Source organism: Shewanella sp. N2AIL, assembly GCF_022690845.1.
GTDB classification, from domain to species: Bacteria; Pseudomonadota; Gammaproteobacteria; order Enterobacterales; family Shewanellaceae; genus Shewanella; species Shewanella baltica.
The window spans coordinates 1-57,671 of the sequence record NZ_JALBYT010000008.1 but is presented as its reverse complement, the minus strand read 5'-3'; the positions used below and the strand labels follow the sequence as shown (position 1 = coordinate 57,671).

The following is a 57,671-nucleotide window of genomic DNA, read 5'->3' as shown; positions in this document are numbered from 1 at the left end:
ATTGCAAAAGCCAGTGGCCTATTTGACCTGTAACTTTAATGGTCCGGTCGATGGTAAACCTGCGTTATTTACCCACGATGAAGTGACGACCCTGTTCCACGAATTTGGCCATGGTATCCACCACATGCTGACCAAAATCGATGTTGCAGGCGTGTCAGGTATCAATGGTGTACCTTGGGATGCGGTCGAGTTACCGAGCCAATTTATGGAAAACTGGTGCTGGCAGGAAGAAGCCTTGGCCGAAATTTCTGGTCACTTCGAAACGGGTGAGCCATTACCTAAAGCCTTGTTAGATAAGATGCTGGCGGCGAAAAACTTCCAATCCGGCATGATGATGCTGCGCCAACTCGAGTTCTCGCTATTCGATTTTAGAATGCACCACGAATACGACCCCGCTAAAGGCGCACGCATTCAAGAAACCTTAGACGAAGTGCGTCGTCAGGTAGCCGTATTAACGCCGCCAGACTTTAACCGTTTCCAACATGGTTTTGCCCACATTTTTGCGGGCGGTTATGCTGCGGGTTATTACAGCTATAAATGGGCAGAAGTGCTGTCGGCGGATGCGTTTTCCCGCTTCGAAGAGGAAGGGATTTTCAACCCTGAAACGGGTCGTCGTTTCCTGCACAATATCCTCGAAATGGGTGGCTCAGCCGAACCTATGGACTTGTTCAAACAGTTCATGGGACGCGAGCCTAATATCGATGCCTTGTTAAGACATTCAGGTATTGCTGCATAAGCTAGATAAGCAATTGTTCACCTTGATAAATCAGCCCATTATAACGGGCTGATTTTCTCTGAGCATTTAGTTTTGCTAAACGATAAAAAGGCGTCATCTGACGCCTTTTTTGTGACATAGGTCCCGCTTGCCCTGTGGTATGACCTCTGTTAGCCTGTGGCTCTTATTCCAAGGGCGACTCGTTATGAATCTGTATTTTCGTTTGTTTTGGTTGTTATTTTGGCGCACGCGCTACTGCCGTAAGATCGATTTTCTAGGGACAAGCCGTATCACTTATCGTGCTTTACCGAGTGATTGCGATATCAATTTCCATCTGACTAACTCCCGCTATCCCGCGTTTATGGATCTGGCGCGGACTTATATGTTGGCCGAGATGGGTCTGCTGAAACGTTTCTTAAAGTTGGAGTGGATGCCGATAGTTAACGCCGCCGAGTTTACCTATATTCGCGATATCAAGCCGCTAAAAACCTTTGAAATTGAAACCAAAGTCGTCGGTTGGGATGAGAAGTATTTCTATATTGAACAACGCTTTGTGAGCGAACGTGGCCTGCATTGTATCGTGCATGTGCGCGGCGTGTTCGTGTGCAAAGGTAAGCAAGTGCCGCTAGATGTGTTAGTAAAAGAGGCGGGTTATACCGATGCTGCACCCGAGTTGCCGCCCGAAGTCGTGAAGTGGAAAGCGTTTTTGCAGTTGAAGAAAGAACGCAATATGTGATCTTGTTGAGGCATGACTTACCCGCTAAGGTATGCCTCTTATTCCCGCCGTTTCCTCCATTTCAGCCAGCAACACCTCTTCTTGTACTAACATCCAAGCGCCGCGCAATTGTGCCTGCTGCCAATAGCGCACGATTTCATCCAAATCCAATAGATTTAAGTGTTGAAAGCTATAACTTAAACAAGGGATTAGGGCGCAGTCGGCTAAGGTAAAACTGTCGCCACAAACCCAATGGTGTTGCGTGAGTTGCGTGTCTAAGCGTTGAAACTGGGCCAGTAGTTGTTTCTCTAATTGTTTGATTTCGAACTCGTTGCTGTCCTCGGTATGCTTCAACTTTTCTAATTGAAATAATGGGTTATTAATATCATTGTCTATGATGCGATCGAACAAACGTACCTGTAAGTTGCGTTGCGGTTCTTGGGGCAGCAGCTGGGTACTGTTATTAAAATGCCTATCTAAGTATTCAATAATAATGCTGGATTCGGGAACAAGCAGCTCATCGTGGGTTTTGAGCAGGGGAACTCTCGCCTGCGGATAGGTTTGGTGAAATTCCTTGCGTGAAAAAGGGTCGCGCAGATCTATGATTCTGGGATAGAAATTGGCCTGCTTTTCATAAAGTGCGATCAGCACCTTTTGTGAATAGCGAGATAAGGGGTGATAAAAAAGCTCCATAGGCACTAACTCCAAACCCTGAATTTTACTGACTTTACGCCTTAACTTTAGTCGTAATTAAGGTGCTTGCTGTAAGAGTTTTTCTAAAAAATGCAGGGATAAACACAATTTTTAGCGGCAAAGCCAAATGATCCATCAAGGATAAAAATCGGTATTATTAACGACATATTAAAAGTGTCGGGATTTAATCATTTTAAAGGTAATAATATGAGCCAGTTAGAGCGTTTTTCATCTATTTATGCCAGAGCCAGTGAGCGCAAAGGCGGGGCTGCGGGACTCGAAGCCTTGTTGTCTGGCTGCCTGTCCGATGATGAAATTCGCCAGTATCGTGATGCTGAATTATTGTCAGCGATGAGCCGTCAGGTGTTTCAAAGTGGTTTTGTATGGCGGGTGGTTGTTAATAAATGGCCTGAATATGAGAAGTCATTCTTCGGGTTTGAACCGCATAAAGTGTTGATGTTATCCCCTGAACAAATTCAAGCGCGGGCGAGTGATGTGACACTGATCCGCCATCTAAAAAAGACCCAAGCCATTTATGACAACGCCTTAATGATCCACGATGTTGCTCGCGAACATGGCAGCTTGGCGCAGCTGATCGCCGCTTGGCCGACGCAGGATATTATCGGTTTATGGGCACTGTTAAAGAAACGCGGTACCCGACTGGGCGGCAACACAGGTCCTTATTTTCTGCGCGGCATTGGCAAAGATACCTTCTTGTTAACCGATGATGTGCAAGGTTATTTTAAAGCGCACAAGTTAGTTGATGCGGGTTTTACGTCGCAGACAGCGCTTAAACAAGTGCAAGCCGTATTCAATCAGTGGCAACAGGAATCGGGTCGTTGTTTGGCCGACATCAGCCGTATTTTGGCTTGTAGCGTGGGGGATAATCGAATTTAGGATATTTAGATTTAGCATATGTAAGTGCAACATAAAAAAGACCAGCCGCGGTGGCTGGTCAAGGCTCTATTCATCAAGCCACTGGAGTGCCGCAGGGAAGCAGCGGATGAGCGGGTAACGCGACGAACTACACTTAGAAACTTTTGCTGATACCCACGACAAATCTGTCATCGAAGATTTCAGTCTGAGTGCCATAGACCTTGTGATCGGTATCCACTGTGCTGCCGTGGTAACGGACATCAAAATTCAACCCGTAGAATACTTTGCTTAGACCTAAGTTCCAGTGTCCCCAACCTTCGGCACCTTCACCGCTCAAGTCTTGATAACCGACAGAGCCTGAGATTTTTACGCCATTATCGAAGTTGTAGCTTGGGTGCAAGGCATAGTTCACGCCGTGCCAGCCATCGACACCAAACCAGTCATCGACTGTGGGTGTGACTTCTAATTGCAGATTGGCGCGGCCAAACTGTTTGCCCACTTTGAGCCAGAGTTCTGTGTAGTTTGAATAGGATGCACCTGGGTAGAGGTATGAAAACAGCATCACATCATAGGTAAATCCTGAGTCGCCAAATTCACCGGCTTTGCCGATAAAAGGCGCGGTAACGATCTCTAAATTAGGATCGGCAAACTTAATGTTGGAGCTAAATACCCCAGCATACCAACCTTCATTGTGATTCCAGCTTAAGGTGCCTTGCACTACGGGGATATCGCCGTCTAAGGTTTCAGATTCACCGCGGAACACATAATCGGAGGCAAAGTTAACATTGGCATTAATCGTACCGCCAAAGAGCTGGTTGTCATCGGCCGCTTGAGCAGTCATAGCAAGGGAAAGTAACGCCCCACTGAGCAGAAATTTAGTGCGAGTCTTCATAATCATCATCTCAAAATTATTTCAAATTATTGGGAGTTGTTAGCGCACCATTATCGTAAAAATAACTTGTGAATAGCCGTGATGCTTGGAATGAACCAATCACGAAAATATGTGAATGAATATGAACAAATGCGTTTTTAAGCGAGGAATTTTTAGCTTTGTAAGCAATATTCGTCATTAAAGAAGTGTTAATTGTGGGAGTCTGAGTTTCATTTAATGGGGTATTAAACTGGATTTCGGGTTTGCTCCGCCTATGGCTAACCACTAAAATAACCCGCTCAGTATAATTTGAGACGGTTACTTTTATTGTTGTGGGTTTGACTCAAACCATTGGCGCCGTATTTCGGCCATATGTCTGAGGTAACAAACTGCACATTAATCCGCTAAATGATGCTTTTTACGCGCAGGCAGTCTGAAGCCAATTCCTTGCTTACTCTCTTTCGGTATTGTCAGTCTTGATAGGTCGTTTTTAGCGACTTGATGCTGAGAGTGGCCTGAGTAAAAACAACAGTGCTGCGTTTTCGTCTCTATGTACAAATTATTGCAACAAGTGGCGGTTAAGCTAACGCTATTGAGCTGTGGGCCTTGGCCTATGGCAAGTTTAGAATATGAACAGATTTGCAACATATTCAATATGGAGTAGGCTTATTGGGTGTTTTACGGCATATCCCTCTAACAATGTTACCCAAAGTTAACAGGCTTTTTAAATCGAATAACAATTCGATGAATATAGTAATGTCGAATGAGTGAAAATTTTCATTAGTTTACAATTTAGTTTCGTTATCTTCCTTGTTGATTCATATAGGCTATGAGATAAATAACGGATTTGATTTTAGTTACAATTACGGCTCGTGTCAGCGCAATAAGTGTACTGGTATGTGGGCAGTTAATATTTGAAGGAGTTCTCATGCGGCAGACAATTAAACTTGCCTCAGTTATAAGCGTGGCGTTATGGATGGCAGCTTGCAGCCCTCAAGAAGAGAAAGCTCAGGCGGGCGCTGGCCCACGTAGTATGGAAGTGGGAATCCTTAATGTTGTTGCCCAGCCACAAGTGATTCAGGTGGAGTTACCAGGACGCAGTAAAGCTTTCCTCGAGGCCGAAGTTCGTCCACAGGTGAGCGGTATTATCACTAAGCGTAGTTTTGTTGAAGGTGGCAATGTGAAACAGGGTGAATCCTTGTATCAAATTGACTCTGCAACTTATAAAGCCGCATTAGTGAGTGCCAATGCCGATTTAGCCAGAGCCAATGCGGGTTTAGCCTCAGCAAAAGCTAAGGCTGCACGTTATCAGCAACTGGTGAAAACCAACGCCATCAGTAAGCAAGAATTTGATGAAGCTGAAGCGGCATATAAAGAAGCATTAGCGAATGTCACCGTGGCAGAAGCTGCGATTAACACCGCTAAAATCAACCTGCAATACACTGAAGTATTAGCGCCTATCTCTGGTCGTATCGGTAAATCGAGTGTGACTGCGGGTGCGTTAGTGACAGCGAACCAAAGCCAAACGCTGGCGACGATTCAACAACTTGATCCTATCAATGTGGATATCGCGCAATCGAGTGCGCAGTTGTTACGTCTTAAAGCTAAGTTGAAGCAAGGTAAGCTACAAGCTTCAGAAAATGCTGATGTGCAGCTGTTACTCGAAGATGGCACACAATACAGCCATCCAGGTAAGTTACAGTTCGCCGAAGTGAGTGTGGACCCAAACACTGGTTCAGTCATTCTGCGCGCTGAATTCCCTAACCCTGAAGGTATCTTGTTACCTGGTATGTATGTTCGCGCTATGTTGAATGCGGGTACTGATCCACAGGCTATCTTAATTCCACAAAAAGCCATCACGCGTAACTCTAAGGGTCAAGCAGTGGCTATGGTTGTGAATGACCAAGGTGTCGTTGAATCGAAAACTGTAACGACCGCTGAAGTGATTAACAACCAATGGCGAGTCACTTCTGGTTTAGCTGTGGGCGATAAATTAATTGTGGAAGGATTACAGAAAATTCGTCCAGGCGCTCCAGTAACCACCAAAGTTATTTCTGAAACGCAAGCACAATAGGGCATAGCTATGGCACGTTTTTTTATTGATCGCCCCATATTTGCGTGGGTGATCGCCTTGATTATCATGCTGGCAGGGGTCCTCTCGCTCCGCTCGCTGCCAGTGTCTCAATATCCTAACATTGCACCACCGACCGTGGTGATCAGTGCTAACTATCCTGGCGCTTCCGCTAAGATTGTTGAAGACTCTGTGACTCAGGTGATTGAGCAACGTATGACGGGTATTGATAACCTCCGTTATATCTCCTCAACCAGTGACAGTTTTGGTAATGCGTCTATTACCTTAACCTTCAACGCCGAAGCCGATCCGGATATTGCACAGGTTCAAGTTCAGAACAAGTTACAGGGCGCCATGACCCTGTTACCGCAAGAAGTGCAGTCGCAAGGGGTTAACGTTAACAAGTCGAGTTCAGGCTTCTTAATGGTATTAGGCTTCGTATCGACCGACGGTTCGTTAGATAAAGGCGATATCGCCGACTACGTGGGTGCGAACATTCAAGATCCTATGAGCCGTGTTCCGGGTGTAGGTGAAATTCAGCTGTTCGGTGCCCAATACGCGATGCGTATATGGCTAGATCCGTTGAAGTTGACTCAATACAGCTTAACCAGCTTAGATGTTGTTGCGGCGATTCGTTCTCAAAACGCTCAAGTCTCCGCTGGACAGTTAGGTGGCGCGCCATCTGTGGCTGGCCAAGAGCTGAACGCGACCGTATCGGCGCAAAGCCGCTTACAAACGGCGGAAGAGTTTCGCAAGATTATCCTTAAATCGGATATTTCAGGTGCAAATGTCTTCCTCGGTGATGTGGCGCGAGTTGAGTTAGGTTCTGAAAGTTATGCCGTGGTGTCACTGTATAATGGTCAACCTGCAACAGGGTTAGCGATTAAACTGGCAACGGGTGCTAACGCGCTGGATACCGCATCAGCGGTTCGTGAAAAAATTGCTGAAATGAAGCCTTTCTTCCCGCAGGGATTAGAAGTGGTTTATCCATACGATACAACGCCTTTCGTAGAGCAATCTATCGAAGGTGTGGTGCATACCTTGCTTGAAGCGATCGTACTTGTGTTCGTCATCATGTACCTCTTCCTGCAAAACTTCCGTGCAACCTTGATCCCGACCATTGCGGTACCTGTGGTATTGCTGGGTACTTTTGCGATTCTATCGATGGCGGGCTTCTCGATTAACACCCTAACCATGTTCGCTATGGTGCTCGCCATCGGTTTGCTGGTGGACGATGCGATTGTGGTGGTGGAAAACGTCGAGCGGGTGATGTCCGAAGAGGGCTTAAGTCCACTCGAAGCGACGCGTAAGTCGATGGACCAAATTACCGGTGCCTTAGTCGGTATTGGTCTGACCCTATCTGCTGTGTTTGTACCTATGGCATTTATGTCAGGTTCAACGGGCGTGATCTACCGTCAGTTCTCGATCACTATCGTCTCTGCGATGGCGCTGTCTGTCCTGGTGGCGTTGATTTTAACGCCAGCACTGTGTGCGACTATGCTCAAGCCTGTCAAGAAGGGCCATGGTCACATAGAAACAGGCTTCTTCGGTTGGTTTAACCGTACTTTCGACAAGCTGACTAATCGTTATGAATCGAGCGTGGCTGGTATCATCAAGCGCAGCTTCAGAGTCATGACGATTTACGTTGTGCTGGTTATTGCAGTGGGTTGGATCTTCATCCGTATGCCTACCGCCTTCTTGCCAGACGAAGACCAAGGTATTTTGTTTACCCAAGCTATTTTGCCGACTAACTCAACCCAAGAAAGCACCCTAAAAGTATTGGAGAAAGTTTCTGATCACTTTATGGCTGAAGAAGGCGTGAGATCGGTATTTAGCGTGGCGGGCTTCAGTTTTGCGGGTCAAGGGCAAAACATGGGTATCGCCTTCGTTGGCTTGAAGGATTGGTCTGAGCGTGAAGCGCCTGGCATGGACGTTAAGTCTATTGCGGGTCGTGCCATGGGTGTGTTCGGCCAGATGAAAGATGCCTTAGTCTTTGCCTTCGTACCGCCTGCGGTTATCGAGTTGGGTACGGCTAACGGTTTCGACATGTACTTGCAGGATAAGAACGGCCAAGGTCACGAGAAGTTAGTGGCGGCACGTAACCAACTGCTGGGCATGGCGGCACAGAATCCAAATCTGGTGGGCGTGCGTCCTAACGGTCAAGAAGATGCGCCGATTTATCAATTACATGTAGATCACGCTAAGTTAAGCGCGTTAGGCATTGAAATCACTAATGTGAACAGTGTGCTTGCCACTGCTTGGGGTGGTTCTTATGTGAATGACTTTATTGACCGCGGCCGCGTAAAGAAAGTGTATGTGCAAGGTGATGCCCAGTATCGTATGCAACCAGGAGACTTAGACTCTTGGTACGTGCGAAACAACAAGGGTGACATGGTGCCATTCTCTGCCTTTGCGACGGGTACATGGGAATTCGGTTCACCACGTCTAGAGCGCTTTAACGGCTTACCGTCGATGAACATTCAGGGTGCTACGGCTCCTGGGTTCAGTACCGGTGCGGCGATGGAAATCATGGAAGACCTTGCTAAGCAGCTTCCTCCTGGTTTTGGTGTCGAGTGGAACGGCTTATCGTACGAAGAGCGTTTATCGGGTAACCAAGCGCCTGCGCTGTATGCCCTGTCGATCTTAGTGGTGTTCCTCGTACTGGCGGCACTCTATGAGAGCTGGTCTGTGCCGTTTGCTGTTGTGCTTGTGGTGCCACTCGGGATCATCGGTGCCTTAGTTGCAATGAACGGTCGCGGCTTGCCAAACGACGTGTTCTTCCAAGTGGGACTGTTAACCACAGTGGGCTTAGCAACCAAGAATGCCATCTTGATTGTGGAATTCGCGAAAGAGTTCTACGAGAAAGGTTCAGGCTTAGTCGAAGCGACCTTGCATGCGGTACGTGTACGTTTACGTCCTATTCTGATGACGTCTCTTGCCTTTGGTTTAGGTGTTGTGCCGTTAGCCATTAGCTCGGGTGTGGGTTCTGGTAGCCAAAACGCCATCGGTACTGCGGTACTTGGCGGTATGATGAGCTCGACTTTCCTAGGTATCTTCTTCGTACCATTATTCTTCGTGATAGTGGAGCGTATCTTCAGTAAGCGTGAGAAGAAAGGTAAAGAAGAGAAGCCAAACTCAGCTGAATAAGCTCAGTCATTTCTAAACTAAAGCCCTGCAATTGCGGGGCTTTTTGTTATTTGAATGCTGTTAGTTATAAAGATGGATAGGCACTGTGCGCGAGTTCTGGCATATTGCGCTTAGGTGATTGCTAAGAGGGATAAACATGGATGATGCTGCGTTGGAATTGCAAAAACTAGATGCACTACTTGCTAAGGGTAAGTGGTACTTTATTTTGGTCTTTGGCGTACTTTACTGGGGTATGTTGGTGTCCTTCATGGTCGCCTTAATCCATTATTTTATCTTGGGCGATCCATTCTGGGCGGAACTGCAAAGAGCGCTCTATATTTATCCCATTAGCGGCATTTTATTTGGTTGGTTTACGTGGGGGCAGATTCATCGTAAGCGAGATAAACTGCGCGCCCAATAGCATCAATAGTTCTGGTTAAGCTGAGTGTAGGGGTGACATGGTGTTTTCGTGGGGTAATCTTGCAACTAAGCAACTTATCGTGGGAATGATATGCCATAGCATAGCGCTGGCGTTTTTGGCCTATGGTGTATATGCATTTTACTTGCCGGCGCTTGCTGTGCCAGAGTTAACCCGCTGCGTCGGTGCTGCCGTGTTATTTGTCGGCATGGGGTTAACCCCGCAGTTATTTTTTATGTCAGTGAGCCAAATAGTGTCGCAAGCCAAGGACACGCCAGAAAAATCCACACTGCAGACCTATGTGTTTAATCTAGGTATGTTTTTGCTCATTTGCAGTCTGTTGATGGAATGGTTATACGACTAAATCTACGGGTTTCAGTGGATCAACCCGATAAAGCAAGGGCGTCGACTTGATCATCGACGCCCTTTTTATTGAGGTTAAGGCGTGTAGTAAGTCGCAGCGCCCGGGCCGACGGGCAGACCAAAACCAAATACCCACAGGAAGAAGAACGCTGTCCAACCCACGAAAAACACCAGGGTGTACGGCAGCATAGTGGCGATTAGCGTGCCTATACCGAGGTTTTTCTGGTAACGACAGGCGACCGCTAATATCAAACCAAAGTAGCTCATCATAGGCGTGACTAAGTTCGTAACTGAGTCCCCAATACGGTATGCCGCTTGAATTGTTTCGGGCGCATAACCTACCAGCATCAGCATAGGCACAAAAATCGGGGCGGTAATGGCCCATTGTGCCGAGGCGCTACCGAGCATCAAGTTGATAAAGCCGCAAAGCATAATAAAGAACAGGAACACGATAGGGCCAGTCAGGCCTATAGATTGCAGCCCATCGGCCCCTAACACTGCGAGTACCGCGCCTAAATTACTCCAGTTAAAGAAGGCGACAAACTGCGCGGCGAAGAAGACGAGGACGATATACATGCCCATAGTGCTCATGCTGTGGGACATGGCATTGATGACATCTTTATCATTTTTGATGCTGCCCACTATTTTGCCGTAAATAAAGCCCGGTATGGCAAAACAAATAAAGATGAAGGCGACTATACCCTTAAGGAAGGGCGAACCTGAGATAAGGCCAGTTTCTGGATGACGCAGCGGCGCACCTTCGGGGACGACTGAAAGCGCTAGGATAACGGCGAGCACTAACATAGATAACCCCGCCCATTTTAAGCCACGCTTTTCAATCTCACTAACGCTGTCCATCGATTGCAGTACGGTTTCATCCGCATCATCACCTTGGTATTTGCCTAACTTAGGCTCGACGATTTTCTCGGTAACAAAGGCGCCGAGGAAAGTGATCACAAAGGTGGAGACAAACATGAAGTACCAGTTCACTTCTGGGCCGACGTTGTACTCAGGATCTATCATGCGCGCCGCAGCTTCGGTTATGCCTGATAATAAGGGATCGACAGTACCCAGTAACAAGTTAGCGCTATAGCCTCCTGAAACCCCTGCAAAAGCTGCCGCCAAACCCGCCAGAGGATGACGACCTAGGGAGTGGAAAATCATCGCCGCCATAGGGATCAATACTACATAGCCAAGCTCGGCGGCCGTGTTGGACATAATGCCGGCAAAGACTATGGTCACAGTAACCAATCGCTTTGAGGCGCCCATGACTAAGGCGCGCATAGCGGCGGATAATAAGCCAGAACGCTCAGCAATCCCGACGCCGAGCAGTGCGACGAGCACAGTGCCAAGCGGCGTAAAGCCAGTAAAGTTAGTCACGAGATGCGAGACTATCATCCGCAAGCCTTCGGCGTTCATTAGGCTTACCACATGGATTAAACCATCGGCACTGCGGCCGTGGGAACCAATGGGTCTTGGGTCAACAACGGTCAGGCCAAAGTAACCCGCGATACCTGAAATGACGACCACAGCGACACAGAACAGCGCGAATAGGGTGATTGGGTGGGGTAGAAGATTACCTAAGCGTTCAACAATATTGAGAAAACGCACAAACCAACCACTGGCGCTGATATCGCCATGTTGTAGATCTGGCTCAGAGGCCTTTTTTGGGGGGATATCGCCGGAATTGAAACTCATCGTTCTTCCTTTATGTCGACCTTTGCGCAGCGCACTATCTTTGACCCTAGAACAGACGCGAGGCATTGCCGACGGCCGACTGCGAATAAGGTGGCTGAGGGGATGACTCTGGCAGCAAGTATTCTGGGGGAAAGCTAAGGTAAAAGTTAAAAAATTAGCCGGAAAGTATGATTGTTAAGTTTTAATTGAAACTTAAATGTTGCGATTGGCGGCGTGAAAGTGATGAGGGCAAAATGGGGATAAAAAAATGGACTCTCGAGGAGTCCAGTATTCACGAGCAAAATTGGATGCTCTAATGTTGTGCCGATACACTATAGACCTTGTTTGCTGTATCGGAGCTGAATATCGTTAAATTTATATTTTAATTGCGCTTTTTAATGTGCCGGATCACAGTTTCCCGCCTAAAGAGGCAAGTTTTGCTGGTGGTTGAAGCTCCAGATAGCCACTTTCACCATTGCCAGCTCTGACCAGCGAATAATTTCATCGTCTTAACCTGTGCCATAGGTGAAATGTCCACTCATTTATGATTAGCTGTATCCTGTTAACAAGAATAAGAAACCTAAGGATGGAAGATGGAAAAATTGTTATTGGGATTAACGCTGATTTTTATCGTTACCTATCTTTGGTACGTCAGCCTAGTCAAAAAGCGCAATACTGCACTCGAGGCCCTGTCGGGTATCGATGTACAGCTAACCAAACGTGCCGATCTTGTGCCTAATATTCTAAAAATCGCCAAACGATTTATGGATCATGAAAAGTCGCTGCTCACTGAAATCACCGAATTACGCACTCAGCTCAGCCATAATTACAACAAGGCCGATCCGAGTGCCGTTAAAGAGCATTTAGTTCAGGCTGAGCGGTTGAACGACAAAATGGGTGCCTTAATGGTGAATGTGGAGAACTATCCCGAGCTCAAGTCCGACAACACTATGTTGCAGGCGATGCAGACCTATAACGAGGTCGAAGCGCATATCTCCGCTGCGAGGCGTTTCTATAACTCGGCAGTGTCAGAGCTTAATACTGCGGTTGAAATCTTCCCCGGCTCGATTATCGCTTCTATGGCGAGCATTAAAGTGATGCCATTCTATGAGGTAAGCGAAGCGGCAAAAGCGCCCGTAGATGCGGCCGAATACTTGTAAGCTTAGTTACGCAGGGTGAGTTATCACCCTGCAATACTATGATATCAATATGAATATTTTCACCTTTATTTTAGGTAGCCCGATTCGGACTTATCGGGGTCATGTTGGTTTGTCTGCGGATTTGGATGAACTCCCTCAACTCGAAGCGTATTACGAAGAACACCTAGCCCCCATTAGTCGTAAATATGAAACTAAGCGCGTAGCCTGTCTTAAGGCGGCGCGTAAACGTTTATATTTGAGTGTGATGATAGTACTTGGGCTGACCTTGCTGACTGTGATTGGCTATTACCGCGGCGTTGCTTATTTTCCTCCTTTACCCTTGCTTGCTTTAGTAGGGTTGAGCTGGTGGAGCTTTGCGCCGACTCGAGATTTTAAACATTTGGTTCAACGGGATATTTATCCACTGATGTTTAAATATTTCGGAGATGATTTTGTTTATAGCCGCGAAATGCGCCTCGATATGAATCGACTCGTTGCGGCTAAAGTATTGCCGCAATACGATAAAGTCAGTTTCGGTGATTATATTCAAGGCCGCTATAAAGGCGTTGAGCTAACTGTAAATGAACTCACCTTGACCAAGAATGTGCAAGTCGAAGAGCTGGATGCCAGCACCAATAGGCGCAGAACCGTTACTCGCACCGAAACCCAGTTTAGTGGCTTAGTGGTTGAGCTGAGTAGCCATAAAGCGTTTATCGGCCACACTGTGGTGCTGAGGGATCGCGGTGGTTTAGCGAATTTCTTGTCTGACAGCCATGCTGGACTGGTGCGAGTGAAACTTGAAGATCCGCAATTCGAAAAAGAGTTTGATGTGTTTTCAACGGATCAAGTTGAGTCTCGCTATTTGCTCAATACGGCATTTATGGAGCGCTTACAGGAACTTGCCAAGCATTTTGGTGGAAATATTCAATGCGCTTTCTTTCGCAACAAGTTGATTATGTTCCTGCCAAATCGCAGAACGCGTTTTCAAATGCAGTCCATTTTTAATGGCGCGACCTTTTCAGTAGAATTTAGTCAGATAAACCGAGAGATGAAGCAACTCTTTGCTATTATTGAAGTACTTAAACTTAATCAGCACACGGGACTTTGATGTTGCTCACTCGCTCAGCACCGACTCGTACACAGATGGCAGCTGCCTTTTTATCGCCTCGCAGCCTTGCCGTGTTGGGTCTGTGTTTATGGCTGATATCGAGTCTGATGATGAGTGTAAAAGCGGAGGAGGCGAGCGTTAAAGCTAAGCCGCGTATCGTTGCCAGATATTCAGAGAGCGGCATAGTCAGCCGTGAAGGCTTAGAAAAACTCAAGATTTATCAATACCAACAAGCCAATGGCGTGACTGTATTTACCGACAAAGCCCCTGCCAATAATCCATATCAAATTCTGTTGTATGACTGTTTTGCCTGCCGCCCCGACTCGACTATAGATTGGAATGGTATCCGTTTATTTACCGCCAATTACGATGCCCTGATCACCCGTGCTGCCCATAAACATCAACTCGACCCCGCCTTGATCCGCGCCGTGATCCACGCAGAATCAGCCTTTAATGCGCGTGCATTGTCGCGTACTGGCGCTATGGGATTGATGCAATTAATGCCTGAAACGGCTAAAGAAATGGGTGTGGCAAACGCGTTTTTACCCGAAGAAAATATCTTAGGTGGCAGTAAGTATCTGGCGCAAATGCTAAAACAGTTTAACGGGGATGTGGCCTTGGCCTGCGCGGCCTACAATGCGGGGCCGACAACTGTGGTGCAGTACAATGGCATTCCACCCTATCCTGAAACTCAAGCCTATGTTGAGCGGGTGAAAATTCTATTAAAGCGTTATCGCGAGCAGAAGGGCGTTTAGCTGTTTTGTTAGCTTAAATTAAGCGGCGAAAACCTGAGATCATCGCCGCCATTTGAGTAGAAGGTTATTCGCCGACTTCCCATTTTACTGTGATATTACCGTCCGCTTGTCCGAGCGTCTTACCTAAGTAATCCATTAATTCGGTTGCGATTTCATCTAACTGCCAAGGCGGATTGATGATCCATAACCCTGCCGCTGTCATGCCAAATTCATCCGAATCGGGTTTAATCGCCTGCTCAATTCTTAGCTGACGTTTAATACCACTGCTGGCGAGGCGCGATAACATGCCTTCGGTCTGAGCGCGATTTACCACTGGATACCAAAGCATAAACACGCCCGTAGCAAAACGTTTATGCGCTTTGATCAGGGTTTCGGCCACATCTTGATAGTCGGTTTTCATCTCGTAGCTAGGATCGACGAGCACCAGAGCGCGGCGCTCTAAGGGTGGCACTGCGGCGATAAGGCCTTTTAAGCCATCGCCTTTGATCACTTTAACTTGTCTGTCTTCGCAGAAATAATCGTCCAGCAACACATAATCAGTGCTGTGCAGCTCGTGCAGCACCATGCGATCTTTAGGCCCCAATTCCATGTCTATAATGGCAGGCGAACCTGGGTAGAAGTTGAGTTCGTCAGGATTTTCTTCATTAAAATGACGTACGGCGGCGACATAGTCCTGCAGCGATTGCGGCAGATCAGTTTTATCCCAAAGCTTAGCTACACCTTCGAGGTATTCACCGGTTTTTTGTGCAAATTCATCGCTTAAAGCATAACCACCCGCACCCGCATGGGTATCGATATACACGAGTGGTTTGTCTTTCTTGTGCATCAGCTGCAAGGTTTGAAGCAAGATGGCGTGTTTCAACACATCGGCATAATTGCCAGCGTGATAACCATGGCGGTAACTTAACATGGGGGATCCTAGTAATTTGCAAACAAAGCAAAGAGAGGCAAATGCCTGACGCCAATTATACCTGCGATGCTTGTAGGCGTAAATTTAATGCCTTAGTTGGCGCTCTTTTTATTGGCGAACCAGTGTGTGGGCGTTTGCATTTGAAAGGTTTTCAGCCATAGATTCGCTGGTGCGGGTTTACCGAATAGATAGCCTTGAAATTGTTCACATCCTAGCGCCGTGAGTTGCAATAACTGGGCTTCGGTTTCTATACCTTCGGCAATGACGTTGAGTTTTAAGCTCTTGGCTAACAGGATGGCGGCGTTGACAATTTGGGTATGGCGTTCACTAATGCCCATTTGACTGACAAAGCAGCGGTCGATTTTTATCGTGTCGGCACTGATATCAATGAGTTGGCTTAATGACGCATGGCCAGTGCCAAAATCGTCAATGGCGATAGATACTCCCATGCGAGCTAAGGTGTTTAGGCGTCGGCCCGTTTCTTTATGGGTTGAAAATACTGAGGTTTCAGTAATCTCAATTTCTAATAATGGGATGAGTTCGGGATGATTCATATAGGTTTGGATCAACACCTTAAAGAAGCGATCCGACAAAATATCCTGCCCAGATAAGTTGAAGGCTATCCTGACCAGAGGCACATTTTTCGGCCAAGAACGGATCAGTTGTAGTAATTGCCTGAAGACTTTTATCGCAAAAATCGCCTGTAATTGGGATGACTCTATGATGGGGATAAACGTGTTCGGCATAATCATAGTGCCGTCTTCATCGAACATTCTTGCCAGCGCTTCAAAGCTAATAATGTGGCCATCGGCCCTTACTTTAGGCTGTAGCCACATTTCCAGACGATTGTGTTTCAATGCGTCGCGAATTTTAGCTTTCTGCGATGAGGCTTCGAGAAGATTATTAATCAAACCAATGTAATACACCATGACTGGGCTAGCTTGGGTGGTTTGCTTAATGGCAATTAAACATTGCTCTGCGGCTTGCTGCGGTGAGGCTTTATTACCCGAACTGCAACCGACTCGGCACTCGAGATGATATTCAATTTGTTGTTCATGTTTGAGCTGCAGGTTCGTTGGAATACGCTCGCGTAATTGTAGCGCGAGGTTTTCGGGGGAGATCAGCGGTAGGCTGGTAAACTCAAGCGCAAACGAGGCTCCCCTAAACCGGTATATTTTTGCGTGATGCCCAAAGCGATTTTTGAGTTCGGTCGCAAAGGCTTTTAGGATGGCATCCCCGACGCTGATACCGAATGCCGCATTGATTTGACTCAGATTATCAATTTTGACTATGGCAACGGTCATACCCAAGTGGATCGTACTTGGGGCTGGGTTATACCAGTGATTCTCGTTGGGTAATCCGGTCACTAAATCATAGAAATGTGTGCTGATATGATGCTTTTTAAGTCGGCTTAGTTCAATCGCATGGTTAGCCTGTTCAGTGACATCGTGGCAGTGAAACAACAAAGTGTCATGGTGCTCTAATGAGGCTTTCTGCAGCAGATATTTAGCGTCGTTGTTGTTCTTTAAATGGGTCGGAAACGCGGCCGCCAGTAAATTTGTGCTGGTATCTTCGGTAAGTTCAAAAATGTCACATAGGCGAGTGCGGTTTAGTGTGACCTCTCCGGCGATTTCTTTGGCCGCATTATTCAGGTTGAGAATCACGCCTTCCTCATTACAGAAGAAGGAAGCGGTACCATTATTTTCAAAGATTTCAGCATATTGATCTAAGGTACGTTGCAGATCATTTTGATGCTGGATCATTTGCTGCGCATGGACTTTCTGGGTTTTTAGCAGGCGCATCGCTGACAAGGGAATGCAAATATTAAAAAAGACAAACAGTAAGCCATTCAGATAAGCGTGGGTCGCAGGCAGACTGATATCAATATCAATAATCGGGGGAATATTTTGGTTACGCAGCAGCAGTAAAAAAGGCAATACATTAAAAAACATCATGATAACGGCTACTTTTCTGCCAAATAGAAAAAGCGCCATTAAGGGCAAGGTATATAAGAAGGTAATCCCTGCCTGGGATAAGTTAAAGTCTGGGACAAACAAGAGTATAGAAATACAGGCGGCAATGACCATAGCCAGCAGGCTAATTGAGCTGGCGAGTAAATATTTGCGGGTAAACCATAAAGTTAAGAAGAGTACGGTTAAAAAACTGACCGTAATGCTGATAATGAAAGCGAGGTTTAACTGATACGCAATTAAAGAGCTATGCAGCACTATGCTAGCGGTCAACATTGCGCCACTGAGCAGAATGATCCGCAATAAGCTGGTTTTTAATATTGTTCTATCAGGATTTAAAAAGTCTCGATCCCTAATAAACAAAAAACCTTTCAGCCATTGAAGCAAAAAGAGTCCTTATCCCATACGGAAGTCACGCAGGTTGACTGGGGATATAACATATAACATAAATCACTTAATTGTTATACAAATAGATTACTATCTTTATAAATCAGTGTATTACAGTGTGATGCTTGTTTGAATCTTTAAGGGTGCACTGCGACAAATTGACTAAGACAGTGATGAGTTTGCTGATGTGATTTGCTGACTGGCATATTCATAAACGAGATTTTTAGGCATAATGGCCATCATTTTCGTTGGTTAGAAGACAGCCTGTGACCCCGATTTTTTTCAATCAGCAATACCCAACACTTGTGGATATTTGTGCACGTTGGCAACTCGTCTACGATGCGAATGCGACCTTCGAATTGCGTTTTGAATCAGATACTTTATCACTGCATAAACGCGATGAGCCTAAGCTCGACGGTATAGTGGTGGACTTTGTGACTGGCGCCGTCGCCCATAGACGTAAGTTCGGTGGTGGTCGCGGCCAATCCATCGCTAAAGCCGTGGGATTAAAGCAAGGGGTTACACCGAGTGTGGTTGATGGCACTGCGGGTTTAGGGCGCGATGCCTTTGTGCTTGCAAGCCTTGGTTGCACTGTGACTATGGTTGAGCGTCATCCTGTGGTTGCGGCATTGCTTGAAGACGGCCTGCGTCGCGCCTATCAGGATGCTGAAATCGGCGATTGGATGCGTGAGCGGATGCGTCTGTTCCACGGTTCGAGCCTTGAAGCTCTATCTAAATTGGCACAAGAGGTGGATGTGGTGTACCTCGACCCTATGTATCCCCACCGCGATAAATCGGCCCTCGTTAAAAAGGAAATGCGGGTATTCCAATCCTTAGTCGGTGCCGATTTAGATGCCGATGGTTTACTCGCCCCCGCTTTAGCTTTAGCAACGAAACGTGTCGTCGTTAAGCGCCCAGACTACGCCGAAGATTTGGACGGGGTTAAGCCAAATACGGTTATCGAAACTAAGAAAAACCGTTTTGATGTCTACGTAAAAGCCGCGATGAAGTAGGGTTTATACCTATTTATATGATTGCTCAGACAAACAAACAAGGCACTCATTAAATATGATGACCATGTAGACAACTTGTCCGCTGGATCTTCCATTTCACGGTGCAGCTTAACGTAAGAAAAACTGCACTGGCACAACAAGTTCTAACGTCTCGTTTGGCATTGCATCGGGTATGGCAGGTAAGGGCTGGGCTCGCTGCAACATTTTTAGTGCTTCTGCATCTAATGTTTGATAGCCCGAACTTTGCTCAATTCGACTCGCGCTGACTCTGCCTTGGCGGTCCAACACAAAATACAGCATAACTGTGCCTTGCTGGCGTCGATTACGTGCCGTACGCGGATATTCCTTATGTTGCTCTAACCAAGCTAATAAAGTCGCAGTGTAGTCCTGGGTATCGCCAAGCAAACCTCCTCCAGTCATGTTATCGCCGCTAGCCGCTTTATTCTGTTCTGCGGAATGGCCTTCACCACTTTGACCTACTTCGTTGGCCGACGCTGCTAATGCTGTCGGCGATGGGGTTTCGGTTGGGCTGCTATGCTGCTCATTTACCTCGGACTGAGTTGTTAGCTCATCTTGAGGCGTTGGCGTTATGGGTTTAGGTTTGGGGCGTGGTGTGGGAGTGACTTTCTTTGCCACGGGTGGCAATGGTTCTGGTTTATCGAGTTGCTCTGTAATTGGCTCAGATTTTTGCTCAGCAACTGGCGCCGCCGTTTGTGGCAGAGCACTCGCTGCGCTACCTGCAGGCCCTAAGGAAATTTCAATCCCTCCGTTGCCAACCGCTTTAGCCTGACCCGTGGGCGTTATTACTGCTGGTGACCAAAACACTGCAGCCGTTAAGGCGATGTGCAAAAAAGCCGCTAACAGCAAAGCTATACCGCACTGCGCTATGCTCGGCGCTAACTCTTGGTCTGTCATTTGGCCCCCAGCTCAGTTAATAAACGCAGCTTTTTAACGCCTACGCCATACAAGGCTTGGGTAAAATGCACGAGCTGGTTTCCCGATAACTCACCATCAACTTTTAGCGTGACTTGGGTTTCTGGCTCGGCGGACAGCAGCATATTGATGCGTGCTAACAGTTCTGCTTCCGTAATCGGTTCATTATCGAGTGCGAGCTTGTTTTCACGGCTTATTAGGATGAGCACGGCATCCGGTTCATCTACGCCATCACTTTGCGAGACCGGTGGAGTGACATCAAACGGTGCTGTCACGGAAAGGCTACCTGCGATCATAAAAAAGATTAACAGCAAGAACACCACATTAATCAGCGGCAAAATACGTTCTTCTGTTTGGTCCGGCCGACGTTCAGGAAAATGCATTAGTGGCTGTTCTCCATGTTATTGCCGTCCGCTTTCGTCGCAGGTGCGGGTTGCCAATTGGAGTCTTCTACCAGTGTTAGCGGCGCAATCCCTGCTGCATTAAGTGCATCTAATACCTGCACTAACCTTTGTACTGGAGTATCCGCCTGCGGCTGTAGGCTCACCATTTGGCTTGCAGGCTGGCGCCCTTGTGCTTTTTGCTGTAATGCTTCCAGTGTGATCGTTTCGCCGTTTAGTTGCAGTTGGTCTACGCTAATTTGTACTAAAAATGGCGCTTGCTCAGCGGGATCGGGGCTACCTGCCGTGCTGGTATCGAGCGCCACAGTGCGCCAGTCTAGAAAACTGGAAGACAGCATAAAAAACACCAATAGGATAAACACCACATCAATGAGTGGCGTTAAGCTAATCACAGCTTTACGTTTTGAAGGATGAGCCGTGAGTCTTGGTCGTTGACTAAAGGGCGCTTGCATGGCGTGCCTGTTTGTTACTGGCTGTGAGTGGTGTAACCACTGTGCTTGGTGCTTGATAAGTGCTGGCCGCCGATAACTCTGGGGTAAACAGTTGCGTCACTAAGTTATCCATTTCATGAGCGAGGTGATCGACGCGCCGTTCTAGATAGTTCAGCAATGCCACCACTGGGATTGCGACACACAAGCCGACCGCTGTGGTGAGCAAGGCTTCCCAGATCCCGCCCGATAGAATCGCCGGATTCACTTTATTACCCGCCGCTTGGAGTTGTTGGAAGGCGGCGATCATACCCATTACCGTGCCCAGTAATCCCAGTAGTGGTGACAATGAACCTATGACCTCTAGTGGGCGCAATCCGCGTCTTAACTGAAATAGCGCATTACAGCCATAACGCAGCACTTCTTCACGCACCAAAGGTTCAGGCAGTTGGCGTGTGATGCCACGAATCGCTTGTGCCATTGCCTGTGCAGTGGGATTACGGCTTACCGCAGCAAGCTGTAATGCTTCTTCCTGCTTGCCTTGTTGCCATAGCGCTAATGCCTGCCTTGCGGGTTTACGTTGCCACAGTCCGGCTCGCTGAAACTGGATAAGTTTCATCAGCACAATCGTCATCGCAACCAATGACATCAGCAGCAATATCACCACTACTGTGCCGCCCGTCTCTAGCAGCGCGAGGGCATCGTTCCACCAAGTCGATGTTGCTAACACATCTGTAGCGGAAGCTTCCTCCGTTGGCTGTTGCACACCCGAAACTACCGTTTCAGGTACTGAAGACAATTGCTCAATGGCATGAGTCTCAGTGTTGAGCGGTAACGTGGCTTGGCTGTTATCGGCACTGGCATTTTCCTGCGCCCAACCGGTGAGTGGTACAGCAAGTAGCGTCAATGAGAGTAAAACGGCTTTCAACATCATCAATTTTATCAACCTTTAACTTGATTCATTTTATGGTTAACTCGCCCTGTATCTGGGTAAGTGAAGGAGAATAATTTACCTGCAGGCCGTAACCAGCGAGGTCGCCAAGCTAAGGTTAAAGCAACGGCAAGTGCAGCTATGCCAATCATTGTTATCCAGAGCAGGCTGCCAAAGCTGGCACCGTCGCGCACCAGCGACAGTGCTAAAGATATGCTTAGCATCAAGATGCCTAGGCTGCGTAGGAGCAACACCTCCCTTTGCGTGGGTAGCGCCTTATCGAAAACAACGCGCCAATGCCGTACTTGGCTCAGGGCGAACAAAGCAAAACTAAGGTAGGCCGCGCTAAATATGGCGACTAACAGCAGGTCTTTAGGCATTAATCCTCTCCTTTTAACATCTAACTCTCACGGATAACGGATAGTTTCCGCGCTGCGTAAATGGCCATCACTGCACTAGTAACAAGCACTAAATCTAGGGTCGCAACGGGCCAATAGGTATGGGTGAATAGGGTCTTAAGCAGATGGTCGCCTGTGGTTATCCAGTTCAGTCCCACAGCTGAGATAGCAATCAGAGCAATCGCCCAGCATTGTTCTGCCCAAGCCTTTCGGTAACCATGCTGTTTGTTCAAAAACACTCTGATCAACGCATGAAGTAAGCAAGCTAGCCATACACCAAAGAAGGCATATACCTCTAAATCGCGGCTGGAGATACCTGCAAATTGTTCTCTATTATTGAGCAAGCGATTGACCACTAAAAAAGCCCCGGTCGCAGAAATAATGCCAGTGATCGCAGCGATGTTATGTGCATTCATAAAAGACACATTGAAGCCAGTGCTGCCTTGCTTTTGGTTACGTGCCTGAGTCCAATGCAGTAGGCCAGTGGCGATTAACGCGCAAGCACCCAGCCCTGCGATAAAATAAAGCCAGCGCAGTGGCCAGTGTTTAAATTTGATGTAATGCATACCAGCAATAAAGTTAAATACATTGGTCGTCGAGGATGAGTTGAAATGTGCTAGTTCCTCTCCAGTGGCGGTAGAAAATCTCCTATTATCAATATTCTGAGATACGCTGTTATCGCCATTTAGCCTGAGTGCGACGACACCACCTGCATCTCCAGGATTGCTAACCCGAATCATATAGACAGCCCCTTGACCTAGCTCGCTTTCGGTCACCGCAATCATAGGATCAATTGCGGCAACATTGGCGGGTTGGCCTATTGCTTGTGGTCTAACACGCCCCTGTGATTCGGCGATAAAACGGCTCCGTGCAGGACTATTGCGTGAACCTTCTCTGGCATCGGTAATTTCGTCTTCATTTTCACTGCTAACATCTTGCTCACGTTTGCGTGAAGCTTCTCTTACTTTGGATTTGGGTCGTTCCTGCGTCACGGATGGTGGGTTGAGCTGTGCGAAAACGGCATCGGGCGCCTTGGGGAAATAGATCAAGTGCGCAATCATTAGCCCAGACAAGGTGATGACGATAGTGAAAGGCAGCAGCACAACGCCTGTGAGGTTATGAATATCGAGATTGGCTCTGCCAAAGCCACGAAGCAGCCTAAGGGTAAAGAAATCGGCAAATATTCTACGGTGTATGACTATGCCGGAAATTAACAGGCAAAGCATACCCATGCTCGCAATACCAACCATTAGGGCGCCAATGTTGTTTTGGCGTAAGGTTAAATTGTGATGGAAGGGGTAAATAAAGTTACTCGCTCCTCGGGTGTTTGGAGCCGGAAGCGGTTCGAGCGTGATCGGGTGGAAACTATTTCGCTGTGCTATGTGTGACTTTGCAGAATCATAAGCCAATGTCAAAAAAGGTCTGCGCTCAGCGGGTAACACTATAGTCCAAGCTTTTGCCCCCTCAGCTCGCTCTGCCAGTAAAGGTATGATCTCGCGGTCTACCGATAATGGCCTTGCAGTATCCATGTGTATTCGAGTGTGTGGCATCATCCAGCGATCGATTTCTTTATCGAATACTGACAGCGTGCCGGTCCAGAAAATGGCGAACAGCAAGCCGCTTAATATCAATCCTGCCCAAGTGTGCAGGAGACTCATCCGAGTACGGAATCCATCTTTCATGCTAATGCTCCAATTATCCAAGCCATGAAGATACTAAAACCTGTCAGGCTGCTTACGTTCAGCCAAGTTCGCAGGACGCCGTTACGGGAAAATGCCCACAATAGAATGAGCACTAAGTAGATAAACCCCAGCATACTGGTGACGACCACGGCATCCGTCCATGGCATACCCATGTGGTAAAGCAGAGCTCCTGTTGTATTAACAAGTTGGCCACTGGATAAATAGCACAATAAACAGATGGCGATTGAGTGTGTCACCATCCCAGTGGTGAACAGCCATTTGCTAACGGCGCTTTGATTGCTGCGCTTCGATTGATGGGATAATCGTGAGTCTTTTTCGAGCATGATATGTAGGCCCATATTCAGAATTGCGTCTTAACGCTAACGAAATAGCTACGTCCGCGCTCTGAATAGCGGTAGGCCCCAGTATCGTTATTCACTTTAAATCGCGTAGCGTCGGTGATGTTGTCTATCCCGACGTTGAAGCTAATAAAGCGGTTCAGCGAATAATTCAGACCTGCGTCCAGCGTGATCAAATCCTTGTCGCTCTTATCGACCGTGTTGCGCTCGAAGCTGACTCGGGTAATTTCGCCCTCATAATTACCTCTCAGGAATGCCGAGAGTGCCTCTGTAGGTTGGTAGTCGAGCGTTATTGAGCCGTTATGATTTGGAATGCCGACGAGCGAATTTCCATCCAGCAATGCCAAGGTGTCACCGAAAGGGCGTGGACCCGCGGGGGTATTGATGATCACGTTGTCTGCGTCAATTCGTGAATCGGTATAGGTGTAACTCGCTTTGAGCGCCAAGGTATCAGCTATGTCCCAGTGGCCTTCAAGTTCGACACCGCGGATCTGTGCTCCCTTGGCATTTAGCCAAGTGGCCCAGGCTGGGCAGTCTTTGGTGCCAACGTCACCTGAAATGCAATAGGCTGGAATATATCCACCGTTACCATCGTCGAAATAGAAGGTGTTGGTGTTGAGGATTTTGTTGGAAAAGTCATTGAAAAATAGCGTTGCGCCGATATTTAGCGTGTCATCTTGAGTGTAAAGCGCGCCGATTTCATAATTCGTGCTTTGTTCTGGCTCTAAGTCCGGATTACCAACAATGACAAACTGACTCGTACCGCCGCCGCGTTGAGAGCCTGTGGTGTTATCAATCTGGTCAATCTTCGGGCTCTTGTAGCCAGTGGCGATGCCGCCTTTGAAAGTCCAGTGATCGTTATGATTGAAAACAAGATATGCTCTAGGTGAGACATGATGACCAAAAAATTCGTTGTCCGTTAGTCGCGCACCAAGGGTGAGATAAAGTTTATCTGCGAGCAGCTCCCATTCGTCTTCTGCAAAAATACTGAAATCGCTGACAGAGCGGGTGCCAAAGCTTCGGGGAGAGCCATTGCCTAAATCACCGTTAGTTAGTTTGTCGTTAGTCCATTGACCACCGAAAGTCAGAGTATGGCTATCCACACCTGTAATGAAGCGTGCATCGCTGACTTTGTTTGTTGATCCTGTAGTGAAATCAGCTGCAGCAGGATAAGTCAGTCTTTCATAATCTTCTTCATAGTATTTCAGTTCTAGTTCGCCAAGATCGAACAAGGCATTGTAGGCAATGCTCCATGCATCTCGGGTCCATTCGCGGTCAATGCTACCTCTGGCATTAGGCAGTAGCACGCCGCCAGGATTGCCAATGTAGCGCTGACTCGCCTTTGAGTAGTCAAGGATGACTTCGTGGTCACGATGAGGCGTGATCCGTAACTTACTGCCAAGCGTTTTCTTAGTCGACTCCTGATATCCACCGTAATATTTGTCTTCGTCCTGTACGGCTTGATTTCCCCAAATGGAAGCACCAAGTAGATCTTTAACCAGCGGCCCCGAAATATAGATATCCTGTTGGTTTTGATTCCCCATAGCGCTGCTGTCTGGCACGCGCAAACTATAGCCCGCGCTAGCACTCCAATGTTCGGGTGTTTTTTTGGTAATGATATTGATGATGCCGCCCATTGCATCGCTACCGTAGAGAGAACTCATAGGTCCACGAACCACTTCGACGCGCTCAATCGACGCAACGGGAGGGATAAAATTGCTATCGAGATCTTCGTTGTTCAATCCTCGCGGATTTCCCGTGTCCGAGCGTACCCGCTTGCCGTCAACGAGCACTAACGTATAACCCTTCTCCATACCGCGGATGGATATTCCGCTCTGTGCGCCAGAGCCAATAACATTGACTCCGGGAATTTCCCGCGCGATATCTTGCAGTGAATTAAATTTGCGTTGCTCTAGATCCTTGCCTGAAAGCACACTAATGCTCGCTGGCGCATTTTTGATATCCTGTTCATAACCCGCAGCGCTGATAACCGTTATGGGTGCCAACACTATTGCGGCGGTCGCCTTGCCGAGAATATATTGCCCCTCAAAGCGCGATGTGACCTGTAAACCCGTCCCCGCCAGTATCTTTTGCAAGCCTGCTTCAATCGAGTATTGTCCCTCTAGCCCTAAGCTGGTTTTACCCAGAGTGAGTGCTGAAGATATCGATAGATCAATATTCGCGGCTAGAGCAAAGCTGTTGAGTACAGCATCGAGCGTGCCCGCCTTAATCTGATAATGTTGTAGCTTGTTGATTTGTTTGGCATCTACATCGACAGTTTGAGCCAGTGATGGCTGTGGTGCTGTAATGCTTAAGATGACGGTGAAACTCAGGCCCATAAGGGACAAGTAGTTAGCGCGGTATTTTTTTGGTCGCGAACGGCCAAATTCAACGGAATGCATAGAGAGTCCCAAGGGGGAAAGTTAATAGGTTCTATCTACTATTCCGAACGAGATCGCAAAACCCGTAAAACTTTTGAAAATAATTTTCAGCGTTAAGGTTTTAGCGGGCTGGGATCACTTTGACCCAGTAAGCTGTGCGATATTGCAGCTCTACTGACAGGCTGCTTGCAAGGCTTTGTAGGGCAAGGTCGGTATCCTGCAGAGAAAATACGCCGCTGATGGTCAAATTGGCCACAGCACTATCGTATAGCGTGAAGCCGGGTCGATAGCGGCCGATCTCCTCGATAAAATCTGCTACCCGCATCCCTTCTGCCACTAGCTTGCCATGGCGCCAACTTATCGCTGCGTTTTGTAGCGGTTCAGGAGGCGCAATCATTGTCTTATCAAACCGAGTTTGTTGGCCTGCATCTACTCGTTGTGGCTTAACACCACTGGCAGCATAAGCTTCTACTGCGCCGTCGATTACGGCTACACGGGCATAGTGTTCGTATTGGCGGACGCAGAACTCAGTACCTAACGCGATTAGTTGGCCAAAGTGAGTGGTGACTAAGAATTGGCGACGGGGAGATTCATGACCCGTTTTGATCAAGATCTCTCCTTGATGGAGTTGTATTTGCCGCTTCTCTGCGGAGAAATCCACATCCACTGCAGTATCTATGTTTAGTGTTAAGCGGGTGCCATCTTCAAGAGTAAAGGTGCGAGTTTCGTCTGCGCCGGTGCGGTATTGAGCTTGCAGACTCCGGCCAAGTCGAGTCTGTGACGCGCCAAGCCAAGTAGCGGTGACGCCAATCCCTGCCAGCGCTAAAACATTGAGGAAACGGCGACGTGATACGACGGACTGACTAACTTTTTCAAGCACTTGGATGCCTGTACCCTTAGGTAAGGAGGCGAACTTGCCAGTGATCTGGCACATGCGTTGCCATGCTTGTTCGTGAAGTGAACTTTGGTCACGCCATTGTTGGCAGTTAATACTATCTTGCTCGGTAGCGTCATCCGCCAACAGGCGTGCCATCCAGCCAGCCGCCGCTTCAATGGCATCGCTGTCGTTTTCCTGCCCGATATTCTCGGCCCCAGATTGATTGGCAGGCATGACTAATAGGATTCCAGCGCGAGGCAGCAGGCCGCTAAGCCTCGCGCAACGTACTTTTCTACCGATGAAACAGAAACTGATAGTTGCTTAGCAATGTCGGCATAGCTTAAACCCTCTATCTGGCGCAGTAACAGCGTCAAGCGCACATTATCCGGCAAGTTATCGAGCATAACGGCAATTTCAGCGAGTGTTTCAATGATGACATGATGGATCTCTGGCCCAGGTATGAATGTTTCTGGCATCAAGCTCAAACTTTCTAGGTAGGCTTCTTCAATCTTCTGCCGACGATAAGCGTCAATCATCAATCCTTTGGCAATGCGGGTTAAAAAACGCCGAGATTCGCCTGAAGGCGGTAAATTTCCGGTTTTTAACAAACGTAGAAATGTATCTTGGGCTAGGTCGGCCGCTGTTTCTGAACAACTCACGCGTGAGTATAGCCAGCCGCGTAGCCAAAACTGGTTATCTCTATATAGGTTATTGATAGGAGAAGAAATATTGACCGACGTCATACGGTATAGGCAAGAATATTAATAATGCTGTAATGATATTGATTATCATTTGATAGGTCAAGTTTTGTGTCATTACGCCCATGAGATTACCTGCTTATGCATAGCGAGAATCATGGCGGAAAATAAGCTGTAATCCTGTTTTATGCGACTTTCGAGCAAAAGGATTCGCCTATCTTTTTGTGTTTTTTACTGGCTCAACTAAACTTGAGCCTTATCTCTATAGGACTACCGATTATCTTTTTGAAAAATATGGTGATTCATTAATGATATAAAAACATCTTGTTAGGGTTAGCTTGCTGGTGGTTTGACTTAGTTTCTAAGTGAATAAAAAGAAAGTTGGAATATTTTAGGAGAAATTGATGAGTAAGTTTCTGCTGTTTCTGATTTTAACGATGAGTGCCTTTGTTTCGGCTGCAAACCAAGATGTTCTTATCGGTAGCGGAGAATGGTCTCCGTATGCTGGCGCTAAATTGAAAGGATTGGGTTTTTTAAACGATGTGGTCACAATCGCTTTTGAGCAGGAAGGAATTACCGCAAAATTCGAGTTCAAACCTTGGGCTCGTATTGAAGTCGAAACCGGTAATGGGTATTTTCTCGCGTCACCCGGTTGGTCCATTCAAGAAGATCGTAAAGCCCAATATCTGTTCAGTAAGAAACCGATAATCGTTTCTCGCAGCGTATTTATTGAACGAGTTGATAGTCAGTTTGACTGGAAGATTATGAGTGATCTTAAACAATTTACTATCGGGTGCAACCGAGCCGATTACTATGTTAAAGCACTGACTGAGATAGGAGTTAAAGTTCAAGAGTTAAACGAATACCCACAGGGGATCAAGATGCTACTTGCTAAACGTTTTGACGCGTTCCTTGTAAATGAAGCCGTGGGGCGGAAACTGATACGCGATTTATCTGCTGAAGAACAAGCTAAAATTAAAATTCACCTTTTAGCGTATGATGAAAATTTCTCCTTCCTCATGTTTTCTAAAAATTACCCTAATGTCGAAGCTTTTGTCGAAAAGTATGATTCTGGCTTTGATAAAATACAGAAATCAGGGCTATATCAAACAATGGTTCAAGATTTATATAAAGGTAAATATGATTGATTAGATTTTATTGCGCGGCAAAAAAGTGGGATATTTTTACGATTAAAATGTTTTTCACCCTCAAGTCATTGTCTAAACGTGTGACTTAACTAACCATCATAGCTTTGCAGCGGCGAGTTATGATGGTTAACATGTCGGCAGGCTTAGCTCATGCCGATATTTCAGTTTTATGGGCTATTTTCTTTTTTTATACCCACTTGTGATTTTTTATATGAAACTCATTCCTCTGCTAAAACAACCGCGAATTCACTGACTATCCTAATGTGGAACTTCTCATAACATTATGTTTCGTATTAACTATTTTGTTTATAAAGAGGATTTGCAATGCAGAACAAGCATTGGTCAAAAGTTCAGTTATTGCACGAGGTGGTCACCAATCCCAATATCATAGTCAAAGGTCAGCATAGCTATTACAGTGATTGCTGGGATGCTGGCTTTGAGGGATCAGCAGTGAGATATCTTCATGGTGATGAAGTGAGCCGTGAGTGGGAGCCTAAGTGGCCTATCGATAAACTGTATATCGGGAACTATGTGTGTATCGCCGCCGAAGTTGTGATCTTAATGGGCGGAAATCATACGCATAGAGCGGATTGGTTTTGTTTATATCCCTTTATGGATTTCATCGAGGAGGCCTATGTAGGCAAAGGCGATACTCATATTGGTGATGGGGCTTGGTTAGGCATGAGATGTATGCTGATGCCTGGGGTGACGATAGGTGAAGGTGCGGTTGTTGCCGCAAATAGTGTCGTCACCCAAAATATCGAACCCTACAGTATTGTGGCGGGATCACCTGCGAAATTAATCAAGTATCGGTTTGATAAAGACGTCATTACTGAGTTACTGGCGTTAAAAATCTACGATTGGCCTGCCGAAAAGTTTGAAAGCTTAAAGCGGTATTTGTGTTCGGCGGATTTTGACGCGCTCAGCAAAGCGAGCACTCTCTATGACCAATCCATACATCAAAGCAAATAACCGTTAGTCCAAAAGTGAAAGGTCGCGCTCAGTCGAGGCCTTTCACTTATTCTGCCTTAAATCTGCTTTTTGGCGTTTTGGCTAATTCGGCCAGTGCTTCGATGATCACCCGTAGCTTGGGTTGGAGGTAAGGGGTTTTAAGCCAAATAAGGTGGATAGGTGTGTCGTCACTGGCGAGTTCGTCCAGTACCGAGATAAGTTCACCGGTTTTAAGATAGTCCTCAACCAACCATATCGGCACTTGCGCTAAACCCACTCCCGCCAGTGTGGCCGCTAAAATGGCTTCGCAATCAGCGATTTCGTGGCGCACTGGAATGTCATAAGCCTCGATGATCCCATCCTCATTTTTAAGTAACCAGCGATGTTGTTGCCCGAGCGGCCAGCCAACAATGCATTGATGCTGGCTAAGATCTGTTTTGTCTTTTGGTGTACCCAGTCGAGCGAAATAGGCGGGAGATGCGCAGATCACTCGGCGTTGTTCCCCTAATCTACGGGCGACTAAATCCACAGTGTCGCCGAGTTGTCCGACACGCACCGCCAAATCAATCCCATCATTGAATAGATCTGTCGCTCTATCGTTAAAGGTAATGGATAACTCCAGCTTGGGATATTTTTGCGATAGTGATAATAGGGTTGGCAGTATATATCGCCGCCCAAACGTGACGGGTAAATCCACTCGCACTCGACCTGAGGGAATTTGCTGTTCGCTGCCGAGTCGGCTCTGTGCATTGTCTAGGATTGCCATAGCATTTTGGCAGTCTTTGAGGTACGAATCGCCATCATTGGTTAAGCTCACACGTCTTGTGGTGCGGTGCAGCAGCTTAGTGCCTAAGCGGGTTTCTAATCGTACTATGCTTTTACTAAGCGCCGAACCTGTCATGCCTAACGCCTGCGCCGCTAAGGTAAAACTGCCGAGCTGGGCAACTGTGACGAAATGGCGTATCTCAACAAATTGATTATTTATCACGGCAATTAATTCCTTGAAGGACTTAGTGATGGTCATTTTAGTGACTTAATCATGGAAAGTGAATCGCGTAAGCTACTACCACAGTATGAAAATGAGCGTTAATAACTGGTCAATGGTTAATTTATGATTGATAAGTAACGTTTTCTATACCATAAATTTTTATCCCTATTGAGTGAGCTAACTATGAAATCGTCAAATAATCTGCAAGGTAAAGTGGCTTTTGTACAAGGTGGTAGTCGTGGTATCGGCGCTGCTATCGTTAAACGTTTAGCGAGTGACGGGGCAGCAGTTGCCTTTACCTATGTGTCATCTGAGGCCCAATCACAATTACTGGTTGATGAAGTGATTACTATGGGTGGACGAGTTATTGCCATTAAGGCCGATAGCACAGAGCCTGAGGCGATCCGTCGTGCCATTCGCGAGACCAAAGCGCATTTCGGTCGATTAGATATTGTGGTCAATAATGCGGGTACGCTGATTTGGGATAGCATCGAAAATCTGACGCTAGAAGACTGGGAACGAACAATTAACACTAACGTGCGCAGTGTGTTTGTGGCGAGCCAAGAAGCCGCGCTGCACATGAATGACGGCGGCCGCATCATCAATATCGGTAGCACCAACGCTGAACGTATTCCGTTTGTAGGTGGTGCGATTTACGGCATGAGTAAATCGGCATTAGTCGGTTTGGCCAAAGGATTAGCACGGGATTTAGGCCCACGTGCGATTACGGTGAACAACATTCAGCCAGGCCCTGTGGATACCGATATGAACCCTGATAACGGTGATTCATCTGAGCCCGTTAAGGCGATAGGCGCACTGGGTCGTTATGGTAAAGCCGAAGAGATTGCCAGCTTTGTCGCCTTTATCGCGGGCCCAGAAGCGGGATATATCACAGGGGCGAGTTTGATGATTGATGGCGGGTTTTCAGCATAAGCTTTGTCTGTATTTATTTTTCAGGCAAGGCAAATTAATTTGCTTGTTGATGAACTATTGTTACAATCCGCCGGTCTTATCTTCAGCTATCTGTTGAAAGACACTCATTTTTTATCTTTATTATCAAAGAATAAGACGAAGAGAGATCCAAATTTTTACGTTATTGACTAAGAAAACAGGCAACCTATGGGGCGTGATGGTGTTTACCATTCTGACCTTGTTCTGTTTGACTCAAAACAGTGGAATACTTAACTTGTTGCTCAAAGAGTCGAGCGCGCAAGCGATGTCGGCTACGTCTTTTTCTGGAGCTGGTTTTAGCGCCAACTCAGTTTTAAACTCAAGTTCAGCTTTAAACAGCAGCTCAGCTTCAAGCAATATGGCGAGTCACGTCGATGCCCAAGCGGCGGGTACTGAGCTGGTCAAAAGCGAGCCTAAAAAATGTGAATTGTCTGAGAAATCGATCCGAACCTGTATCGATGCACCGAGTTCCATTCCATTTCTTATCCTGTTGTTCCTACTGCCGTTACTTCCCCGCGCCTCCCGCGTGATAACACTGTTACCCATACAAGGTTATCAAGCTAAACCTAGGCGAATACATCTCACTCTCTGTCGCTTTCAAGAATAGAAATATTTTACTTATCAAACTGATAGGTGAGTTTATTCTGGCGCCCATTCTCTAGCTCGATAGTTGGCTTTTCTTACCCGTTTACCGGTTGAAAGGATCATTACCCAGCTGCAGAACGTCCGCTTTTACACATCCTATCTCAGATCAAATTTCTTGAATTAAGCCTGCTATCACACTGATTTTTCTTAAGCCATCACGCCCTTTGTAACGGGTGCAGAGTTAAGCAGTAAAGCAAGCATTTACAGGGCATAGCGAACAGTTCATGCCAATGGGGACAAAATGAGCATATTAAAATCCATGTTAACCAGATTCTGGATACTCACCTTGATAGTGACGAGCCCGTCACTATTGGCCGCATCGACGGGGTGGTTAGTTAACGATAATCACCCGCCAGCCAAAGTACGTTTTATGCTGACGGGCGAAGTTGATCCCGCAACGAATACTTTGCCCGCTGTGCTTGAAGTACAACTCGAGGGCGATTGGAAAACCTATTGGCGCAGTCCTGGGGAAGGCGGCATTGCGCCTACCATCAAGTGGGATGGCTCTCGCAATCTACAGCAAGTAGATTGGAGATGGCCTGCGCCAGAGGAATTCTCATTATTGGGATTACAAACCTTTGGTTACAAAGGTAATACGACCTTTCCCTTAACCCTAAAAGTCGATGATATCGCTGCTCCCACTCAGCTGCGCGGCAAAGTGACCTTGTCGACCTGTACCACTATCTGTGTACTGACGGATTATCAGATTAGTCTCGACTTCACGCCCAATGCGCTGCAAGCAGATACCGATGCCATGTTGGCTTACAACAAGGCCGTGTCGCTTGTGCCACAAAAAGTGTTGTCCCAAGAGGGCCAGAATCCTGCCATGACAATGGGTTGGGATGCAGCCAAAGGTCAACTTGAAGTCAGACTCAATGATGCCAACTGGCAGAGTCCAACCGTGATTATTGATGGCGAGCCAGATACCACATTCAAGCTAGTGAGCTTAAAACCAATCGAAAGTGATGCTAACGGCAAGCAATTGGTCGGTATTTTCAGCGGTAAAAGTTGGCTGGGCGAGCCTGAAGTTTTGGGTAAATCGCTGAACATGACTGTCGCCGATAGCGAGCGGGCGTTGGAATACAGCGCCGAGGTTAAGCCTGTGGTGATTACTCAAGCAAGTACCTCGATATTTGGCATGATTTTGTTAGCGCTTATCGGTGGTTTGATCTTAAACGTCATGCCCTGCGTGTTACCCGTTCTCGGCATGAAGCTCAGTTCAGTGGTTGCTGCGCCTGATCTGAAGCGTAATCAAATCCGCCAACAGTTCATCGCATCAGCGCTGGGGATATTGGCCTCATTCTGGTTACTGGCTGGCTTTATCTTAATGCTTAAGCTCACGGGTCAAGCGATTGGTTGGGGTGTGCAGTTCCAAAACCCTTGGTTTATCGGCTTTATGGCGTTGGTGACCACAGTGTTTGCCTTCAATATGTTAGGTGTGTTTGAGATCAACTTACCCTCTAACGTGCAAACCAAGTTGGCGACAACGGGCGGCAATAATAACAGCGGCCACTTTTTACAGGGCATGTTCGCCACACTGCTAGCTACGCCCTGTAGTGCGCCTTTCTTGGGGACTGCGGTCGCCTTCGCCTTGGGCGCCGATGTACTGAGCCTGTTTGCCATCTTTACCGCTTTGGCCGTGGGTATGGCGTTCCCTTGGTTAATCGTGGCGGCATTCCCGCAAGTGGCGGGTTATTTCCCTAAACCCGGTCGCTGGATGAACACAGTTAAAGTGTTTTTCTCCGGCATGTTGCTCATCACCAGTTTGTGGCTGATTAGCCTGTTGGCCAGCTTCATTGATACTAGCTACCTGTGGCCATTAGCGGGTGTAATTACACTGATATTTATGGTGTTTATGGCTAAGAAATATGGCGCGATTGCTATTGTGAGCTGCTTAGGTATCGGCATCTTACTGTCGGCGGTTATCGCATTTATGACTACGAATCAATGGGCTAAGCCTTTACCTGCGGATCTTGCTTGGACGCCATTGGATCAAGCATTGATTAATCAGCAGGTGGCCCAAGGCAAAACTGTGTTTGTCGATGTCACTGCCGATTGGTGTATCACCTGTAAGGCCAATAAAGTTGGCGTGATCTTGCAAGATCCAGTCTATAGCCTGTTGCAACAGCCGCATATTTTGCCGATGAAGGGCGATTGGACTACGCCTTCTGAGCCCATTACTCACTACCTGCAAAGCCATAATCGTTTCGGGGTGCCATTCAACGTGGTTTACGGCCCGGGTGCACCGCAGGGGATTGAGTTACCGGAAATTCTATCGACTGACTTTGTGCTTACTGCGATTGAACAGGCCTCTGCGTCCCCTGAAAAGTCATCCGTAGCGGCAGGGAAATAACGCTAACGACCAGCCGTTCACTCGGCAATATCACTCGGCAATATCACTGGCGAGTCTCATTCAATAGCGAGTCGAGTGGCACTCAACAAATACTCAGGTCAGGAAGCCCCTGACCTGAAACAATGGAAATCGATTATGAAACAGACAATTGAAGCACAAAACATCACTGAATCAATGCAGAATACTCAAGTCATCGGAGGCACCAAAATGTCGAAATTTAGCTCTTTATTCAAACATCGCAAGTTGCAGATGTTTGCTGTCTCGGGTGTCGCTATGGCCATGCTGGTGGTTTCCTTGCCTTCGGTGAGCACTATGGCCTATGCCAAGGACAGCAGTTTATCGGCGGCGCAGCAGCAAGAGGTGCGAGCGATTCTTAAAGATGCCTTGATCAATGATCCTGACCTTATGAGAGAAGCGATTATTGCGTGGCAAGCAAGGGAGCAAGAGGGGGCAAATACAGCCATGCAAACCAATCTTGTGACCCATCATAAAGCTATGTATGAGACCAAAAGCGATCCGTGGAAGGGCGCTGCGACACCTGAGATTGAGATGGTGTACTTCACCGATTTTAACTGCCCATACTGCAAGAAAATCGAGCCTTCGCTGAACCAGCTGATTGAAGAATTTCCTCAGTTAAAAATCATAGTCAAAATGGTGCCGCTGCAGGGCGAAGGCTCCAAAATGGCGGTCGATTTTGCCCAAACTGTTTGGTTAAACGAGCCTGAAAAGTATCTCAAGGTGAAGGATATGTTGATGTCGAGCCCGCGTGGACTCGATGCCGCCGCCATCGCTAAGGTCGCTAAACTGACTGCAACCGAGCGCTGGGTGGGCAACACAGATGAGCGCGTCGCTAAAATGGTCGATGATAATGTTAAATTAATGAATGAGTTAGGCATAGGTGGCACGCCAAGTATGATAGTGGCCGATACACTTATTCCCGGACTAGTGCCTTACGAAGTGTTAAAAGAGCAGCTTGAAGCCGCGATTGCCGCTAAAGATAAGACGCAGAAGAGCAGTTAAGATGCTGCCAAAGGAAACTGAAAATATGAGCGCCGAACAAGTTTCGATATCTTTACCTAAACGCATATTGGGCTGGATTAAGCAGCTGGCACTTTTGCTGCTCATTGTCATTATCGTGACCAGCGTGATGGACATCTGGCGCGGCAAAGATATTCCGCGGGATAATTTGCCGCAGCTCCAAGGGACGACGTTGGCTGGGGAGATGCTTGATATTGCCACGCTCAGCCAAGATCAGGCGGTATTGGTGTACTTCTGGGGCACTTGGTGCCCTGTGTGTAATTTTGTCAGCCCGGCGGTCAATCAAATGTCGGCCTATTACCCCGTGGTGACGGTTGCCATGAGTTCGGGTGAGGATGAGAAACTGAGAAAATATCTTCAGCATCAGGATTATGGCTTTGACACTATTAACGATAGTGACAGCAAGATTGCCCGTGATTGGTCATTGCAGGCGACGCCAACCATTATGATCTTTAAAGATGGCGAGTTAAAACACTACACGACTGGCTTTACTAGCCTACCCGGTATGTGGTGGCGAATGATGTTCACTTAGAAGTTATACATCAGGGGCTGTTTTAAGGGAGAAAAAAAGCGCTAATCTAGGTTAGCGCTTTTGTATTATCAACTTATTTCAGGACTAGACAACTAGCTGAAAGCTTAGGATTTACTTCACTAAGGTGAGCAGTGGCGCCTGACTCACGACTTGGAAGTCGAGCGCCATAGTCACACTGAGCGCCGTAATAGTGATGATTGAAAAACCAAACACTTGGCGAGCCCAGCGTTGCATGTCGACGCCGTGGCGATAACCTTTTAATGCCATGGCAAGCCACCACAGGCTGGTGGCGCAGGTGACTGCCATAAAGGCGATACCTGTGTAACCCGCAAGTGGCAACAGCGCACTGACTAAGGCGAATACGGCAATATAAAGCACGATATGCAGCTTTGCTTTGGTCATGCCTTCTGCAACCGGCAGCACAGGAATATTAGCGGCCGCATAGTCATTAAAACGGAAAATCGCGATGGCGTAAGAATGTGGCATCTGCCATAGACTAAACATCAACAGCAAAATAGCTGCACCTATGTCCATTTGCCCTGTCACGCTGCAATAGCCCACCACGGGCGGTACTGCGCCCGAGAAGCTGCCAACTAAAGTGCCATACACTGAGTTACGTTTCATGTAGAGGCTATAAACCCCCACATAAACTATGTAACCAATAACGGCAAATAGCAGGGCTAATGCATTGGTAAACAAGGCTAAGATGCTAAAGCCCAACACACCTAAGGCGAGTCCAAACGCGAGTACGTTACCCACGGCTATTTCGCCCGTGACGGTCACGCGTTTGCAGGTGCGCTGCATTTTGGCGTCAATGTCACGGTCAATACAGTTATTAATCGCACAGCCTGAGGCGACGACTAAGGATAATCCCACTAAGCTTGCCAGCATCAAGACCAGATTTACGTCGCCTTTGGCGGCTAATAAAAAACCGCCAGCAACGGAAATCAGATTCCCGAAAATGATGCCAGGCTTAGTAACCTGCACATACCCTTTGAAGCGTGCTTTCCATTGCGGTGACATAAATCTGTCTTGTATTTGCATAGACTGTTTCTCGTTACATCATCAAAGCGTTGGCTTCGAGTATGATCCACACCGACAAGCCTACTACCATGACAATAATCAGGGCGGTAAACAGGAAGGAGAAGGTGTTCACTTTGCCTTCTTTCGAGAAATCTAAGTGCAAGAAGTACTTAAGATGTACCACTATCTGCACTATCGCCATTACTAGCACTAAGCTAAGGGTGGTCGCTTTCTCGAAGTGATGGGTCATTACCGCCCAAAACGGAATGGCGGTTAATACCACTGACAGCACAAAGCCCATTAGATATGACTTAATGCTCGCTGCCAGATCGTCAGTGCCATGGCTAGGCTTATCAGTATGACTATGTGCGCTCATTAAAGTGCTCCCAATAAATACACGACCGTGAATACACAAATCCACACTATGTCGAGGAAATGCCAGAACAAGCTTAAGCAGCTCAGGCGGGTGATGCTGCGATTACCTAAACCGGTTTTCGCCACTTCAATCATCATGATCGCCATCCAAATCAGACCTGCGGTCACGTGCAAGCCGTGCATACCGACAAGGGTGAAGAAGGACGACAGGAAAGCGCTGCGTTGTGGGCCATTGCCGTGTTCAATCAGGTGATGGAATTCATAGACTTCCATCCCGATAAACACACATCCGAGGGCGAAGGTGACGAGTAACCAAGCCAAGGTCGCGGCTTTGTTGTGGCGCTTAGCAAAAATCAGCGCCATGCCATAGGTAATACTACTAACGAGCAGGGCGGCAGTTTCAATCAGCACAAAGTCCAATTCGAAAATGTCTTTACCCGAAACGCCACCGTCCGTGTTCATGTAGAGCACGGCATAGGTTGCGAAAACCGAGGCAAACAAAATGCAGTCGGTCATCAGGTAAATCCAAAAACCAAACAGAGTGTTGCCACTCGTGTCATGGTGTTCGTGGTGATCTTCTGCGTGAGCTACTTCTAAATCTGCTGGGATTGCAATACTCATATCAGCCCCTTACTACATTGTTTAAGTGGGCATTTTCAATGCGAGCCACTTCATCGGGTTGCACGTAATAGTCGACGTCATTGTTATAAGCACGGAACAGGAACACCACGAAAGCGCCCACTAAGCCCACAATGGCTAACCACAGGATGTGCCAAATAGCGGCAAAACCAGCGGCAGTGATCCCCAGCGCCATTAAGATACCGCTTGGGGTATTTTTCGGCATATGGATAGCTTGGTAGTGTTTTTGACGTTGATAAGCCACGCCTTTTTCTTTCGCATCGGTAAAGGCATCGATATCAGCAACCTGTGGCAGCTTAGCGAAGTTATAGAACTGTGGTGGAGAAGCGGTTGACCACTCTAAAGTATGGCCATTCCATGGATCGCCCGTGGTGTCGCGGTTTTGGTCGCGGTCACGGATACTCACGTACAGTTGGATAAACTGCAGAATGATACCGACCATGATGATGCAAGCACCCACGGCGGCTAAGTAAATCCACACGTTCCACGCTGGGTTATCAATGTGGTTGATACGGCGTGTCATACCCATAAAGCCCAGTACGTACAGCGGCATAAAGGCCACATAGAAACCGATTTGCCAGCACCAGAATGACGCTTTACCTAAACGCTCATTCAAGTGGAAACCTGTCGCTTTCGGGAACCAGTAAGCAAAACCTGCTAAGTAACCAAATACCGCACCACCAATAATAGTGTTATGGAAATGCGCGATTAAAAACAAACTGTTATGTAAGACGTAGTCGGCACCCGGTAAGGCTAATAACACACCTGTCATACCGCCTATGGTGAAAGTCACCATAAAGCCTAGTGTCCACAACACAGGTACCGTTAAACGTAGGCGGCCACGGTAGATAGTGAACAACCAGTTAAACAGTTTTACCCCGGTTGGAACCGCAATCACCATAGTCATCACCCCGAAGAAGGCGTTGACGTTGGCACTTGAGCCCATGGTGAAGAAGTGGTGTAACCAAACGATGAAACCTAAAATTGAAATCGCACCACTCGCCCACACCATAGAGGTGTAACCGAACAGACGTTTAGAGGTAAAGGTTGAGATCACATCGGAGAAAATACCAAAAGCAGGCAAAATCAGGATGTAAACTTCAGGATGTCCCCACGCCCAAAACAGGTTGATATACATCATGGCGTTACCGCCACCGTCATTGGTGAAGAAGTGGAAATCCATGTAACGGTCGAGTGTCAGCAAGGCTAACACAGCGGTTAAGATTGGGAATGACGCGACGATCAATATGTTCGCCCACGTACAAGTCCAAGTGAAGATTGGCATTTGCATCAGCTTCATGCCTGGGGCACGCATCTTCAGCACGGTGGCGATAAAGTTCACTCCGGTTAAGGTCGTCCCTATGCCCGAAATCTGCAGTGCCCAGATATAGTAATCGACCCCAACCCCCGGACTGTAAGCCAGCTCTGAGAGTGGTGGATACGCCACCCAACCTGTCTTAGCAAATTCACCTAAACCCAATGAAATATTGATCAACACAGCGCCAGAGGCGGTAAGCCAGAAGCTGAGGTTGTTCAAGAATGGGAAGGCAACGTCGCGGGCACCAATTTGCAGCGGCAACACTAAGTTCATCAGACCTATCATAAATGGCATCGCCATAAAGATAATCATGATCACGCCGTGGGCGGTGAAGATTTGGTCGTAATGTTCAGGCGGCAGATAACCTGCGGCGCCGTTGGTGGCAAGTGCTTGCTGGGTACGCATCATAATGGCATCGGAGAAGCCACGAATGAGCATCACCAAAGCTAACACTATGTACATGATACCGAGGCGTTTATGGTCAACTGAGGTTAACCAGTCGTTCCAAAGTACGCTCCATTTTTTGTGTTTAGTGATCAAGGCTGCGATATACAAACCTACCACTGCGACGACCGCTAAGGTCACCATGATGATAGGCTCGTGATACGGAATCGCATCTAAGCTTAATTTACCGAGAAATGACATGATTACTCCGCCTCCACTTTTTGAGTGGATGAGTGCTCTAAGGATAAAGGTTCTGTGGATGAGTCCTGTGTTGATGACGGTACAGAAGGTGTTGAGCTATCCATGTCGGCCATGTTCTGTGTATTTTCCATCGCGTGCTCGCCTGCCATATGGGCCATGTCGTGCATACCTTTCATGTCTGCCATGTCAGATGTGTGCTCAGTGCCCATGTGTTCCATGCCTGCGTGCATTTCCATTCCTTCGTGACCTTTCATGCCGTCATGTGAGTCCATGTGCATGTACTGCATCACGATTTGGTCAAACATCCCTTTGCTCACTGAGCCAAAGTATTCAACCGGATTGTATTCACTCGGTTTAGCCAGTGTGGCGTAGGCCGCTGAGTCCAAAGTCTTACCCTGTTGTTTTAACTTGGCCACCCATGCATCGAAGTCGGCAGGTGTTTGAGTGGCAATCGCTTTAAACTTCATGCCCGCAAATCCGGCGCCGCTGTAGTTAGCCGAGATACCGTCGAAGGTGCCTGGCTCGTTAGCGATCAAATGCAATTTAGTAGTCATGCCCGCCATAGAGTAAATCTGGCTGCCTAACTGCGGGATGAAGAAGGAGTTCATCGCAGTGTCAGAGGTGATCTTAAAGTTCACTGGCACATTGGCAGGGAACGCCAACTCATTGACCGATGCCACGCCTTGTTCTGGGTAAATGAATAACCATTTCCAGTCCAGCGACACCACTTCAACCGTGACGGGTTTCGCTTCGTGCACTAAAGGCTTATATGGATCAAGATCATGGGTCGAACCCCAAGTGATCACACCTAGCACTATTACGATCACAATCGGCACTATCCACACTACGGTTTCAATCGCTGTTGAGTGTGCCCATTTAGGCGCATAGATTTCTTGATCACGGCCATCGCGATATTTCCACGCGAAGTACAATGTCATGGCAATCACAGGGATAACAACAATGAGCATGAGTAGGGTGGCGACGATAATCAGGTGTTTTTCATCGATACCGATTTGGCCCTTAGGGTCCAACACACCGCCATCACAACCCGCGAGCATGAGTGCTACTGCCGCGATTGCCGCTTTACTTAATTTTCGAATTAACAAAGGAAGATTCCTCTAACCCTAAGGTTTACAACTCTGCCAAGCGTGAACCGGCAGTCGCACTAAGCGGCGTTATCTGAGCGCAAATCCTGAAATCCAAGAGACATGACACAACAATGTGCAGCCATCCCGACGAAATCGAAGATCCGCTTTCAGCGCTTAATGCTTAATTTGAATTTAAAAACAGAGGGTTAAAATGGTGGGGCGCGACAACCGTGGGCGGTATATTCGAGGGATTTTAGCCTTGGGGGTGCTAAAAAAAGTGAAGCGTTAGTTAAATCGAGATTATTGAAAAATTTGAAGCAGCAGTCGATTAAATGCCATAACTGCAGAATAACGAGGGGGTTGAGCAATAACAGGCTGAGCAGACTGGCGCCGATAAACTCGACTAAAAAGCCATTGCTGAGGCTGATGAGTTCACTAATATCAACACAACCGCCGATTAATACGTATAAAACGTCAGCTACAGGCAGCACAAACAATAACCCGAAAAACAGGGTTAGGTTTGTCATGCTAAAGGTTGAAAACCGAATAATCAGGTTCAATCTTTCAGCAATGAATTGGCTAAGAGCTAATTTCAATTAACGGGTCCGGTTGAACGGGAAAGGGAGTCAGTTGGCAGAACAAAAAATATTCAGCATGCAACTTTTTTATGCGGCAGGAGGATACCAAGAAGCGGCTATTGATTGAAAGCGGATCCCCGTGCGAAAAGACGTTAAGCATTAAAAAAACCTTAATTAAAACCAAATAAAATCAATAAATTTACAAAATTAACTTAAATTTAACTGATTTGGTTCTCATAAATTGGGAATGTGTGAGGCGCTTCATTTATTCGTTTTGGCTAAAGTTGATGTATTGGCGACGGTATGGCGTGGATTGATCCCCCCATGAGCATGTGGGTTTTAGCCAACAGTCGCTTTTATCGGATACGAATGACACTGCTATTTACCCTTGCTCGCCGCACATTGTTGCATGCTGATTTTTGATGCGAGTTAAGTTTGGTTAAGCGGATTTGAGATGGGCATATCAAATAAAAACATCAAGTTAAAACAGTGACAGTGTCAGTCATTTACGCTATTTACATTAGATAAAGCGATTATTAAGCTGTGATTTCACCACAACCTTGATATCTGCTTGAGATTGATCGAGTGACTAGTGCATGATACTTGTTAACATTTAGATGTGCCAGCTTGAAGGACTACACATAAAGTCATTTATTCCATACCTTAAGGTAAACATTTTCATCGCCTTAGCTTACATAATTGTAGGTAAATTAGGCTTGATGATTGCTTTGCCGCCTGGATATTCTGCGGCGATTTGGCCTGCTGCAGGGATTGCTATTGCCGCATGTATCCTATGGAAAGAGTATGTCCCTTGGGTTGGCGTGTTTATCGGTTCGCTGCTGATTAACATCAATATTGGCGGGCATATCCATTGGGGCTGGTTACCCTTTGCTATTTCGATTGGGTCTTGTATACAGGCTGTGCTTTCAGCCCATGTTCTTGGCCGAGTCGATCATTTATTCACCTTAGATAATCCTAATACCGTTATTAAATCCTGCTTGAGCTTAGCCTTAACTTGTATTGTGGCGACCGTTTTTGGCAACAGTGCCTTAGTTATCAACGGTACGATTCCACCATCTGATTTACTGGGAAGTTTAGTGAATTGGTGGACGGGGGATTTGCTCGGCGCAGTGATCTTTATCCCTTTGACTATGTTGCTATTTGATAAGCGGACTATCTGGCGTGCTCGCCGCATTCAGACGGGTGTTCCCCTGCTGGTGGGCTTTTTATTCTGCGTGGGGATTTATTACTACTCGGATATGAACCAGCGCCAACAGTTGCAGGATAAGTTTCAGATCCAATCCAATGCCGTGATTAGCAATATTGAAAGTTTTCAAGATGCTAACCTGCAGCAAATCGTTGCCTTAGCAAGCTTGTTCGATAATAGCGAGCAGGTTTCTGAGGATGAGTTTGTACAGTTTGGCAAACGCAATATGTTGATGAAGGATGGCTTTAGAGCTTGGTCTTGGTCGCCGTTAGTGGCGGCCGCCGATCTACCCAGTTTTGAGGCATCGACCCGCTCAGCTATTGGCGCTCCCTACAAAGTCACGCGGCCTCAAGGCTGGCAAGCTAATGCCGATGGCTGGTTAGTGCCAGTGATGTATATTCAGCCACTCATAGGTAATGAAGCGGCATTGGGATTAGATCTCAATAGTGAACCAATACGAGCCGCTGCCATTGCTAAAGTGCGCGCGACCTTAGCGCCTGTGATGACGGCGAAGATCCAATTAGCACAGGATCCCAATGGCCCAGGTGGTACTTTACTCATTGCGCCCTCGTTCGATCGGCTAGGTAAAATCTCAGGATTTTGTTCAGCTGTGATTGATTTGCAAAGCATTATTAATGATGTTGAGAGCGTAAAGGGATTGCAGTGGAAACTCTCTGACATGAGTGCGGGCAGTGCATTGCTTTACAGCAATACCCAGAAGTCGTTTCCCGCGTTTAGCAGTAAGCTATTTAGCGATAAAACCGGCCAGTATTTTCAAGCAAACCTGCTGCTTGCAGATCGTCATTGGCACATAGTGATTTATCAATCCTATGCTGTGCTGATGGGCGATACTTTTAGCTTATCGCTACTTATGCTGCTCCTCGCCTTTATCACTTGTGCTGTTGTGGGCGGTATGACGCTGGTTTCCTCCGGCGAGCGCCAACGTATTGCCGAGAAAGTGACTGAAAAAACCATGGCCTTGTCGAAGGAAATTGCCCGTCGTCAGGCTTTTCAGGCTACCTTGGTACAAAGCGAACAAAGATATCGTAACTTGTTTGATAAGGCGCCCGTGGGACATGTGCTTAAACGTTTAGATGATGGTCAGTTTGTGGCGATTAACCCCGCATTCGAAGCCATGACGGGTTACTCACTCGATGAGTTAAATCAGCTCGACCCTTGGGATCTCACGCCAAAGCGTTATCAATTAAGTGAAACTGAGCAATTAGAACGCCTAAAGCAAACCCGTCGTTATGGCCCCTATCAGAAGCATTATTTGAATAAGAATGGTCAATTAGTGGCAGTGCGTCTGAACGGTGCGTTAGTCACAGGTGCCGATGGTGAGCAGCTTATTCTCTTTATCGTTGAAGATATTACCGAGCAGGAGCGCACCGTTGCGCGGGTAAATCTATTGGCGCAGGTGTTCCAGCAGAGTGGTGAAGGCATCACTATCATGGATGCCAACGACATTATTGTGGATGTAAATAGTGCGTTTTCTCAGATAACCGGTTATTCCCGAGAAGAAATTATTGGTAAAAACTGCCGCTTTTTAGAGGCCGAGCGTACCGACAAAAATATCGACCCTCAAGTGCGTGCCGCCCTAGAACAAACGGGATTCTGGCAAGGCGAAGTTTGGGACAGACATAAGCATGGTTACGATTTCCCCAAATGGTTGATGATGTCTGTGGTGCGTGATGATGCAGGTGCCGTGAGCCATTACATCGGCAGCTTTACCGATATCAGCGAGCGTAAAGTCAGTGAAGAACGGATTCATTTCCTCGCCCACCATGATTCTTTGACGCTACTGCCTAATCGACTCAGCTTACAGTCGCGCCTCGAAGTGGTTTTCAGGGAGGCGCTGGCATCCGACAGCCAAATTGCCGTGATGTTTATCGACATGGACCACTTTAAAAATATCAACGACACCTTGGGCCATCATGTGGGCGATCAACTCTTGTTAGAAGTTGCGCGGCGTTTGAAAAACATCGTTGGTGATACTGACACTGTGGCACGTCTAGGTGGCGATGAGTTTGTGGTTGCCTTATCTAATACGAACCATGATGAGGTGGCCAGTTTAGCCGAAGCGCTGCGCAGTGGTTTAAGTCAAACCTATGTTATTAACAATCAAGCATTACATTCATCGCCAAGTATAGGCATCAGTTTATTCCCGACCGATGGTGACAGTGTTGAAGCCCTGATGAAAAACGCCGATATGGCCATGTATCGCGCCAAATCGGCGGGGCGCAATAACTATCAATTCTTTACTGCGGCGATGAATACCTTGATCACTGAGCGCCAGCAAATTGAAACTGGCCTGAGGCAAGTGCTCGCTAACGATGAATTACGACTGCATTATCAGCCACAAATTGATATCCGCACTGGGCAAGTGGTCAGTGTCGAAGCTTTAGTTCGCTGGCAACATCCTGAATTTGGCATGGTAGCGCCAGACCGCTTTATTCCCATCGCCGAAGAGATCGACATGATCATTCCTATCGGCCAATGGGTGTTAGAAACCGCCATGGCGCAGCTTGCCGCTTGGCGCGCTGCGGGTGCGACCGAGCTGCGAATGGCGGTGAATCTGTCGGCGCATCAACTCCGCAAAGATAGCATTGTCGCCGATATCACCAATGTGCTTTTAAAGCATAAGTTGGGCAAAGGAGCATTGGAGCTCGAAATCACCGAGAGTGTGGCGATGCAATATCCTGAGCAGAATGCGCGCCTGTTAGCGGAATTGCGCCAGCATGGTATCGAACTTGCGATTGATGATTTCGGCACGGGTTATTCCTCGTTATCCTATTTGAAACTCTTGCCCTTAGACAGATTGAAGCTCGACCGCTCCTTTGTGAAGGATATTGAAAGCGATCCGAACGATGCCGCTATCAGTGCTGCGACCATTTCTATGTCCCATGAGTTGGGGTTAACTGTGGTGGCCGAAGGGGTTGAAAACGAGGCGCAATTGGTATTATTGTCGAGCATGGGGTGCGACTTAGTGCAAGGGTTTTACTTTAGTAAACCCTTAGCGGCAGAAGAGTGTTTCCGCTTTATCCAGCGTAATTTATAACGGCAGAGTGTTGCTGTTTTTCTAATGCTGGCGCAGAGTTGGACTATACTTGAGTTCGCATTATGTATGCGTTAATCGAAATACTAAGGATGGTTTTATGCAAGTCATCTTCACCAAAGGAACCCAGCGTTATGGTCAGTTGCGCTGCGTGCGCATGGACGGTAGTGCGACCCAAACCCAAATGCCGGAACAAGGCATTGCTCCCCACGATATGATCCATTATGTGGTTGAAAAACGTCTGCATATTCAAGGTGCTTTCTTCTCGCTGGTCAGAGCTGGCGCCGATATCAGCTTCGCCTTGGAACATAATGAAACCTCCCGCGCCATCGCAGATAAAACGGAAGTGTGGCAAACCGAATCCATAGTCGAGACCTTGCAGTCACTACTCTGGTCGGGTGAAACGCCAACCTATGACGGCTTTATTTATCTGTTAGAGCAAGCCTGCAACAGCCGAGACTTAGCCGTTCCAACCGTTAGCCAATCGGACTTTGAGCATATTCTTAATGAGATTATGGAGTTGAGTATTGAGTGGCAGGGAATGGGTGAAGGTCAGTCCCTGACCTTGAAGTTTTAAGCGGTTTAAAAATAAGCCATTTAACAACAACTGATTTAAAAAAAAAGAGCGCAGTTAACTGCGCTCTTTGTGTTACTGCGGCCATAGCGGGATCATTCCCTATGACGGCGTTCTTGGCTTTGAGTTGAGCGACCTTGGTTATGTTCTACCGAGCGAGCGGTTTGCGCATTTTGGCGGGGCTCACTTTGTCTCACTCTCACGTCTTCGCGTTGTCTTGGCGCTGCTTGTCTTGGTTGTTCAATACGTTGCGGTTCTGCGCGTCTTGTCTCAGGTCGTGGCGTTTCAACTCTTGGGGTCACAGTTCTTGGGTTTTCTTGCCTTTGTGGCTGCGTCCTTTGTTGATCGACAGTACGCGGCTGTGACTCCCGAGTTTGATATTGCCTTTGCTGCGGCTCCCTCGATGGCATTGGCTTTGACTGCACGGGTCTCGATTGCGCGTCATTGCGATCCTTGTGAGTCGGCGTTTGTACCATAGCCGCGGTGCGACGTTCCTTTAACTCGGCCTGCGTTTTTTGATAACTCGGTGCGCGGTTATCACGTTCACGACTGGCGCTATGATAGTCCTTACTGTCACGACTCTTATGACCCTGATTACTCATATTACCTTGATTGCTATGGGTATCTTGGCGTTCTTTTGACTTCGAATATTGGCTATTGAAGTGTTGCTTGCTGCTGCTAGAGTATGAATCTCTACCGCGATACTTATTTTCGTTGTAATAGCGTTGCTTCACGACGGGGTTGTGGTAACTCACGCCGCGTCTATGTTCGGGTTTATGTTTCCAAGGCTGGGCACCATAGCTGACAGTGTATCTTTCACGTGGGCGATAGCGGTGTGAATGGCGATAGTCGATCACGACCACTTTATGGTTGTGCCAGTGGAATGAACTGAAGAAGTAATTAAAGGAAATATGGATGCCCGGTGACCAGTAGAAATGATTATGGCTTGGACGATAGGGATAGCCAGCATAGCCGCCAAATTCCCAATAAACCGGTGGATAAGCCACACCCCAGCGCCATGTGCCATAAACTACACGCGGATCGTAATAGGGCACGTAGACGATTTCTCGCTTAACGGGTTCTATGATGATCTGATTGTTGGCGCGGGTGATCGCCATGTTATCCATGTCTGCTAAGCTGTTCGCTTTATCAGCCTGCTGTCTTAGGGATTGAATGCTGTTCATCACTTGGCCTTCATCTTCTAAGAAGGCTTCACCGAGTCTTTGAGTCCAGTCGAGATCTTCACTCATTTTTTGCAGCAGCGTCGGAAAGGCCAGCAAAGCTTTGACGCTCGGGTCCCAGTCTTGATCTTCGGCCTGCGACATCAGTTGATCGACCGATGATTTGGGGCGCTGGGTTAACCAACGCTGTGCCTGCACGATTTCGAGTGGATAAGTTGAGGCAATAAGTATGTGGGTCAATAAACTATCGGGATACAGGGCAATAGGCGCCAGCATTTGTTCGAGTTCGGCTTGGCTTGCCGCAGTGCTCGAGCCTTGGCTCACAGATACGCCCGCAGCTTGTGCTGTAGTAGTGAAAGGCAAGGCTGCTAATGCTGCCGTTAACACTAGCCAATTCCATCGATGTTGTCTGTTCATGGTTTGCTCCAATAATCCTGTTCGAGGATGTTATGGGCATCATAGGCGCTTGAATATGAACATAAGCTGAAAGCATTTTGCGGTTAAAAAGTTATGTTTAACCGCAATGTAGGAGGGGGTTTAAATTTATGATATTGAAATTAATGGTTAAATAGAATGTACGAAACTAATGCTGAACTTGGCGCCGCCCAAGGTTTCTGAACGTGAGACTGAAATTCTGCCGTTATAGCTGTCGACTAAATCGCGCACGATCGCAAGCCCAATACCATTACCCTGATGATAGGAGTCGGCGCGAATGCCGCGTTCAAAGATTTGATTTTGCAGCGCTTCACTGATCCCAGGCCCATCATCTTCGATGCAGATAAGCAGTTGATAGGCATCGCCGGTCACGGTTAATTTAACTGTGGACTTTGCCGCTTTGCAGGCGTTGTCGAGCACGTTACCGAGAATTTCCGTGAGATCCGCTTCATCACCTTTGAATACTGCTGCGTCTGCCATCTCGCCGCTGAGATTGATTTGCGGCTCACGATAAATTTTAGCTAAGGTGCGTAATAACTTAGCGGCGACTTCATCGACGCGAATGCCTAAATGCCACGAGGCCGCCGCTGCGGTTTGGGCACGTTTTAGCTGGTGGCCAATAATGCGGCTGATCACCGACACTTGCTCGCTGGAGGCTTCGCTTAAGTCGGCCTGACTCTTGATCACCGCCAGCGGTGTTTTGAGGCTGTGAGCAAGATCGGCCAAGGCATTACGGTAGCGTTTGCGTTGGGTTTGCTCGGTATTGAGCAAAATATTGAGCTGCCGCGCAACCGCTTGTAATTCAGTGGGGTACTGACTACTTAGCTGCATCGACTTACCTTGCTCGACGGAATGTAATTCTTGGGTAAAGCGCGCCAATGGCCGCAGCGTCCACACTAGCCAGCTCAGTTGGAACACCAGCATGACGAACATTAAGATTAGCAGCCAAGTCCAAAGCTGTTGATTAAATTGATCGATTTGCTGCTGAAATTCGCGCTCGTCCTTAATGATGTGAATCGTCACTGGCACGTTTTGATTTTGGCTGGCAAAACTGACGCTAAAGCTATAAATCAAATGGGGTTGTTCGGCGAGCTCGATTTGCTCAAAGGCACTTTGACCCGTTGCTGGGATGGTAAAATGCGGCGGTGGCACCATGCCCATAAAAGATTGCGAGTGCCACACGATCGTTTGTTTGCCGCTGGCATCTTCAGTGGTCGCAATGGCATACAGCCCTGATTGAATGAGGTTAAAACGATTTTCGAGTACTAATTCTGGGATAGAGATTTGTTTATTCTCGACTTCAGTCACCGCGAGTATCGAATAGACATAGGCGCTGAGTTCATTTTTGGTCGCGCTTTTAACTTGTTCGGTAAAGGCATCGTTTAAGGCAACGCCGATCAAAGGTAATAACACTAAGATAAACAATAGCGCGCTAATCACTAAGCGCGCTTTAAGGGAGTTCAATACTTGCCACGCCATGGCGCGTTTACTCATCGGCAGTTGGCTCGGGCGTTAACGCTTTTAGGCGATAACCTTGGCCGCGCAGGGTTTCAATCAGGTTGTATTGATTATCAGGGTCGAGCTTTTTGCGTAACCTGCGGATAAAGACTTCGATGACGTTAGAATCTAAATCAAAATCCTGATCGTAGATGTGCTCTGTGAGGACGGTTTTGGATTTCACTTCACCCTGATGCAGCATAAAAAATTCGAATAACTTGTATTCAGAGCCGCTGAGGTTAACCAGTTCTTCGCCTTTACGCACTTCTAAGCTGCTGGTATTTAGGCTAAAGGGACCGTTATAAATCAAAGGGCTGGCCTTGCCAGCAGAGCGACGGATCAGGGCTTTTAGCCGCGCGACCAGTTCTTGGGGATGAAAAGGTTTCGTCAGGTAGTCGTCGGCACCAGCGTCGAGTCCTTCCACCTTATCTTGCCAACTGTCCCTCGCGGTTAAAATCAGGATTGGGAAGTCGCGTTCCTGTTCGCGCACGCTGCGGATAAGCGCGATACCATCGAGTTTAGGCAAACCAACATCGATTATCGCCGCATCATAGTTGTATTCGAGTGCTTGAAATAAGCCTTCTTCACCATCGCTCGCCACATCGATACTGTAATGGGCATCGAGCAGATGTTGTTTTAAGTTAGCCTGCAGTTCTAAATCATCTTCAACCAATAACAATCGCATAGTTAATTCCTCGACACTCGGCCAGTTGCGGCATCCACTGAGACTGAAAACACTTGGCCGTCATTATTGAGGAGCTTAACCCGATACCCTGAGCCGCTGGATTGCACGCTCAGTACCTTGCCTTGATATTGGCGTTGCACCATAGCTACAGCTTGATCTGGGCTATTGACCGCCAGACGGCGCTGCTCATTCTTCGCACCTTGGTTGCGATCATTCTGTCTATCATTGCCTGCCATGCTGCCAAAGGAGGCCAATAAGCAAGCGATTAGGGCCAATGTCAAACCAAGTTTCATATCTGGTACCCGCAATGTTCGGCGATCTTAAGCTAATGGGTGAGATGGATAACTTATCGAGTCGACTAAGAATACCTCATCACCTTAACAAACACATAGAGATCAGCCAATTGGTTGGCACAATTCCATCAAAATTAACTTTGGTAGTCATTTTGTTATTCGTGACAGAACTGAAGCTCTGTCAGCGATTCTATTCCTATGCTCGCATTCAATATGCCCTAGTGTCGGCTAATCCAGATGAACTAAGGCTGAACGTATTGTCGCGTTAAGAACACTAAATGTTGATGTTCAGCTTATGTTCACCTTCATTGCACTTTAATGGCTCCAATTTGAACGGGTTATCCATGGGGTATTCAAGATGAACACACTCAATAAACAAGGTATGGCAGCCACAGTTAACAGTCAGGTTAACACCCATTTCGTTAAAGCGACGGCCATTGCCGCGCTGTTTTTAGCGTCCGCTGCCGTCAGCGCTCAGCCCCGCGAACTGGAATCATCGCAAAGCTTAACGCCATTTACTGCGGCCAGTGTCGGCATTGCCAAAAAAGCTGAAAACAGCGAGCAAGCAGCCGAGCAGGAACAGCAAGCTTTAGCCCTGTTACAACAAGCTGCGCCCGCAAAAAATGTCACTGAAGCCGCTGCTGCAGCCGTTAAATCCTTGGCGCCCGCGTTATCGTCTAAAGCACCGACGGCAAACCGCGTGCAACTAATGGGCGCATCGCCGATGACGCGTGAGCAAGTGACTGCTAAACATGCGAGCCAAGGCATGCCGAGTTCGAGCGCGACTAGTGAAGATCCCTACCGCGCCCCTGTGTATCACAGCTTTTCGATTTTTGATGCCAGCAGTCGTTTGTTCGAAGACTTTGACTACGATGGGTTCTATCAAACCTTTAGCGTGACCTTCGACGTCGATGTTAACGGCGCGTATCTTAATGAAAGAGCTGACTTATTTGCCGAGCTGTATCTCAGTCGTGATGGCGGCCCTTGGGTGCATTACTACACCACGGACGTGTTTACTATTTATGGCGATTCAACACAGGACGATTATGAAGTGCTGACCACGCTCTACACGGGTTATGCGACGGACCACTACGATGTGCTAATCGATGTGTACGAAGTGGGTTACAGCGACATTGTCGCGACCATTAGTGCCGATGAAACCGATGGTTTGTATGCACTGCCACTGGAAAGTAGCGATCGAGACAGAGAGCCTGATGTCATCGTCGTCGAAGAAAGTGGCGGTAGCTTATCGGTATTGGGTCTGTTGTTCCTCGGTTTGTGTGCTGGGCTGCGGATGAATCGTACTCGCGGCTAATCACCCTTTTTTCTCTCTGTGTTTATCTCAGGTAAATAGGGCTAGTATGGTCAGGTTAATTTAACTAAATGGAGATAAATATGATTGCTCAAGGTCAAACATTACCAGCAGCTACATTAGGCCAACTAACGAAAGATGGCATGGTGAATCACCAAGTTACTGAACTGTTCGCTGGTAAAAAAGTGGTATTGTTTGCTGTACCCGGTGCTTTTACTCCGACCTGTTCTGAAGCGCATTTACCAGGCTATGTCGTATTAGCCGATCAATTTAAAGCGAAAGGCGTGGATTTGATTGCCTGTGTTGCTGTGAACGATGCCTTCGTGATGAAAGCGTGGGGCGAAGCGCAAAATGCCTCTGAATTGATGATGCTAGCCGATGGCGATGCCAGTTTTACTAAAGCCTTAGGCTTAGAAATGGACACTGCAGGTTTTGGTGGCGTGCGTTCACAACGTTACGCCATGATCATAGATAACGGCGTAGTGACTCTGCTGAATGTTGAAGAGCCAAAGGCTTTTGAAGCCAGTAAAGCCGAAGTGGTTTTAGCTGCACTGTAATGATTAAGGTCCGAACGTAATCGGACATCAAAATAAATGGGAGCTTAGGCTCCCATTTTTATTGGTATTTTAGTGGGTTAAGCGGCCCGCGACTGTGGCGGTAAGTTACCAGTATCGGCAATGCCTAAACTGGTTTCAATGTCTTCGACGCTCTGCTGCACTTCTTGGGCAATGACTTCACTCTGTTGTGAACTGGTTTGCGCCTGTTCTTTTAAGCTATCCATAGTGCGCACAAATTGATCGAGATAATCGACTTGCTCCTTGGCATTGAGCGAGCCTTGTTTAGCAGTATTGGCCATGTCGCTCGCTTGGTTTTGCACCGTTTGCGCCACTTGCCATAGGCTCTGAGCACGCAGTTTTTGACTGCTGGTGGCCTGTGCTATGCCATCGACACTCTCACTGAGGGCATGATTCGATTGGGTCAGTTGCTGCAGAATCTTCACGATTTCGTTTAAAGACACTTGGGTGCGCTGACTTAAATTTCGCACTTCATCGGCCACCACGGCAAAGCCGCGACCTTGCTCTCCCGCCCGCGCAGCTTCAATGGCGGCATTGAGGGCAAGTAAGTTAGTTTGTTCGGCGATATTGCCAATTACATCAATGATTTTCGACACATCCGTCACTGAGTTATTCAGACTTTCGAGGGAAGCATGGCAAAGGCCAACGGCGGTTTGCGTCTGCTCAGTTGCGTTGAGTACGGCCTCGGCTTCAGTTTGGCTCGACTGCATTTGGCGCATGGTTTCGGCGGCGCTGTCTTCCACGAGTGCCGAAGTGTGGCTCACCTCATTGGCGAGGCTGCGGATATGTTCGGTTTGTGTTTGCGTATCGGCCACAATCGTCTGAGTGTGCTCTGTGTGCTGCGATAGCTGAGTAATGCGCGCAACCAGTTGGCTTAATGATTGAGAAACCTTAGTGATTTGCTGGCGTTGTGCCTCGTCTTCCTGTTCAAACCTTTGCAGCAACTGGTTGAAATGACCTGCGATTTGGCCCGTCTCGCAGCGCCGATTAATGTCTAAACGCTCGCGGCTGTTCGATTCGCTTAGTTTCATAAAGGCTTGGTTGAGGCGTTTTAGTGGTTTGACGACGCGATTTTGCTGCAGGATTAAATAACCTATAGCAAACAAGGCCATGATTGAAACCATAGTGTAGAGGATCAGCTGTAGCTCATATTTCAGCTGCTGATTCTTCGCTGCCTGAGCCTCACCTAAGCCAATAAGTTGTTGTTCCACATTGCTAATCGCTTGAATGAGTTGGTCTTGCATCTCTTGGTTGGCTTGCAGCAATTGGTGGGTATTGGCGACTTCTTTATTGTATCGATTGGCGAGACTCAGCAGTTCACTACGGTCACTTTCGCCGACTTCAACCTGTTCCGGTTCGCTGGCACCGAGGGCAAATTCATCGGCTTCTTGCTGCTCATATACACCGATTAACGGCAGTGCGCTGAGTGCGTCGTGCCACGTATTGAGCTCTTTGCTGGTGCTGTCTAAAATGCCCTTGAGTTGCTGATTTTTGCCGATGAGGTAGCCATCGGTTAGCTGGGAAAGTTGGTAGACGATGGAAGGTAAATCGCGGCTCAATTGCAGATATTGTTCGGCGACCGCCGCATTTGTGGTTAAGCCTTTATCGGCATAACTGCCCAGACGACGGTTATAGTCGAGCATTTCAGATTCGGCGTGGGCCAGCAGTTGCCTAGGATTGCCAGCGAGTTTACCCGCGGCGCGGTACTTGGTATCTAAATCTTGAATGAAGCTGCTGAGACTTGCTTGCAAGTCATTATCGGTAGCGCCCATGGTAGCGAGATTAAGCTCTGTAAGCTGGTTCTTAATGGCGCTGAGTTTAGTTTTCGCTTGTTCAAGTTGGCTAGCGTTGCCGCTCGCGAGATAGCCGTCGAGATCGCGGCGTACGCCGACGAGGAAGTCTTCTTGTATGCTTTGCAGTGTGAGTGTTTGCTGTTCTATATTTTGTCGCTGATCACTGCTCCACAGCACTACGGCCGCCAATAATCCCGCGAGCAATAACAACAGGGCAGAAGCAGAGAGCGACAGCGTTGAAATTTTCATTTTGCAATCTTCATAATTGTCAGAGCCAGTTAACTGTTCTGAGTTTATGAATTTAGCGTGACACTAATATGACAAGCACCAACATGAATGTCAGCGTTGTCATTTGATTTGCCGATATGTGATCTCGCGTTATTCCAGCGGCAGCCACACTTGGGCCCTTAAACCGCCTTCGGCGCGGTTGGAGAGGGTGACTTGCCCTTGGTGTCTATCGATAATCCGTTTGATGATGGCGAGGCCTAGGCCTGAACCGACACTGCCACGGGCGATATCACCTTGGGTAAAGGGTTGAAATAGTTTGGTAATTTGTGACTCGTCGATTCCTGGGCCATTATCTTCAACACTAAAACCGATACGTTTGCCATCGAACTGCGAGCTAATGCGGATCCAGCCAGAACCATAGCGAAAAGCATTTTCGACTAAGTTACTCAGTACCCGCTTTATGGCAATCGCTTGGAATTGAGCTTCTGGGCAGTCAGTTAACACCACTTCAATTTCGCCGGCGCGATTGGCCTCTGCTTGAGCGACATCTTGAATGAGTTTATTGATTTGGCCTAGCTCACGGCTGGTTTCCTGATCTTGGCGAATATACGCAATAAACTGGCTGATGATGGCGTCCATATCTTCGATATCATTGACTATGCCATCTTTAAGATATTGATCTTCTTCAACCATCATCTCAGAAGCGAGCCGAATACGGGTGAGCGGCGTGCGCAAGTCGTGGGAAATCCCCGCCATCAATAGCGCTCTGTCCTGCTCCAGTTGTTTCATGCTGTGCGCCATCTGGTTGAAGGCGTTAGTCACTTCGACAATTTCACTCGAACCATTCAGCGGCAAGGGCTCGGGGAATTCACCGCGGGAAACGGCAATCGCGGCTTTTTGTAGTCGTCTAAGTGGGCGGTTTTGTTGGCGGGCAAACCACCAACCCCCAGCGACGCTGAGGGCACCAATGACCATTAAATAGAGGGTGAGCGGCGAAAGGTCTGAAACATTTTGGCCAATTAGCGGCACTTTTATCCAAATCGAGGGCGCCTGTGGCGGACGGATCCAAATCTGCAATACGCTGCCGTGGGTGACACGCACTTCGGCGTCGCCGCCGAGATATTCCGACATCTGCGCCGACCAGAAACCATAGTAAGTCGCTTGCTCAATACCGGCTTCGCGCGCTTGCTGTTGATTGTAGATCTTCATGCCATCGTCGTGGACTTTGGCATTGAGGGCGTCGACTATGGTTAAGTGCTCACGGCCAATATCTATGCCATCGACAAACAGTAATTTGACTTGGCGAGCAATTAACTGATTGATTTGTTGGTAGCTTGGCTTAAGCACATAGACGGCAACCGTGACGTAAGACACCAGCTGATTGATCAGTAATAGACAACCAATCAGCATCACGGTTTGGCTAAACGCGCTGCGAGGCACAAACCGCCACCAAAACTTAGGTTTCATCGGGGGCTCAATAACTGCAGCAGATTAAGATGGCAACGCGGCTCATCGACGCGCTGCGCCATCGGGCACAAACACATAACCTAATCCCCACACAGTTTGAATGTAGCGCGGATTCGCAGGGTCTTTTTCGATTAAACGCCGCAGACGTGACACTTGCACGTCGATGGAGCGTTCTAGCGCCGAATAATCGCGGCCACGGGCGAGGTTCATCAATTTATCCCGAGACAAGGGCTCGCGTGGATGGGTAACGAGCACTTTAAGCACGGCAAACTCACCGCTGGTGAGCGCAATCGATTCGTCGCCGTGGTACATCTCACGGGTGGCTAAATCCAGCGAAAACTCACCGAAGCTGATCTGCGCTTCCTGCTGGGCGGGCGCACCGGGCACATCTTGGGTTTGGCGACGCATCACGGCTTTGATCCGTGCGAGCAATTCCCGTGGATTAAAAGGTTTTGGCAGATAATCGTCGGCGCCTAACTCTAGGCCAATAATACGGTCGACTTCATCGCCCTTGGCCGTCAGCATCACGATAGGAATAGGATTACCTTGCTGGCGCAAACGGCGGCAGATAGATAGGCCATCTTCACCGGGTAACATCAAGTCGAGCACGAGTAGATGGAAGTTTTCGCGTTCTAATAGGCGGTCCATCTGCTCGGCATTGGCCGCGCTGCGCACCTGATAACCTTGCTCCATCAGGTAACGCTCGAGTAACGCTCGTAGGCGCATATCATCATCGACGACGAGGATTTTCGAGGTTTCTTGTCCCATGGGATGTCCTTTAATTGCTCAGATTGGTGCTTATTCTACTGACGAGAAACAGTTAAGATTAACCAACTGACTGAAATTGAAAACGAATCTGCCTAATATAGCCGCATTCAACCTAGGCGACTAGCTCACCTTAGTGGCTTGAATGCGATAAATGCTGACATTTATTGCCCAATGTTAATACTAAGCAAATGAAATTGCATGGGAATACTCGCGTTTATTCACGCCAAGGGTGAAATTGTAACTAAATGGGCATCAGCAACTTTTGGCGCATTTATCCTTTGTTGCCACTCGCTGAGTGGCAAAAGGATTTTTATTGTCATCCCAAAACCACCGCCTCTGGCGGTGGTGATTGTTCCTTGAGGCTATAGCCTGAATTACGCCCATGCTAAAAGAGACTTCTTATTCACCACAAGTAAGAGGAGACGAAAAGCATG

51 protein-coding genes (1 of these 51 running past the window's edge) are annotated in these 57,671 nt (G+C 47.6%); 22 read left to right on the top strand and 29 right to left on the bottom strand.

Translation table 11 applies throughout. From position 1 onward, the window contains the following. Together prlC and MO387_RS06885 are read left to right on the top strand one after the other, a co-directional pair. On the top strand, positions 1 to 736 hold the 3' end of the coding sequence (gene prlC, locus MO387_RS06890; protein ID WP_107949962.1) for an oligopeptidase A. It extends 1,304 nt beyond the left edge of the window; 736 of the gene's 2,040 nt are visible here — the last part of the coding sequence; its start codon lies beyond the left edge, outside the window; the stop codon is at positions 734 to 736. Positions 737 to 920: 184 nt separating this feature from the next. After that, positions 921 to 1,451 carry a thioesterase family protein gene (locus MO387_RS06885; RefSeq protein WP_107949960.1) on the top strand — a complete coding sequence of 177 codons (531 nt, stop codon included), beginning with the start codon at positions 921 to 923 and terminating at the stop codon, positions 1,449 to 1,451. 24 nt (positions 1,452 to 1,475) lie between these two features. Here MO387_RS06885 and MO387_RS06880 read toward each other — a convergent pair whose 3' ends face one another. After that, positions 1,476 to 2,123 carry a glutathione S-transferase N-terminal domain-containing protein gene (locus MO387_RS06880; protein WP_006084668.1) on the bottom strand — a complete coding sequence of 216 codons (648 nt, stop codon included), beginning with the start codon at positions 2,121 to 2,123 and terminating at the stop codon, positions 1,476 to 1,478. A 207-nt stretch (positions 2,124 to 2,330) separates the two neighbouring features. On the opposite strand from MO387_RS06880, the gene MO387_RS06875 reads away from it, so the two are divergent. Continuing rightward, a complete protein-coding gene (locus MO387_RS06875) occupies positions 2,331 to 3,020 on the top strand; it encodes a DNA-3-methyladenine glycosylase I (RefSeq protein WP_107949957.1) in 690 nt (229 codons plus the stop codon). A gap of 133 nt (positions 3,021 to 3,153) precedes the next feature. Here the strand turns inward: MO387_RS06875 and MO387_RS06870 are convergent, their stop codons facing one another. Next, the gene (locus tag MO387_RS06870) at positions 3,154 to 3,900 is read right to left on the bottom strand and encodes a TorF family putative porin (RefSeq protein WP_011845425.1); all 747 of its coding nucleotides are present in this window, start codon (positions 3,898 to 3,900) and stop codon (positions 3,154 to 3,156) included. An 898-nt stretch (positions 3,901 to 4,798) separates the two neighbouring features. On the opposite strand from MO387_RS06870, the gene MO387_RS06865 reads away from it, so the two are divergent. From MO387_RS06865 to MO387_RS06850, 4 genes are all read left to right on the top strand, one after another. Beyond that, positions 4,799 to 5,944, top strand: a complete 1,146-nt coding sequence (locus MO387_RS06865; RefSeq protein ID WP_006079450.1) for an efflux RND transporter periplasmic adaptor subunit — start codon at positions 4,799 to 4,801, stop codon at positions 5,942 to 5,944. 9 nt (positions 5,945 to 5,953) lie between these two features. Further along, positions 5,954 to 9,088 carry an efflux RND transporter permease subunit gene (locus MO387_RS06860; protein ID WP_107402968.1) on the top strand — a complete coding sequence of 1,045 codons (3,135 nt, stop codon included), beginning with the start codon at positions 5,954 to 5,956 and terminating at the stop codon, positions 9,086 to 9,088. 136 nt (positions 9,089 to 9,224) lie between these two features. Next, a complete protein-coding gene (locus MO387_RS06855) occupies positions 9,225 to 9,488 on the top strand; it encodes a hypothetical protein (RefSeq protein WP_107949955.1) in 264 nt (87 codons plus the stop codon). 37 nt (positions 9,489 to 9,525) lie between these two features. After that, on the top strand, positions 9,526 to 9,849 hold the full coding sequence (locus MO387_RS06850) for a hypothetical protein (protein WP_006079453.1): 324 nt from the start codon (positions 9,526 to 9,528) through the stop codon (positions 9,847 to 9,849). 74 nt (positions 9,850 to 9,923) lie between these two features. On the opposite strand, the gene MO387_RS06845 is transcribed toward MO387_RS06850, so the two are convergent. Next, on the bottom strand, positions 9,924 to 11,546 hold the full coding sequence (locus MO387_RS06845; RefSeq protein WP_107949953.1) for an AbgT family transporter: 1,623 nt from the start codon (positions 11,544 to 11,546) through the stop codon (positions 9,924 to 9,926). Positions 11,547 to 12,118: 572 nt separating this feature from the next. Between MO387_RS06845 and MO387_RS06840 the strand changes: the two genes are divergently transcribed. From MO387_RS06840 to MO387_RS06830, 3 genes are read left to right on the top strand one after another with little or no spacing between them, the layout of a single operon-like run. Beyond that, positions 12,119 to 12,685 (top strand): LemA family protein, encoded by a 567-nt coding sequence (locus MO387_RS06840; protein WP_006079455.1) that lies wholly within the window; start codon positions 12,119 to 12,121, stop codon positions 12,683 to 12,685. A 49-nt stretch (positions 12,686 to 12,734) separates the two neighbouring features. Further along, positions 12,735 to 13,772 (top strand): DUF3137 domain-containing protein, encoded by a 1,038-nt coding sequence (locus MO387_RS06835; protein ID WP_107949951.1) that lies wholly within the window; start codon positions 12,735 to 12,737, stop codon positions 13,770 to 13,772. Next, positions 13,772 to 14,527, top strand: coding sequence for a lytic transglycosylase domain-containing protein (locus MO387_RS06830; RefSeq protein WP_107949949.1), 756 nt, complete (start codon positions 13,772 to 13,774; stop codon positions 14,525 to 14,527). The genes MO387_RS06835 and MO387_RS06830 overlap by 1 nt, the downstream gene beginning before the upstream one ends. Before the next feature lie 64 nt (positions 14,528 to 14,591). Here the strand turns inward: MO387_RS06830 and rlmJ are convergent, their stop codons facing one another. Continuing rightward, positions 14,592 to 15,437, bottom strand: coding sequence for a 23S rRNA (adenine(2030)-N(6))-methyltransferase RlmJ (gene rlmJ, locus MO387_RS06825; RefSeq protein WP_006079458.1), 846 nt, complete (start codon positions 15,435 to 15,437; stop codon positions 14,592 to 14,594). A gap of 92 nt (positions 15,438 to 15,529) precedes the next feature. Continuing rightward, positions 15,530 to 17,794: a bifunctional diguanylate cyclase/phosphodiesterase gene (locus MO387_RS06820; RefSeq protein WP_107949947.1), complete on the bottom strand. Its 2,265-nt coding sequence runs from the start codon at positions 17,792 to 17,794 to the stop codon at positions 15,530 to 15,532. A 266-nt stretch (positions 17,795 to 18,060) separates the two neighbouring features. Here MO387_RS06820 and MO387_RS06815 point away from each other — a divergent pair, with 266 nt between their 5' ends. After that, positions 18,061 to 18,807, top strand: coding sequence for a class I SAM-dependent methyltransferase (locus tag MO387_RS06815; RefSeq protein ID WP_107949945.1), 747 nt, complete (start codon positions 18,061 to 18,063; stop codon positions 18,805 to 18,807). 108 nt (positions 18,808 to 18,915) lie between these two features. Here MO387_RS06815 and MO387_RS06810 read toward each other — a convergent pair whose 3' ends face one another. The 10 genes from MO387_RS06810 to MO387_RS06765 all read right to left on the bottom strand — a co-directional run bounded on the left by MO387_RS06810 (position 18,916) and on the right by MO387_RS06765 (position 27,940). Then, entirely contained in the window at positions 18,916 to 19,722 is an 807-nt protein-coding gene (locus MO387_RS06810) for an energy transducer TonB (RefSeq protein ID WP_107949943.1), read from the bottom strand. Then, on the bottom strand, positions 19,719 to 20,123 hold the full coding sequence (locus MO387_RS06805; RefSeq protein ID WP_012197834.1) for a biopolymer transporter ExbD: 405 nt from the start codon (positions 20,121 to 20,123) through the stop codon (positions 19,719 to 19,721). Before MO387_RS06805 ends, MO387_RS06810 begins: the two co-directional genes overlap by 4 nt. Then, positions 20,123 to 20,593 (bottom strand): biopolymer transporter ExbD, encoded by a 471-nt coding sequence (locus MO387_RS06800; protein ID WP_107949941.1) that lies wholly within the window; start codon positions 20,591 to 20,593, stop codon positions 20,123 to 20,125. The genes MO387_RS06805 and MO387_RS06800 overlap by 1 nt, the downstream gene beginning before the upstream one ends. Beyond that, positions 20,577 to 21,503: a MotA/TolQ/ExbB proton channel family protein gene (locus MO387_RS06795; protein WP_107949939.1), complete on the bottom strand. Its 927-nt coding sequence runs from the start codon at positions 21,501 to 21,503 to the stop codon at positions 20,577 to 20,579. Before MO387_RS06795 ends, MO387_RS06800 begins: the two co-directional genes overlap by 17 nt. An 8-nt stretch (positions 21,504 to 21,511) precedes the next feature. Next, positions 21,512 to 21,880 (bottom strand): DUF3325 domain-containing protein, encoded by a 369-nt coding sequence (locus tag MO387_RS06790; protein ID WP_107949937.1) that lies wholly within the window; start codon positions 21,878 to 21,880, stop codon positions 21,512 to 21,514. 20 nt (positions 21,881 to 21,900) lie between these two features. Then, entirely contained in the window at positions 21,901 to 23,580 is a 1,680-nt protein-coding gene (locus MO387_RS06785) for a PepSY-associated TM helix domain-containing protein (protein WP_107949935.1), read from the bottom strand. Further along, positions 23,577 to 23,939: a hypothetical protein gene (locus MO387_RS06780; protein ID WP_234420979.1), complete on the bottom strand. Its 363-nt coding sequence runs from the start codon at positions 23,937 to 23,939 to the stop codon at positions 23,577 to 23,579. Before MO387_RS06780 ends, MO387_RS06785 begins: the two co-directional genes overlap by 4 nt. Before the next feature lie 2 nt (positions 23,940 to 23,941). Further along, positions 23,942 to 26,341: a TonB-dependent receptor gene (locus MO387_RS06775; protein WP_107949933.1), complete on the bottom strand. Its 2,400-nt coding sequence runs from the start codon at positions 26,339 to 26,341 to the stop codon at positions 23,942 to 23,944. 100 nt (positions 26,342 to 26,441) lie between these two features. Next, a complete protein-coding gene (locus MO387_RS06770) occupies positions 26,442 to 27,431 on the bottom strand; it encodes a FecR domain-containing protein (protein ID WP_107949931.1) in 990 nt (329 codons plus the stop codon). 2 nt (positions 27,432 to 27,433) lie between these two features. Beyond that, positions 27,434 to 27,940, bottom strand: a complete 507-nt coding sequence (locus MO387_RS06765; RefSeq protein WP_107949929.1) for a sigma-70 family RNA polymerase sigma factor — start codon at positions 27,938 to 27,940, stop codon at positions 27,434 to 27,436. Positions 27,941 to 28,299: 359 nt separating this feature from the next. Between MO387_RS06765 and MO387_RS06760 the strand changes: the two genes are divergently transcribed. Further along, complete coding sequence (locus tag MO387_RS06760; protein WP_107949927.1) at positions 28,300 to 29,043, top strand: transporter substrate-binding domain-containing protein; 744 nt, start codon at positions 28,300 to 28,302, stop codon at positions 29,041 to 29,043. Between the two features lie 324 nt (positions 29,044 to 29,367). Further along, positions 29,368 to 30,015: a CatB-related O-acetyltransferase gene (locus tag MO387_RS06755; protein ID WP_107949925.1), complete on the top strand. Its 648-nt coding sequence runs from the start codon at positions 29,368 to 29,370 to the stop codon at positions 30,013 to 30,015. A gap of 46 nt (positions 30,016 to 30,061) precedes the next feature. Here MO387_RS06755 and MO387_RS06750 read toward each other — a convergent pair whose 3' ends face one another. After that, positions 30,062 to 30,982, bottom strand: a complete 921-nt coding sequence (locus MO387_RS06750; protein ID WP_107950391.1) for a LysR family transcriptional regulator — start codon at positions 30,980 to 30,982, stop codon at positions 30,062 to 30,064. A 183-nt stretch (positions 30,983 to 31,165) separates the two neighbouring features. Between MO387_RS06750 and MO387_RS06745 the strand changes: the two genes are divergently transcribed. The 5 genes from MO387_RS06745 to MO387_RS06725 all read left to right on the top strand — a co-directional run bounded on the left by MO387_RS06745 (position 31,166) and on the right by MO387_RS06725 (position 36,501). After that, positions 31,166 to 31,915, top strand: coding sequence for a 3-oxoacyl-ACP reductase family protein (locus tag MO387_RS06745; RefSeq protein ID WP_107949923.1), 750 nt, complete (start codon positions 31,166 to 31,168; stop codon positions 31,913 to 31,915). A 196-nt stretch (positions 31,916 to 32,111) separates the two neighbouring features. Next, positions 32,112 to 32,540, top strand: coding sequence for a hypothetical protein (locus MO387_RS06740; RefSeq protein WP_081248404.1), 429 nt, complete (start codon positions 32,112 to 32,114; stop codon positions 32,538 to 32,540). A 279-nt stretch (positions 32,541 to 32,819) separates the two neighbouring features. Beyond that, the gene (locus MO387_RS06735) at positions 32,820 to 34,931 is read left to right on the top strand and encodes a protein-disulfide reductase DsbD domain-containing protein (RefSeq protein WP_107949921.1); all 2,112 of its coding nucleotides are present in this window, start codon (positions 32,820 to 32,822) and stop codon (positions 34,929 to 34,931) included. 135 nt (positions 34,932 to 35,066) lie between these two features. Then, positions 35,067 to 35,951: a thioredoxin domain-containing protein gene (locus MO387_RS06730; protein WP_107949919.1), complete on the top strand. Its 885-nt coding sequence runs from the start codon at positions 35,067 to 35,069 to the stop codon at positions 35,949 to 35,951. Positions 35,952 to 35,976: 25 nt separating this feature from the next. After that, positions 35,977 to 36,501, top strand: coding sequence for a protein disulfide oxidoreductase (locus tag MO387_RS06725; protein ID WP_014620499.1), 525 nt, complete (start codon positions 35,977 to 35,979; stop codon positions 36,499 to 36,501). Between the two features lie 111 nt (positions 36,502 to 36,612). On the opposite strand, the gene cyoE is transcribed toward MO387_RS06725, so the two are convergent. From cyoE to MO387_RS06695, 6 genes are all read right to left on the bottom strand, one after another. Beyond that, positions 36,613 to 37,545, bottom strand: a complete 933-nt coding sequence (gene cyoE / locus MO387_RS06720) for a heme o synthase (RefSeq protein WP_107949917.1) — start codon at positions 37,543 to 37,545, stop codon at positions 36,613 to 36,615. 13 nt (positions 37,546 to 37,558) lie between these two features. Next, a complete protein-coding gene (gene cyoD / locus MO387_RS06715) occupies positions 37,559 to 37,900 on the bottom strand; it encodes a cytochrome o ubiquinol oxidase subunit IV (RefSeq protein ID WP_011787512.1) in 342 nt (113 codons plus the stop codon). Beyond that, positions 37,900 to 38,520: a cytochrome o ubiquinol oxidase subunit III gene (cyoC, locus tag MO387_RS06710; protein WP_006079490.1), complete on the bottom strand. Its 621-nt coding sequence runs from the start codon at positions 38,518 to 38,520 to the stop codon at positions 37,900 to 37,902. Before cyoC ends, cyoD begins: the two co-directional genes overlap by 1 nt. A 1-nt stretch (position 38,521) precedes the next feature. Continuing rightward, positions 38,522 to 40,501 (bottom strand): cytochrome o ubiquinol oxidase subunit I, encoded by a 1,980-nt coding sequence (cyoB, locus tag MO387_RS06705; RefSeq protein ID WP_006079491.1) that lies wholly within the window; start codon positions 40,499 to 40,501, stop codon positions 38,522 to 38,524. A gap of 2 nt (positions 40,502 to 40,503) precedes the next feature. Then, a complete protein-coding gene (cyoA, locus tag MO387_RS06700; RefSeq protein WP_107949913.1) occupies positions 40,504 to 41,607 on the bottom strand; it encodes a ubiquinol oxidase subunit II in 1,104 nt (367 codons plus the stop codon). A gap of 188 nt (positions 41,608 to 41,795) precedes the next feature. Beyond that, a complete protein-coding gene (locus MO387_RS06695) occupies positions 41,796 to 42,185 on the bottom strand; it encodes a hypothetical protein (RefSeq protein ID WP_106649000.1) in 390 nt (129 codons plus the stop codon). A 599-nt stretch (positions 42,186 to 42,784) separates the two neighbouring features. On the opposite strand from MO387_RS06695, the gene MO387_RS06690 reads away from it, so the two are divergent. Both MO387_RS06690 and MO387_RS06685 read left to right on the top strand, forming a co-directional pair. Beyond that, a complete protein-coding gene (locus tag MO387_RS06690) occupies positions 42,785 to 46,432 on the top strand; it encodes an EAL domain-containing protein (RefSeq protein ID WP_107949911.1) in 3,648 nt (1,215 codons plus the stop codon). Positions 46,433 to 46,529: 97 nt separating this feature from the next. Then, positions 46,530 to 47,006 (top strand): cytoplasmic protein, encoded by a 477-nt coding sequence (locus tag MO387_RS06685; RefSeq protein ID WP_107949909.1) that lies wholly within the window; start codon positions 46,530 to 46,532, stop codon positions 47,004 to 47,006. A gap of 92 nt (positions 47,007 to 47,098) precedes the next feature. Here the strand turns inward: MO387_RS06685 and MO387_RS06680 are convergent, their stop codons facing one another. The 4 genes from MO387_RS06680 to MO387_RS06665 all read right to left on the bottom strand — a co-directional run bounded on the left by MO387_RS06680 (position 47,099) and on the right by MO387_RS06665 (position 51,094). Continuing rightward, entirely contained in the window at positions 47,099 to 48,601 is a 1,503-nt protein-coding gene (locus MO387_RS06680) for a DUF3300 domain-containing protein (RefSeq protein ID WP_107949907.1), read from the bottom strand. Positions 48,602 to 48,748: 147 nt separating this feature from the next. Beyond that, on the bottom strand, positions 48,749 to 50,113 hold the full coding sequence (locus tag MO387_RS06675; protein ID WP_107949904.1) for an ATP-binding protein: 1,365 nt from the start codon (positions 50,111 to 50,113) through the stop codon (positions 48,749 to 48,751). Then, positions 50,106 to 50,801, bottom strand: coding sequence for a response regulator transcription factor (locus MO387_RS06670; RefSeq protein WP_006079500.1), 696 nt, complete (start codon positions 50,799 to 50,801; stop codon positions 50,106 to 50,108). Before MO387_RS06670 ends, MO387_RS06675 begins: the two co-directional genes overlap by 8 nt. Before the next feature lie 2 nt (positions 50,802 to 50,803). After that, positions 50,804 to 51,094, bottom strand: coding sequence for a PepSY domain-containing protein (locus MO387_RS06665; RefSeq protein WP_012588852.1), 291 nt, complete (start codon positions 51,092 to 51,094; stop codon positions 50,804 to 50,806). A 358-nt stretch (positions 51,095 to 51,452) separates the two neighbouring features. Here MO387_RS06665 and MO387_RS06660 point away from each other — a divergent pair, with 358 nt between their 5' ends. Then, a complete protein-coding gene (locus tag MO387_RS06660) occupies positions 51,453 to 52,409 on the top strand; it encodes a choice-of-anchor H family protein (protein WP_107949898.1) in 957 nt (318 codons plus the stop codon). A gap of 80 nt (positions 52,410 to 52,489) precedes the next feature. Next, a complete protein-coding gene (locus tag MO387_RS06655; protein WP_006079504.1) occupies positions 52,490 to 52,963 on the top strand; it encodes a peroxiredoxin in 474 nt (157 codons plus the stop codon). A gap of 77 nt (positions 52,964 to 53,040) precedes the next feature. Here MO387_RS06655 and MO387_RS06650 read toward each other — a convergent pair whose 3' ends face one another. From MO387_RS06650 to ompR, 3 genes are all read right to left on the bottom strand, one after another. Next, a complete protein-coding gene (locus MO387_RS06650; protein WP_107949895.1) occupies positions 53,041 to 55,023 on the bottom strand; it encodes a methyl-accepting chemotaxis protein in 1,983 nt (660 codons plus the stop codon). Between the two features lie 129 nt (positions 55,024 to 55,152). Beyond that, entirely contained in the window at positions 55,153 to 56,469 is a 1,317-nt protein-coding gene (gene envZ, locus MO387_RS06645) for a two-component system sensor histidine kinase EnvZ (protein WP_107949893.1), read from the bottom strand. 42 nt (positions 56,470 to 56,511) lie between these two features. Beyond that, entirely contained in the window at positions 56,512 to 57,237 is a 726-nt protein-coding gene (gene ompR / locus MO387_RS06640; protein ID WP_006079507.1) for a two-component system response regulator OmpR, read from the bottom strand. Positions 57,238 to 57,671 lie beyond the last annotated feature (434 nt).

What these genes read in the sequence shown, in the direction of transcription:
- MO387_RS06885 (WP_107949960.1), top strand. Translation starts at nt 921, where the DNA reads ATGAATCTGTATTTTCGTTTGTTTTGGTTGTTATTTTGGCGCACGCGC.
- MO387_RS06880 (WP_006084668.1), bottom strand. Translation starts at nt 2,123, where the DNA reads ATGGAGCTTTTTTATCACCCCTTATCTCGCTATTCACAAAAGGTGCTG.
- MO387_RS06875 (WP_107949957.1), top strand. Translation starts at nt 2,331, where the DNA reads ATGAGCCAGTTAGAGCGTTTTTCATCTATTTATGCCAGAGCCAGTGAG.
- MO387_RS06870 (WP_011845425.1), bottom strand. Translation starts at nt 3,900, where the DNA reads ATGATGATTATGAAGACTCGCACTAAATTTCTGCTCAGTGGGGCGTTA.
- MO387_RS06865 (WP_006079450.1), top strand. Translation starts at nt 4,799, where the DNA reads ATGCGGCAGACAATTAAACTTGCCTCAGTTATAAGCGTGGCGTTATGG.
- MO387_RS06860 (WP_107402968.1), top strand. Translation starts at nt 5,954, where the DNA reads ATGGCACGTTTTTTTATTGATCGCCCCATATTTGCGTGGGTGATCGCC.
- MO387_RS06855 (WP_107949955.1), top strand. Translation starts at nt 9,225, where the DNA reads ATGGATGATGCTGCGTTGGAATTGCAAAAACTAGATGCACTACTTGCT.
- MO387_RS06850 (WP_006079453.1), top strand. Translation starts at nt 9,526, where the DNA reads ATGGTGTTTTCGTGGGGTAATCTTGCAACTAAGCAACTTATCGTGGGA.
- MO387_RS06845 (WP_107949953.1), bottom strand. Translation starts at nt 11,546, where the DNA reads ATGAGTTTCAATTCCGGCGATATCCCCCCAAAAAAGGCCTCTGAGCCA.
- MO387_RS06840 (WP_006079455.1), top strand. Translation starts at nt 12,119, where the DNA reads ATGGAAAAATTGTTATTGGGATTAACGCTGATTTTTATCGTTACCTAT.
- MO387_RS06835 (WP_107949951.1), top strand. Translation starts at nt 12,735, where the DNA reads ATGAATATTTTCACCTTTATTTTAGGTAGCCCGATTCGGACTTATCGG.
- MO387_RS06830 (WP_107949949.1), top strand. Translation starts at nt 13,772, where the DNA reads ATGTTGCTCACTCGCTCAGCACCGACTCGTACACAGATGGCAGCTGCC.
- rlmJ (WP_006079458.1), bottom strand. Translation starts at nt 15,437, where the DNA reads ATGTTAAGTTACCGCCATGGTTATCACGCTGGCAATTATGCCGATGTG.
- MO387_RS06810 (WP_107949943.1), bottom strand. Translation starts at nt 19,722, where the DNA reads ATGACAGACCAAGAGTTAGCGCCGAGCATAGCGCAGTGCGGTATAGCT.
- MO387_RS06805 (WP_012197834.1), bottom strand. Translation starts at nt 20,123, where the DNA reads ATGCATTTTCCTGAACGTCGGCCGGACCAAACAGAAGAACGTATTTTG.
- MO387_RS06800 (WP_107949941.1), bottom strand. Translation starts at nt 20,593, where the DNA reads ATGCAAGCGCCCTTTAGTCAACGACCAAGACTCACGGCTCATCCTTCA.
- MO387_RS06795 (WP_107949939.1), bottom strand. Translation starts at nt 21,503, where the DNA reads ATGATGTTGAAAGCCGTTTTACTCTCATTGACGCTACTTGCTGTACCA.
- MO387_RS06790 (WP_107949937.1), bottom strand. Translation starts at nt 21,880, where the DNA reads ATGCCTAAAGACCTGCTGTTAGTCGCCATATTTAGCGCGGCCTACCTT.
- MO387_RS06785 (WP_107949935.1), bottom strand. Translation starts at nt 23,580, where the DNA reads ATGAAAGATGGATTCCGTACTCGGATGAGTCTCCTGCACACTTGGGCA.
- MO387_RS06780 (WP_234420979.1), bottom strand. Translation starts at nt 23,939, where the DNA reads ATGGGCCTACATATCATGCTCGAAAAAGACTCACGATTATCCCATCAA.
- MO387_RS06775 (WP_107949933.1), bottom strand. Translation starts at nt 26,341, where the DNA reads ATGCATTCCGTTGAATTTGGCCGTTCGCGACCAAAAAAATACCGCGCT.
- MO387_RS06770 (WP_107949931.1), bottom strand. Translation starts at nt 27,431, where the DNA reads ATGCCTGCCAATCAATCTGGGGCCGAGAATATCGGGCAGGAAAACGAC.
- MO387_RS06765 (WP_107949929.1), bottom strand. Translation starts at nt 27,940, where the DNA reads ATGACGTCGGTCAATATTTCTTCTCCTATCAATAACCTATATAGAGAT.
- MO387_RS06760 (WP_107949927.1), top strand. Translation starts at nt 28,300, where the DNA reads ATGAGTAAGTTTCTGCTGTTTCTGATTTTAACGATGAGTGCCTTTGTT.
- MO387_RS06755 (WP_107949925.1), top strand. Translation starts at nt 29,368, where the DNA reads ATGCAGAACAAGCATTGGTCAAAAGTTCAGTTATTGCACGAGGTGGTC.
- MO387_RS06745 (WP_107949923.1), top strand. Translation starts at nt 31,166, where the DNA reads ATGAAATCGTCAAATAATCTGCAAGGTAAAGTGGCTTTTGTACAAGGT.
- MO387_RS06740 (WP_081248404.1), top strand. Translation starts at nt 32,112, where the DNA reads ATGGTGTTTACCATTCTGACCTTGTTCTGTTTGACTCAAAACAGTGGA.
- MO387_RS06735 (WP_107949921.1), top strand. Translation starts at nt 32,820, where the DNA reads ATGAGCATATTAAAATCCATGTTAACCAGATTCTGGATACTCACCTTG.
- MO387_RS06730 (WP_107949919.1), top strand. Translation starts at nt 35,067, where the DNA reads ATGAAACAGACAATTGAAGCACAAAACATCACTGAATCAATGCAGAAT.
- MO387_RS06725 (WP_014620499.1), top strand. Translation starts at nt 35,977, where the DNA reads ATGAGCGCCGAACAAGTTTCGATATCTTTACCTAAACGCATATTGGGC.
- cyoE (WP_107949917.1), bottom strand. Translation starts at nt 37,545, where the DNA reads ATGCAAATACAAGACAGATTTATGTCACCGCAATGGAAAGCACGCTTC.
- cyoD (WP_011787512.1), bottom strand. Translation starts at nt 37,900, where the DNA reads ATGAGCGCACATAGTCATACTGATAAGCCTAGCCATGGCACTGACGAT.
- cyoC (WP_006079490.1), bottom strand. Translation starts at nt 38,520, where the DNA reads ATGAGTATTGCAATCCCAGCAGATTTAGAAGTAGCTCACGCAGAAGAT.
- cyoB (WP_006079491.1), bottom strand. Translation starts at nt 40,501, where the DNA reads ATGTCATTTCTCGGTAAATTAAGCTTAGATGCGATTCCGTATCACGAG.
- MO387_RS06690 (WP_107949911.1), top strand. Translation starts at nt 42,785, where the DNA reads ATGTGCCAGCTTGAAGGACTACACATAAAGTCATTTATTCCATACCTT.
- MO387_RS06685 (WP_107949909.1), top strand. Translation starts at nt 46,530, where the DNA reads ATGCAAGTCATCTTCACCAAAGGAACCCAGCGTTATGGTCAGTTGCGC.
- MO387_RS06680 (WP_107949907.1), bottom strand. Translation starts at nt 48,601, where the DNA reads ATGAACAGACAACATCGATGGAATTGGCTAGTGTTAACGGCAGCATTA.
- MO387_RS06675 (WP_107949904.1), bottom strand. Translation starts at nt 50,113, where the DNA reads ATGAGTAAACGCGCCATGGCGTGGCAAGTATTGAACTCCCTTAAAGCG.
- MO387_RS06670 (WP_006079500.1), bottom strand. Translation starts at nt 50,801, where the DNA reads ATGCGATTGTTATTGGTTGAAGATGATTTAGAACTGCAGGCTAACTTA.
- MO387_RS06665 (WP_012588852.1), bottom strand. Translation starts at nt 51,094, where the DNA reads ATGAAACTTGGTTTGACATTGGCCCTAATCGCTTGCTTATTGGCCTCC.
- MO387_RS06660 (WP_107949898.1), top strand. Translation starts at nt 51,453, where the DNA reads ATGAACACACTCAATAAACAAGGTATGGCAGCCACAGTTAACAGTCAG.
- MO387_RS06655 (WP_006079504.1), top strand. Translation starts at nt 52,490, where the DNA reads ATGATTGCTCAAGGTCAAACATTACCAGCAGCTACATTAGGCCAACTA.
- MO387_RS06650 (WP_107949895.1), bottom strand. Translation starts at nt 55,023, where the DNA reads ATGAAAATTTCAACGCTGTCGCTCTCTGCTTCTGCCCTGTTGTTATTG.
- envZ (WP_107949893.1), bottom strand. Translation starts at nt 56,469, where the DNA reads ATGAAACCTAAGTTTTGGTGGCGGTTTGTGCCTCGCAGCGCGTTTAGC.
- ompR (WP_006079507.1), bottom strand. Translation starts at nt 57,237, where the DNA reads ATGGGACAAGAAACCTCGAAAATCCTCGTCGTCGATGATGATATGCGC.